41 protein-coding genes (2 of these 41 cut by a window edge) are annotated in these 57,671 nt (G+C 39.6%); 17 read left to right on the forward strand and 24 right to left on the reverse strand.

Annotated elements, in window-relative coordinates; all coding sequences use genetic code 11:
* From ABEG20_RS12885 to sucD, 10 genes are all read right to left on the reverse strand, one after another.
* Positions 1 to 735: the 5' portion of an efflux RND transporter periplasmic adaptor subunit gene (locus tag ABEG20_RS12885; RefSeq protein ID WP_406823741.1), read on the reverse strand. The gene continues 408 nt to the left of window position 1, outside the view; the window shows 735 of its 1,143 coding nt (coding positions 1-735); it begins with the start codon at positions 733 to 735; its stop codon lies beyond the left edge, outside the window.
* A 6-nt stretch (positions 736 to 741) separates the two neighbouring features.
* Positions 742 to 5,103: a CusA/CzcA family heavy metal efflux RND transporter gene (locus ABEG20_RS12890; RefSeq protein ID WP_406823742.1), complete on the reverse strand. Its 4,362-nt coding sequence runs from the start codon at positions 5,101 to 5,103 to the stop codon at positions 742 to 744.
* Positions 5,104 to 5,178: 75 nt separating this feature from the next.
* Positions 5,179 to 5,559, reverse strand: a complete 381-nt coding sequence (locus ABEG20_RS12895) for a hypothetical protein (RefSeq protein ID WP_406823743.1) — start codon at positions 5,557 to 5,559, stop codon at positions 5,179 to 5,181.
* Between the two features lie 223 nt (positions 5,560 to 5,782).
* Positions 5,783 to 7,750 carry an SPFH domain-containing protein gene (locus ABEG20_RS12900; protein WP_406823744.1) on the reverse strand — a complete coding sequence of 656 codons (1,968 nt, stop codon included), beginning with the start codon at positions 7,748 to 7,750 and terminating at the stop codon, positions 5,783 to 5,785.
* Positions 7,751 to 8,280: 530 nt separating this feature from the next.
* Positions 8,281 to 8,502, reverse strand: a complete 222-nt coding sequence (locus tag ABEG20_RS12905; protein WP_406823745.1) for a cysteine-rich CWC family protein — start codon at positions 8,500 to 8,502, stop codon at positions 8,281 to 8,283.
* A 198-nt stretch (positions 8,503 to 8,700) separates the two neighbouring features.
* Entirely contained in the window at positions 8,701 to 11,085 is a 2,385-nt protein-coding gene (locus ABEG20_RS12910) for a ribonucleoside-diphosphate reductase subunit alpha (RefSeq protein ID WP_406823746.1), read from the reverse strand.
* Between the two features lie 144 nt (positions 11,086 to 11,229).
* Complete coding sequence (locus ABEG20_RS12915; protein WP_406823747.1) at positions 11,230 to 12,201, reverse strand: ribonucleoside-diphosphate reductase small subunit; 972 nt, start codon at positions 12,199 to 12,201, stop codon at positions 11,230 to 11,232.
* A 457-nt stretch (positions 12,202 to 12,658) separates the two neighbouring features.
* Positions 12,659 to 13,039: a septal ring lytic transglycosylase RlpA family protein gene (locus ABEG20_RS12920; protein ID WP_406823748.1), complete on the reverse strand. Its 381-nt coding sequence runs from the start codon at positions 13,037 to 13,039 to the stop codon at positions 12,659 to 12,661.
* 143 nt (positions 13,040 to 13,182) lie between these two features.
* Entirely contained in the window at positions 13,183 to 13,686 is a 504-nt protein-coding gene (locus ABEG20_RS12925; protein ID WP_406823749.1) for a methionine-R-sulfoxide reductase, read from the reverse strand.
* Positions 13,687 to 14,069: 383 nt separating this feature from the next.
* A complete protein-coding gene (gene sucD, locus ABEG20_RS12930) occupies positions 14,070 to 14,942 on the reverse strand; it encodes a succinate--CoA ligase subunit alpha (RefSeq protein WP_090984694.1) in 873 nt (290 codons plus the stop codon).
* A 312-nt stretch (positions 14,943 to 15,254) separates the two neighbouring features.
* Here sucD and ABEG20_RS12935 point away from each other — a divergent pair, with 312 nt between their 5' ends.
* The 3 genes from ABEG20_RS12935 to ABEG20_RS12945 all read left to right on the forward strand — a co-directional run bounded on the left by ABEG20_RS12935 (position 15,255) and on the right by ABEG20_RS12945 (position 17,349).
* The gene (locus tag ABEG20_RS12935) at positions 15,255 to 15,524 is read left to right on the forward strand and encodes a hypothetical protein (RefSeq protein ID WP_406823750.1); all 270 of its coding nucleotides are present in this window, start codon (positions 15,255 to 15,257) and stop codon (positions 15,522 to 15,524) included.
* Positions 15,525 to 16,173: 649 nt separating this feature from the next.
* Complete coding sequence (locus ABEG20_RS12940) at positions 16,174 to 16,596, forward strand: cupin domain-containing protein (RefSeq protein ID WP_406823751.1); 423 nt, start codon at positions 16,174 to 16,176, stop codon at positions 16,594 to 16,596.
* Between the two features lie 63 nt (positions 16,597 to 16,659).
* Entirely contained in the window at positions 16,660 to 17,349 is a 690-nt protein-coding gene (locus tag ABEG20_RS12945) for a VIT family protein (RefSeq protein WP_406823752.1), read from the forward strand.
* Positions 17,350 to 17,583: 234 nt separating this feature from the next.
* Here the strand turns inward: ABEG20_RS12945 and rlmF are convergent, their stop codons facing one another.
* Together rlmF and dctA are read right to left on the reverse strand one after the other, a co-directional pair.
* Positions 17,584 to 18,552 carry a 23S rRNA (adenine(1618)-N(6))-methyltransferase RlmF gene (gene rlmF, locus ABEG20_RS12950; protein WP_406823753.1) on the reverse strand — a complete coding sequence of 323 codons (969 nt, stop codon included), beginning with the start codon at positions 18,550 to 18,552 and terminating at the stop codon, positions 17,584 to 17,586.
* A gap of 290 nt (positions 18,553 to 18,842) precedes the next feature.
* Entirely contained in the window at positions 18,843 to 20,093 is a 1,251-nt protein-coding gene (gene dctA, locus ABEG20_RS12955) for a C4-dicarboxylate transporter DctA (RefSeq protein ID WP_406823754.1), read from the reverse strand.
* Positions 20,094 to 20,309: 216 nt separating this feature from the next.
* Between dctA and ABEG20_RS12960 the strand changes: the two genes are divergently transcribed.
* A complete protein-coding gene (locus ABEG20_RS12960; protein ID WP_406823755.1) occupies positions 20,310 to 20,906 on the forward strand; it encodes an RNA polymerase sigma factor in 597 nt (198 codons plus the stop codon).
* 3 nt (positions 20,907 to 20,909) lie between these two features.
* On the opposite strand, the gene ABEG20_RS12965 is transcribed toward ABEG20_RS12960, so the two are convergent.
* Positions 20,910 to 21,911: a hypothetical protein gene (locus ABEG20_RS12965; protein ID WP_406823756.1), complete on the reverse strand. Its 1,002-nt coding sequence runs from the start codon at positions 21,909 to 21,911 to the stop codon at positions 20,910 to 20,912.
* 128 nt (positions 21,912 to 22,039) lie between these two features.
* Here ABEG20_RS12965 and ABEG20_RS12970 point away from each other — a divergent pair, with 128 nt between their 5' ends.
* The 4 genes from ABEG20_RS12970 to ABEG20_RS12985 all read left to right on the forward strand — a co-directional run bounded on the left by ABEG20_RS12970 (position 22,040) and on the right by ABEG20_RS12985 (position 29,653).
* The gene (locus ABEG20_RS12970) at positions 22,040 to 23,230 is read left to right on the forward strand and encodes a FecR family protein (protein ID WP_406823757.1); all 1,191 of its coding nucleotides are present in this window, start codon (positions 22,040 to 22,042) and stop codon (positions 23,228 to 23,230) included.
* Between the two features lie 136 nt (positions 23,231 to 23,366).
* Complete coding sequence (locus ABEG20_RS12975) at positions 23,367 to 26,810, forward strand: TonB-dependent receptor (RefSeq protein ID WP_406823758.1); 3,444 nt, start codon at positions 23,367 to 23,369, stop codon at positions 26,808 to 26,810.
* 10 nt (positions 26,811 to 26,820) lie between these two features.
* Positions 26,821 to 28,365, forward strand: coding sequence for a RagB/SusD family nutrient uptake outer membrane protein (locus ABEG20_RS12980; protein WP_406823759.1), 1,545 nt, complete (start codon positions 26,821 to 26,823; stop codon positions 28,363 to 28,365).
* A gap of 55 nt (positions 28,366 to 28,420) precedes the next feature.
* Complete coding sequence (locus ABEG20_RS12985; RefSeq protein ID WP_406823760.1) at positions 28,421 to 29,653, forward strand: M14 family metallopeptidase; 1,233 nt, start codon at positions 28,421 to 28,423, stop codon at positions 29,651 to 29,653.
* Positions 29,654 to 29,706: 53 nt separating this feature from the next.
* Here the strand turns inward: ABEG20_RS12985 and ABEG20_RS12990 are convergent, their stop codons facing one another.
* From ABEG20_RS12990 to truA, 6 genes are all read right to left on the reverse strand, one after another.
* Positions 29,707 to 30,546, reverse strand: coding sequence for a cyanophycinase (locus ABEG20_RS12990; RefSeq protein ID WP_406823761.1), 840 nt, complete (start codon positions 30,544 to 30,546; stop codon positions 29,707 to 29,709).
* The gene (locus ABEG20_RS12995; RefSeq protein ID WP_406823762.1) at positions 30,546 to 31,571 is read right to left on the reverse strand and encodes an isoaspartyl peptidase/L-asparaginase family protein; all 1,026 of its coding nucleotides are present in this window, start codon (positions 31,569 to 31,571) and stop codon (positions 30,546 to 30,548) included. Before ABEG20_RS12995 ends, ABEG20_RS12990 begins: the two co-directional genes overlap by 1 nt.
* Positions 31,572 to 31,577: 6 nt before the next feature.
* Positions 31,578 to 32,174 carry a hypothetical protein gene (locus tag ABEG20_RS13000; RefSeq protein WP_406823763.1) on the reverse strand — a complete coding sequence of 199 codons (597 nt, stop codon included), beginning with the start codon at positions 32,172 to 32,174 and terminating at the stop codon, positions 31,578 to 31,580.
* Positions 32,175 to 32,354: 180 nt separating this feature from the next.
* The gene (locus ABEG20_RS13005; protein WP_406823764.1) at positions 32,355 to 34,517 is read right to left on the reverse strand and encodes a M12 family metallo-peptidase; all 2,163 of its coding nucleotides are present in this window, start codon (positions 34,515 to 34,517) and stop codon (positions 32,355 to 32,357) included.
* A gap of 567 nt (positions 34,518 to 35,084) precedes the next feature.
* Positions 35,085 to 36,854, reverse strand: coding sequence for an ABC transporter ATP-binding protein (locus ABEG20_RS13010; protein ID WP_406823765.1), 1,770 nt, complete (start codon positions 36,852 to 36,854; stop codon positions 35,085 to 35,087).
* Positions 36,855 to 37,070: 216 nt separating this feature from the next.
* On the reverse strand, positions 37,071 to 37,823 hold the full coding sequence (truA, locus tag ABEG20_RS13015; RefSeq protein WP_406823766.1) for a tRNA pseudouridine(38-40) synthase TruA: 753 nt from the start codon (positions 37,821 to 37,823) through the stop codon (positions 37,071 to 37,073).
* 193 nt (positions 37,824 to 38,016) lie between these two features.
* Here truA and ABEG20_RS13020 point away from each other — a divergent pair, with 193 nt between their 5' ends.
* From ABEG20_RS13020 to ABEG20_RS13060, 9 genes are all read left to right on the forward strand, one after another.
* On the forward strand, positions 38,017 to 38,484 hold the full coding sequence (locus tag ABEG20_RS13020) for a DUF4293 domain-containing protein (RefSeq protein WP_406823767.1): 468 nt from the start codon (positions 38,017 to 38,019) through the stop codon (positions 38,482 to 38,484).
* Positions 38,485 to 38,500: 16 nt separating this feature from the next.
* Positions 38,501 to 39,061: a DUF4256 domain-containing protein gene (locus tag ABEG20_RS13025; protein WP_406823768.1), complete on the forward strand. Its 561-nt coding sequence runs from the start codon at positions 38,501 to 38,503 to the stop codon at positions 39,059 to 39,061.
* Between the two features lie 67 nt (positions 39,062 to 39,128).
* Positions 39,129 to 39,530, forward strand: coding sequence for a hypothetical protein (locus ABEG20_RS13030; RefSeq protein ID WP_406827398.1), 402 nt, complete (start codon positions 39,129 to 39,131; stop codon positions 39,528 to 39,530).
* A 78-nt stretch (positions 39,531 to 39,608) separates the two neighbouring features.
* On the forward strand, positions 39,609 to 39,935 hold the full coding sequence (locus ABEG20_RS13035) for a DUF2200 domain-containing protein (protein WP_406823769.1): 327 nt from the start codon (positions 39,609 to 39,611) through the stop codon (positions 39,933 to 39,935).
* Between the two features lie 262 nt (positions 39,936 to 40,197).
* Entirely contained in the window at positions 40,198 to 42,102 is a 1,905-nt protein-coding gene (locus ABEG20_RS13040) for a DEAD/DEAH box helicase (RefSeq protein ID WP_406823770.1), read from the forward strand.
* Between the two features lie 160 nt (positions 42,103 to 42,262).
* On the forward strand, positions 42,263 to 42,694 hold the full coding sequence (locus ABEG20_RS13045; protein ID WP_406823771.1) for a putative quinol monooxygenase: 432 nt from the start codon (positions 42,263 to 42,265) through the stop codon (positions 42,692 to 42,694).
* Between the two features lie 221 nt (positions 42,695 to 42,915).
* A complete protein-coding gene (gene bshC, locus ABEG20_RS13050) occupies positions 42,916 to 44,502 on the forward strand; it encodes a bacillithiol biosynthesis cysteine-adding enzyme BshC (protein WP_406823772.1) in 1,587 nt (528 codons plus the stop codon).
* A gap of 89 nt (positions 44,503 to 44,591) precedes the next feature.
* Positions 44,592 to 45,677 (forward strand): Ldh family oxidoreductase, encoded by a 1,086-nt coding sequence (locus ABEG20_RS13055; RefSeq protein ID WP_406823773.1) that lies wholly within the window; start codon positions 44,592 to 44,594, stop codon positions 45,675 to 45,677.
* Positions 45,678 to 46,413: 736 nt separating this feature from the next.
* Positions 46,414 to 47,598 (forward strand): M57 family metalloprotease, encoded by a 1,185-nt coding sequence (locus tag ABEG20_RS13060; RefSeq protein WP_406823774.1) that lies wholly within the window; start codon positions 46,414 to 46,416, stop codon positions 47,596 to 47,598.
* 81 nt (positions 47,599 to 47,679) lie between these two features.
* Here the strand turns inward: ABEG20_RS13060 and ABEG20_RS13065 are convergent, their stop codons facing one another.
* The 5 genes in view from ABEG20_RS13065 to ABEG20_RS13085 are tightly spaced (at most 56 nt apart) and all read right to left on the reverse strand, a layout consistent with a single transcriptional unit that may run on beyond the window.
* Positions 47,680 to 50,352, reverse strand: a complete 2,673-nt coding sequence (locus ABEG20_RS13065) for a glycoside hydrolase family 3 N-terminal domain-containing protein (RefSeq protein ID WP_406823775.1) — start codon at positions 50,350 to 50,352, stop codon at positions 47,680 to 47,682.
* 2 nt (positions 50,353 to 50,354) lie between these two features.
* Positions 50,355 to 51,779, reverse strand: coding sequence for an alpha-L-fucosidase (locus ABEG20_RS13070; protein WP_406823776.1), 1,425 nt, complete (start codon positions 51,777 to 51,779; stop codon positions 50,355 to 50,357).
* Between the two features lie 6 nt (positions 51,780 to 51,785).
* Positions 51,786 to 53,105 carry a vanadium-dependent haloperoxidase gene (locus tag ABEG20_RS13075; RefSeq protein ID WP_406823777.1) on the reverse strand — a complete coding sequence of 440 codons (1,320 nt, stop codon included), beginning with the start codon at positions 53,103 to 53,105 and terminating at the stop codon, positions 51,786 to 51,788.
* Between the two features lie 9 nt (positions 53,106 to 53,114).
* Entirely contained in the window at positions 53,115 to 56,462 is a 3,348-nt protein-coding gene (locus ABEG20_RS13080; RefSeq protein WP_406823778.1) for a VCBS repeat-containing protein, read from the reverse strand.
* Between the two features lie 56 nt (positions 56,463 to 56,518).
* A protein-coding gene (locus tag ABEG20_RS13085; RefSeq protein ID WP_406823779.1) for a cytochrome c crosses the window boundary here: on the reverse strand, positions 56,519 to 57,671 show its 3' portion. The gene runs 179 nt beyond the window's last position; only the last 1,153 of its 1,332 coding nucleotides appear in the window; its start codon lies beyond the right edge, outside the window — the gene reads right to left on this strand; it ends in the stop codon at positions 56,519 to 56,521.

Consider the following 57,671-nt stretch of genomic DNA (forward strand, 5'->3'; position numbering starts at 1 on the left):
CAGCTTTAAACTGGCAGCATCTCTTTCAAATACCGTAAGGTTTGCGTGCAATTCTCCGGGGCTGATCAATTCAAATAAAATATCGGTTGCATTAACAAATTTACCTGTGTTTACATTAACTTTTGTTACGTAACCACTAATTGGTGAATAAACTTTGATATTACGGGTTATCGAATTTTCATTTAAAGTTTCAGGGTTAATACCAATAAGTCTCAGTTTTTGGGCCAATGCTTTAACCAAAACTTTTTGGTTATTATAATCGCTTTCTGTTTGCTGGAAGATTTTATCGCTCGTTGCTTTTGTTTGATTTAATCCCTTTTGTCTGGTATAATCTGCAGTTAAGAACTTTAATCTGTTCACCGAAGTCAGGTAATCTTGCTGGAGCTGAATATATTGTTGATCTTCAACCAGCGCTAAAACTGCCCCCTTTTTAACGGGCATTCCAGGCATGATAATCATTTTTTTTATATAGCCACCCATAGGAACACTCACCGAATAGGTGTTTTCTGGTGGCACATCCACAACTCCATTCACATTAATGGTGCTGTGCATCGCCTTTTGCGCTATTTTACCAATTAAAATTCCAGCATTCTTTGCTTGTTCATCTGATAATTGCACCTCATCTGTACTTACAACTGCGTTTTTTTCTGCCTTTACAGCTTCTTTTTTATCTTTACTATTGCAAGCCATCAAAAGCGACAAGCAAACTAATCCTGCTAATATTTGAGTTTTCATTTTATCTTATTTATCTGTGGCCGTAATACGTTCAATTTCAAAAGCAGCTTCGTTAAATTGCTGCACTTTATCATAATATTCTACTTTAAGCTGTATAGACTGGTTAACCAGGATCACCCAATCGAGATAGGCAATTTCGCCGGCATTAAGTTTATCAGATGCTGTTTTAACGATATCAGCTGCATTTCTTAAGGCAATTTTCTCGTAAGATCCAATCAGTTTCTCAAGCCTGGTGTAACGTTCAACAGCATTTGTTAAGTTATGATCCAACGTTTTTTTAGTCAGCGACAATTCTTTTTCGCGCTGTTGTATTAAAATACTATTGGCTTTAATACGGGCATTCTGTGCACCGAAAAAAATTGGAATTCCAACACCAACACTAACCGAAGAAAACCTTTTGCTTTTATCAAAATACTGCTCAGCCCCAATACTATTGGTTTGCCAGCCAATAATACTCGAATTATTGTAACCGAAACTTAGGGTGGGCATCAGTTTACTTTTTTCGAGTGCCTTTTGTTGTCTGGCCAATACCAATTGTTCTTCTCCCAATTTTAGCAAAGGGTGAACTTGTTCCTGCCTCAATAAAACTTCAGCGGCGTAAAGTAAACGATCAGCCTTTGGCTGCAGGTTTTCATCCGTATTTAATAAAAACTTAAACCTGTTTTGCATCAATATATCATCTGTTTTCAGTAACTCGAGTTGATTGCTGATTTGCTGCTTTTGATTTTCTGCGGTACGAAGTTCCAGCAAATCAACATCACCTGATTTAAAACGTTGATTTGATTTATCCAGAAATGCACTATAAACGCTATCGGCCCAAAGTAACAATTTCTGTTTTTCATTTATCAATAACAGGTTATAGTATGCTGATTTTACTTCGGTTTTCAAATCGAGCTGGCGGGCATCAACTTCTGTCTCGCTGATGCGCAAATTTGTTTTATGGGCAGCAAATTGCCTTGCATAAACAGTCGGAAAATCAAGTGTTTGTACCACAGAGATTTTATTATCATTCTCCAGACTGTTGAATTTACCGTAATCGAAACTGATTGCTGTTTTTGGTGCATCAAAGCTACTTTTGGCGATTTGCTGGTAATATTGAACGTTGGTTTTAGCAATCTGCAGCGATATGTTGTTTTTAACTGCAGTATCTAATGCTGCTTTTAAGCTGATGGGCTTTTGAGCATTTGCATTTAAAGCTCCAAAAAGTATGATAAGCACAGTTATTGCAAGTTTATTTTTGGGCTTGAAATACGAAAAGCCTTTTTCAAATAAGATATATAACATGGGCAAAACAAATAATGTTAATAATGTGGAAATTAATAAACCACCAATAACCACTGTAGCCAGTGGCTTTTGAACTGCACCTCCTGCCCCGGTACTGATGGCCATCGGGATAAAACCTAACGATGGAACTAACGCAGTCATTAAAACAGCTCGAAGTTTCGATTTTGTGGCATGGATGACGATTCGTTTTACATCCGTCCAACCTTCTTTTTTTAACCGGTTAAATTCTGAAACCAGTAAAATCCCATTTAATACGGCTACACCAAAGAGGGCAATAAAACCTACACCTGCAGAAATACTGAAGGGCAGATCCCTGATCCACAAGGCAAATATGCCACCTGTTGCGGAAAGCGGAATGGCCGTATAAATTAAAAGCCCTTGTTTAACAGAACTGAAAGCAAAATACAGGAGCAAGAAAATGAGCAATAAGGCGATCGGTACGACAATCGCCAAACGTGATTTTGCGGCTGTCATGTTTTCGAAAGAGCCGCCATAAGAAATGGTATAACCTTTAGATAAGTTAAGTTTGGTGCCCGCTTTCTGCTGTAATTCCTCTACAATAGACTGTACATCTCTATCCTTAACATTAAATCCAACAATGATCCTGCGTTTGGTATCTTCTCTTTGAATTTGATTAACCCCTTCCACCTCTTCGATATTGGCCACCATACTTAAAGGCACCTGATTACCTGCCCTGGTTAAAACCATCAGATTTTCTACGTCCTTAACATTTTTTCTGGCTGCTTCATCCAGGCGTACCACCATATCAAAACGTTTTTCACCTTCATAAACCTGACCGGCTACCTGGCCTGCAAAAGCCGTATTAACCACGCGGTTTACGTCGCCCACATTGATGCCATATTTAGCCATTCCATCGCGGTTGTATTTAATTACCACCTGAGGCATGCCCGTAACCTGCTCCTCGTAAACATTAATTGCACCTTTAACTGTGCCAATTATAGCGCCCAAACGTTTGGCATAACCCGCCAGCGAATCGAGGTCTTCTCCAAATATTTTACAAACCACATCCTGCCTTGCACCGGTCATCAGCTCGTTAAACCGCATTTGCACCGGAAACTGAAAGCCTACCGTAATGCCAGGTATGACTTCAACGGCTTTGGTCATTTTAGCGCTCAATTCTGGAAATGAGCTGGCAGAAGTCCATTCTTTTTTGGGTTTCAAAATTACCATCATATCCCCTGCTTCAAAGGGCATTGGATCTGTTGGCACCTCGGCACTCCCTATTTTGGTGACTATTTTTTGCACTTCAGGAAACTTATCCAGTAGAATTTTCGATGCTTTTTGCGTAGTCTCGATTGTATTGTTCAGGTTACTTCCGGTGAGCAAACGGGTTTCAACGGCAAAATCTCCTTCTTCTAACTGTGGGATGAATTCGCCACCGAGCGTGCCCATGATAAAAATGGAGATGGCGAATAAGGAAAGGGTAAGCACCAGAATAGTTTTTGGAAAACGGAGTACTTTACTTAAGATTGGCTGGTACTTTCTTTCTATCCACGCCATCAGCTTATCGGTCAGGTTTTTCTTATGACTGATGGTTTTGTTCAGACATAAAGCCGACATCATGGGCACATAGGTAATGGATAAGAGAAAGGCCCCAAGAATAGCAAAAGCAATGGTCCAGGCCATGGGTTTAAACATTTTACCTTCAATACCCTCTAATGATAAAATAGGCAGATAGACAATAAGGATAATAATCTGGCTAAACACTGCCGATTTAATCATCGATCCGGTTGATTTTTCCACTTCATTATCCATCTGGTTCTGATCGATCTTCCCGATCGCCCTAAAATGTTTGCTGTGCGAGAAGCGGTGAAGAATAGCCTCTACCACGATTACAGAACCATCTACAATTAAACCAAAATCTATAGCCCCGAGCGACATCAGGTTTCCGCCTACTCCAAACTTATTCATCAGTATGATCGCAAAAAGCATGGATAACGGAATTACGGAAGATACGATCAAACCTGCACGAAGATTGCCCAAGAAAAACACCAGTACAAAAATCACGATCAGTGCACCTTCCATCAGGTTGGTCTCTACCGTACTGATGGCGTTATCAACCATTTTTGTCCTGTCTAAAAAAGGCTCGATCACCACACCATCAGGAACCATGGTTTGGATCTTTGCAATTTTATCTTTTACCCGTTTTACCACAACAGAAGAATTTTCACCCTTTAACATCATTACCACAGCCCCTGCAACCTCACCCTGGGCATTGTAGGTCATGGCGCCATAACGTATTGCCGAGCCATACTGAACTTTGGCCACCTGGCCCATTAAAACAGGCATTCCGTTATCAAGCGTTTTCACCACAATTTTTTCGATATCGGCCAAATTGGTTGTTAATCCTTCACTCCGGATGTACAAAACAGTTGGTCCTTTTTCAATGTATGCGCCGCCCGTGTTTTCATTATTTTTTTCCAGGGCATCGAATATTTCAGCAATGGTCAGTCCATATGCTTTAAGCTGATCTTGCCGCACCGCCACTTCATACTGTTTCAACCTGCCGCCAAAACTGGATACCTCGGCTACTCCGGGCGTACCCAAAAGCTGTCTTCTCACTATCCAATCTTGTATGGTGCGCAATTCCTGTTCGTTAAATTTTCCTTCATAGCCTTTTTTAGGCCGAACTACATATTGATATATTTCACCCAAACCGGTTGAAACGGGCGCCATTGCAGGAGAACCTATCCCCTGTGGAATTTCTTGCTGTACCTGCTGCAAACGCTCGGCAATTTGTTGCCTGGCCCAGTAAACATCAGTTTCCTCATTGAAAACAATGGTAACCAAAGAAAGTCCGAAGCGTGAAAAACTCCGGATTTGCTTAAGTCCTGAAATACTGCTACAGGCCTGCTCAATAGGAAATGTAATGAGGCGCTCAATATCCGGAGCACCCAAAGATGGAGAAACGGTAATCACCTGTACCTGATTGTCGGTAATATCAGGCAGTGCATCTATCGGTAATTTGGTAACCTCGTAAGTACCCCAACCAATAAGTGAGCATACGAACAAAGCAATAATTAGTTTATTCCGGATGGAAAAACCAATAATTTTATTTAACATAATAGCTTAAATTAAAATAACAGACGTATCCAGAATCCATTAAAAATGGTTCTGAAAAGATTTGAATAAGAAATTTTAAGCTATTGAAATGGGTGGGCGGAATAAGCTTCCGAAATCTGGATTATTGTAACAGTTAGTGTAATCGAAAGTCTTTTTGGTATAAATATTCAGGCATACCGCTTTTAGTAAAATAAATTTTTCCTCTGGCACACCTACTGAAATAATATGGTGTCCATCAATTTTTTTGAAGGGAAGTTTCATATCTTCTTCATCATCATTGTCATCCAAATCCTGTCCAAGGTAATGCATTTCAAGAAAATCGATAAAACTGATTTCCGCATTGAGCTGATGATGTTGTAAAAAGTGAAGAACAAGTTGGGGCGCCTTAATCACTTCACGAACGGAGGTGTTAAAAATGAGTACCGGGAAAAGTAGCAGTAGAACAACTTTATTCACGTGGCAAAGATAGTAAAGCATCAAAATAATTCAAACCTTCTGACTTATTATGTCTGTTACTTTACCTATTGCTTTTAAAAAAATACCTGTTATAGTGTAAAAAATTAAAAACTGAAAATAAGTTAGATCGATTAGCAGAATAAAAAATTGGGGGTATTAAACAAAAATCTTAAATAAAAAAGCGGATGAACATTTTGCTGTTCATCCGCTAACTTAAAACCGTTTAAGGGTTAATATTATCTTTTTTAGGTTTTGTTTTTGTTTCTACAATTTCTGCAACTGCTACCACTTCTTTACGTTGCGCAGGGTCCATCAGTTCCATTAACTTCAGGCCGAGCAGGCCATCCATCGCTGAACCGCCGTGATTGCCTCCACTGCCGCCAATCAATACATCCGGGATCAGTTTCACATTACCTTTCGATAACTCTTCAGTAATTTTGTAACGGGTAAAGTTTTCACCACCCAAAGCCTTAACAGCAAGTTCATAGGCCTCGGCGGTTGATTTACCTACCGCTAAAATTTTACCTGCTTCAGCACTACCGGTTAACGAAATCTGTTCTGCCTCTGCTGATGCTCTTAATTTAATCGCCTCTGAATCTGCTTGTGCACGTGCTTTTGTCGCTTCAGCTTCAGCATGCGCACGCATTTTGGTAGCTTCGGCCTCGGCACCTACAGCTAGTTTTACACCAGCCGCATCCCCCTCCGATTTTTTTACCGTTGCACTTGCTGTCCGTTCAGCAATCTCTACACTTTGTTGTGCCTTCACAATATCCTTCTGCATATCGGCAATCGCCGTTTCTTTCTCCATCCCCTGACGGGTTTCCTGTGCCTGTTTCTGGGTTTCATAAGTTACCTTCTGTTCCTCTGCAATTTTACGGTCGGTTAAAGTTTTCATCAACGATTCTGGCGGAACAATATCACCGATCAGCGTATCAACGGCATTCACATTATACTCATCAAGCACTTTACGGATATGCTCTTTTGCCGATTCCTGACGCTCTCTACGTGTACTCAGGAAAGCAATTACATCGCTGCCCTGCGCCGAGTTACGGAAATAGTTACCAATCGTAGGCTCTAAAACCTGCGACACCAGATTCACCATATTTCCAAAACGGGCAATTACTTTTGGCGCTTCGGTTGTTGGCACATGGATAATCTGCGCTACATCCAGGTTAAAAGGGAAACCATCTTTTGAACGTACCGTTATAGTGGATAGATTTTTATCCAGGTTATGCGCTTCACTACGCGCTGATGCCCAGTTGAGTACCAAATTGGTGGTGGGTACCAGTTCTACCTTCATAATGTATTTGTTAATAGGATACTTACCTGGACCAAGTGGTTCTAACCAAACGCCTTTCGATCCTTTTGCAACAATGTTACCATGTTTAAAATCGGCACCGGTTAAATCATCACCTTCTTTACCTATAAACGAAATCACCACGCCTACATAACCGATTGCAATTTCGGTCATGGGTATTTCTTCCAGCTGGATAGCCCAGGGATTTAAATTGTAAGAACCAGCCAGAATTACCTGTGGTTGCAAACCACGGTTACCACCATGTTTTATAAAGGCATCAAAATCCTGGAAATTATTGTGGCCTTCTACCAGTTTACCCGCGATCTGATTGGCTTCGATCGGTAAACCATCCAGCGTAGTCACAATCCCCACCATGCTTTCCTGAATCCGGATCATATCGGTAACCGAAACCTGAAACAGCATGGTGTTGATCCGGTATGAACCGGAAGTGATGTAAGCCGTTTGTCTACCTCGCTGACCGCCATTTTCGAGGAACTTTACTGCATCCTGAAAATTATCAGACTCTACTTTTTGCCCCAGGATGTTCCCTGTTGGGATTTCTGAACCGTCTTTAGCCATGATCAGCCCGATTTTTCCTTCTGGAATGATAGTAAATTGTTCCATCGTTACGCTGTACTGCCAAAACCACATCCCAAAATACAGCCCGGGCGCCAAAGTTTTACCCTGGAAACCTGCTTCGCCTTTAATGGCGATAATCCTTCCATCCGGTAATTCTCTTGCAGACCCAAAGAGCACAAATTTTTTGGTAATCAACCCGATCCTGTCTTCGGGTACAATGACCATCCCGAATAAGAAACGTAAAATATATTTGTATAAAACGATGCACAACAGTGCCACTAAAACCCACCAGTAATTAGAAATGAGCGCTTCCATAATGTTCTATATTTTTCTTTTTTTTAAAGCCTGATAAACCATTTATCAAGTACAGTATAGATATCAAATGATGTGCTTTATTACGAGTTTTAACATTTATTTTCAAACTATTTTTTATTGATTTTAGGGCCTTAAAAACAACTCAGGATCGATTGAAAACAAAATATCATCTGCAGGTGACATTTCAAAGTATAACTTAACTGAACGCTTATAAAGACCAAAAACTACCCATTTGGGTTTATGTAACCGGTACCAGAAATTTTAAATGTATAAATTACAATTAATTCGAAAAATATGTCCTTTTTCAGACCTATACACCTGTACAAATTGGGCTACACCAATGATTCATTTTAGTGAGCTTATATAAACAAAAGCTACCTGAAATAATACGTTTCCAGAAAAGACAGCAACCCAGGTTAACTAAACCTGACCAGACGAATATCAGATTTCTTCCATAGATAAAAATTGACAGGTTTTGGTCCGTGCGATGTAGACCCAGGACCTTAGCCCGCGCGACTTTGAAAAAAAGCCTACACGCCTATTTCTGCTCTATATTCCTGTTGCAGTTCAAACAAACATTTGGCACAGAGACAGCCATCATACAGTTCGGAGATGTATTGTACTTCGTTAATGCTGAGCTGTACCACGCTGCACTGGCATTTGGTATATGAATTTGCCTTGCACTCAATAGCGGTTCCACATCTTTCGCAGGGAATGATTTCGTGTTTGCTATGAGTTGAGGTATAAGGCATGAGGTGTAAGGTTTAAGGTAAAAACCTATTGTAATACAAAAATATAAACAAAAAATAAGGTTTTGAGCGTTTGCCCAAAACCTTATCTATTTTATTGCTTTATGATGAGAAGAGGTCGACTATTGCATTAAGATTGCTTCGTGCATCACAATGACGGCGCTAGCGACCTTAAAACCTTCTGCCTTCCAACCCTCTACCTTAACCTGAGCAGCTAATGCAGCCTTCTTCCATTGAACAAACTGGTCCGTCAACGATTTCTTCTGCAACCTGATCTTGTGGGATTTGAGCAGGAATAACCGCTTCAATCGCTTTACCGCCCTGGTTCTCTACAGTAAACTTAACCGCTTGAGAGGCAGCTTGTGTACGCAAGTAGTACATACCGGTTTTTAAACCTTTTTCCCATGCGTAGAAGTGCATTGAAGTTAATTTTGATGTATTTGGTGCGTTTACGAACAAGTTTAACGATTGCGATTGACAGATATAGGCACCGCGGTCGGCAGCCATGTCGATGATGTTACGCATCTTAATCTCCCAAACGGTTTTATATAATTCTTTAATGTAATCCGGAATGGAATCAATAGCCTGGATTGAACCGTTAGCCAATATGATCTGATTTTTCATATCATTATTCCATAAACCTAAAGCTACCAAATCTTTCAATAAGTGTTTATTTACGACCACAAACTCTCCACTTAATACCCGACGGGTGTAAATGTTAGAAGTATAAGGTTCGAAACACTCGTTGTTACCTAAAATCTGTGAAGTAGATGCAGTTGGCATCGGAGCAACCAATAAGGAGTTGTAGACACCATCCTTAACTACTTTTTTGCGCAATGCATCCCAATCCCAGCGGCCGCTATCTGGTGTTACATTCCACAGATCAAACTGGAATTTACCTTCTGATAATGGCGAACCTTTAAACGTTTGGTAAGGACCATGTTTCACTGCTAAATCGTGCGAAGCCGACATCGAAGCGAAATAAATCGTTTCGAAGATATCTTTGTTCAAACGTTTAGCCTCATCGCTTTCGAAAGGTAAACGCAACAGGATAAAGGCATCAGCCAAACCCTGCACACCTAAACCAACCGGACGATGGCGCATGTTAGAGTTTTCGGCTTCCTGAACAGGGTAATAGTTATGATCGATGATTTTGTTCAGGTTTAATGTAGCCTGATAAGTTACATCGTATAATTTTTGGTGATCGAAAGCACCGTTGATAACAAAACGAGGCAACGCCAATGAAGCTAAGTTACAAACCGCGACTTCATCTTTAGAGGTATACTCGATAATTTCGGTACACAGGTTAGAACTTTTAATGGTACCTAAGTTCTGCTGGTTAGATTTACTGTTCGCTGCATCTTTAAACAACATATAAGGTGTACCGGTTTCGATTTGCGAATCTAAAATAGCAAACCAAAGTTCCTGTGCTTTAATGGTTTTACGGCCACGGCCCTCGGCTTCATATTTAGTATAAAGTTCTTCGAACGCTGCACCAAAACAATCAGCTAAACCTGGTGCTTCGTGCGGACAGAATAAGGTCCAATTGCCATTATCCTTAACACGTTGCATAAATAAATCGTTAATCCAAAGGGCATAGAACAAATCGCGCGCACGCATTTCTTCTTTACCATGGTTTTTACGTAAATCTAAAAACTCGAAAACATCTGCATGCCAAGGCTCCAGATAAATGGCAAAAGCACCTTTACGTTTACCCCCACCCTGATCTACATAACGCGCAGTATCGTTAAATACGCGTAACATTGGGATAATACCATTACTTGTACCGTTGGTACCACCAATATAAGATCCTGTTGCGCGGATGTTGTGGATGCTTAAACCAATACCACCAGCACTTTGCGAAATTTTAGCAGTTTGCTTTAAGGTATCGTAAATACCTTCAATGCTATCATCCTGCATGGTTAACAAGAAACACGACGACATTTGAGGTTTTGGTGTAGCTGCATTGAACAAGGTTGGTGTAGCATGTGTAAACCAACGCTCGCTCATTAAGTTATAGGTTTTAATGGCGCTTTCGATATCTTCTTTGTGGATACCAACCGAAACACGCATAAACAAATGCTGGGGACGCTCCACAATCTGACCATTAACTTTTAACAGGTACGATTTTTCCAAGGTTTTAAAACCGAAATAATCGAAGCCGAAATCGCGGTCGTAAATGATCGAACTATCTAAAATATCCTTGTTTTTTTCTATGATCTCATAAATATCATCAGCGATAAGAGGAGCCTCTTTCTGCGCTTTCGGGTCGAAATATTCGTACAACATTTTCATCGTACCCGAGAATGATTTAGTGGTGTTTTTATGCAAATTAGAAACCGCAATACGCGAAGCCAGCAAAGCATAATCAGGGTGTTTTGTGGTTAACGAGGCAGCAGTTTCTGCAGCAAGGTTATCCAGCTCAGACGTGGTTACTCCATCGTATAAACCTTCAATTACCTTTTTGGCAACGTCAATCGGATCTACAAGATCTGCATTTAAACCATAGCAAAGTTTTTGAATACGTGCTGTGATTTTGTCAAATTGCACCGGTTCTTTCCGGCCATCTCTTTTTAGTACGAACATATTTTATGAGATTTAAGTTTTGTATTAGGCAGCGTGTATCAAGTATCAAGACTTGATGATCGCTTTATATTTTTGTAATTAATTAATTGGTATAAGGTAATGAGTATCAGGTATCGAGATTACAACAACCTTTCGCCTTCTACCTTAAAAGTCTTCATCCAGAGAAAACGCCTGTGCTTTGTTATCTGCGGCGGTTAATACACCACTTTTTTGATAATCGCCTACACGTTTTTCGAAGAAGTTGGTTTTACCCTGCAAAGAGATCATTTCCATAAAATCGAAAGGATTGGTTGCGTTGTATATTTTTTTATAACCTAATTCCTGTAACCATCTATCGGCCACAAACTCAATATACTGGCTCATTAATTTTGCATTCATGCCAATCAGGGCCACTGGCAATGCCTCGGTAATAAATTCTTTTTCAATTTCAACGGCATCGCTGATAATGCCGTGCACCTGTTCTTCGCTCAATTTATTGCTTAACATGCTGTATAACAAGCAGGCAAATTCGCAGTGAGAACCTTCATCTCTTGAAATCAGCTCATTACTGAAAGTTAAGCCCGGCATTAAACCGCGTTTTTTTAACCAGAAAATTGAACAGAAACTACCGCTGAAGAAAATACCTTCAACCGCAGCAAAAGCCACTAAACGCTCTGCAAAAGTTCCGTTATCAATCCAGCGCAAAGCCCATTCAGCCTTTCTTTTTACTGCCGGAACAGTATCAATGGCATGGAACAAACGATCTTTTTCTTCCGGATCTTTAATGTAGGTATCGATTAACAAGGCATAGGTTTCTGAATGGATATTTTCCATCATGATCTGGAAACCGTAAAAACAGCGTGCTTCCGGAATCTGAACTTCACTCATGAAGTTTACTGCAAGATTTTCGTTTACAATACCATCACTGGCCGCAAAAAAGGCTAAAATATGAGATATGAAATGTCTTTCACCGTCGTTAAGGTTTTCCCAATGCTTAAGGTCGTCAGAAAGGTCGATTTCTTCGGCAGTCCAGAAACTGGCTTCCGTTCTTTTATACATCTCCCAAACTTTCGGATATTTAATCGGCAAAAGCACAAACCTGTCTTTGTTTTCTTGTAGTAATAATTCCTGTTCCATACGCTGATGTTTTTAAAATCTTATTTTTTTTACAGAGCCGACAAAGACATGCATCCACCAATTTATATATGATGATTGTAATGTCTTGCTCAAAACGCTGCTGTGAAAGTGCTAACCCTATTGCCTGGTGAACAACTGAGTTTTTAGTTGCGAAAATTTAGAATGATAATCTGAGAGATCTACCTGTAATTAACTAAAAACTAAGCTTTTATATTTGTTTCCAAACGCAAGAAGTTAAAGAACTTTGTTATAACAAATATATACACGGTGGCCCTTTTTAGTGAACCAAAGTTGTTAACACCCAACCCAATTGCTGGGGAAAAACGATCAGCCCAATATCATTTTCAAGCGAAAAAAAAGCTAATTGTTTCTTTTCAAGGCTTTAGCAAACCAAAATGAGTGTTAATAACTTAAATTTTAGGAGTATTTTGAGGTTTAAATGAAGCTAAAATGTGTATTACTCAACGGTATAACTGAGACTTACTTTAGCTATGCCTTTACGATAGATACCAATCTGTTTTGCAGCACGTTCAGACAAATCAATAGCCAGTTTTTTAGAATATGGTCCACGATCGTTTACTTTAACCACAACCGATTTTCCATTATCAGGATTGGTTACGGTAACCATGGTGCCCATAGGTAGGGTGCGGTGGGCAGCAGTGAATTTTTTCGCCCGGTATTTAGCGCCGCTGGTTGTGCGGCGACCTTCGAATTTTCTGTGATAATAAGTAGCGAGAACTGTTTTTTTGATACTATCCGTTTCGTTTGAAGAACCGGAATCTTGTGCTTTACCTTGTAAAAACAGGAAACTAAAACTTAATAACAGCAGATATTTCATAGGCTAAATTTTCTTTATCGAGCCTGCAAATATAAGCATTTAGTTTATAATCAATAATTTGTGGAAAAACAGCCTGTTTTTGTGCATTAAAAAAGGCGTAAAGCTTATGCCTTACGCCCATACCTAACCCATCTACATCTACCTTATTTCTGATCTGGCACGAAGTTCATGGAGATTGAATTTACGCAATGACGGGTGTCTTTATTGGTAAATCCTTCACCCAAAAACACGTGGCCTAAGTGTGCACCACAATTGGCGCAAACAATTTCTGTACGCGAGCCATCGGCATCAGGAATACGCTTTACTGCACCTTTAATTTCATCATCAAAAGCAGGCCAGCCACAATGGGCATCGAACTTACTTTCTGAACGGTATAGCGGCGCATTACAACGTTTGCAAGTGTAAGTTCCTTTATCAGTAGTATGCTCATATTTACCGGTACCAGGATATTCAGTACCTTTATTTACAATTACTCTTTCTTCTTCGGGTGTTAATGGATTCCAGTTCATTTTCTTCTTTGGTATGATTTGTTCCGTTTCCTTTGCTTGTTTTGTTTCTTTCTTATCCTGTTTTTGAGCACAGGCCGAAAGTGCGGTAATTAAAACAACAGCTGAAAGCAAAAATAGTTTATTTAACATCGTTTTCATATCTCAATATACGGTATAGATGTTGTTTTGGTTTGCTGGTTTAATCTTATTGGGTTAGTGTTTACCTCATCCTGACAAAGTTTGACAAGTATTGTCTTTTGCGCTGTCCCTCTCCTGAAGGAAAAAGACACCAAGTAAAGTGGTTTTAACCCAAAGTTAAGCTTAACCGGGAGAATTAAGATTATCTTCGCTGAGCATGTTGTGGTTCCTGCCTGCGCAGGAATGATGAAACGAAAAACAAGAATAAAGTCCAACTCGTGTGCTTTGCGTCTTACGGGTTAAACCTAGTTTTGCGCCCTTTGCGGTTAAAAAAATAATGCTTAAAACAAAAAAGCGCTTCGAACCTAATCGAAACGCTTTTCCTTATGTAAATTTTAAAAATCTTACTTCGCCAATTCTTCTGCCATTGCAGCACCGATTTCAGCAGGACTTTCTACTACACGGATACCACACTCACGCATGATTTTCATTTTAGCAGCGGCAGTATCGTCAGCACCGCCAACAATAGCACCCGCGTGGCCCATCCTACGTCCCGGAGGCGCAGTTTGACCAGCGATAAAACCAACAACAGGTTTAGTACCGTTTTCTTTGATCCAACGGGCTGCTTCAGCTTCCATTCCACCGCCAATTTCACCAATCATAATGATACCGTGCGTTTCAGGATCGTTCATTAATAATTTAACTGCTTCTACAGTTGGGGTTCCGATAATCGGGTCGCCACCAATACCAATCGCAGTAGTGATACCTAAACCAGCTTTAACCACCTGGTCTACCGCTTCATAAGTTAACGTTCCTGATTTAGAAACCACGCCTACATGACCTTTTTTGAAGATAAATCCTGGCATAATACCAATTTTGGCTTCATCAGCAGTAATTACACCCGGGCAGTTAGGACCGATAAGGGTAACATCACGGTCAGCAATATATTCTTTAACCTGAATCATATCCTTTGTAGGGATACCTTCGGTAATACAAACAATAACTTTAATACCACCTTCGGCAGCTTCCATAATGGCGTCAGCAGCAAAAGCCGGTGGCACAAAAATGATAGATACATTTGCACCCGTTTGATCAACGGCATCTTTAACAGTATTAAAAACAGGCTTTTCTAAATGTAATTGCCCACCTTTGCCAGGTGTTACACCACCAACTACGTTTGTACCATAGGCCAGCATCTGCTCAGCGTGGTAAGTTCCTTCGTTTCCGGTAAAACCCTGAACGATAACCTTAGAATCTTTATTTACTAAAACGCTCATGTATCAATATTTTTTTGTGCAAAGCTAATATTATTGAACTGGAATTCAAATCTAAAACCATATTATTTAGTCCGTTTTTTCACTAAAATGTAAGGAAATGGCTTTAAGCTAAAAGGAAAGACTAAAGCTAAAAGCCCAAAGCAAAATCAGCTATTGTGTTACTGTTATAAAAAAAGATTCTACCAATAGTCACACCTGGTTATTAAAAGAGGTTAGATTCAGGCGTAAAAAACATTAGGCAACATGCCCGGAATAAGCCTCTCGGTTATAAACCTGACAGCAGTGAACATGTAGTGCAACAAAGTAAAGCGAATGGCAGGACTAAAGGCCGCCAAGAACCACAATCGATTATTTACGAACAAAAAATATGGTTTCTTTCGGTTAGGAAATGAGCAGTCCCGTTCTTTTGGTGCGCTTCAGCCCCGCTCCCGTTTCTGCTCCGATGAAACCTGTAAAACAAGCAAGCACACCAATAAAAAACAAAAAACAGTGCTTAAATCGGGAGCATCCACTAAGATCGGGTTTAGTAAAAATGGTGCGGGGCTTTTGGCAACACGCCCGGAACAAGCCTCTCGGTTATAAACCTGACAGCAACGGCAGCCTCCGATTTCTTCTATCGGAGCTATAGTGAATGGCAGGACTAAAGACCGCCAAGAACCACAATCGATCATTTACAAACAAAAAATATGGTTTCTTTCGGTTAGGAAATGAGCAGTCCCGTTCTTTTGGTGCACTTCAGCCCCGCTCCCGTTTCTGCTCCGATGAAAACTGTAAAACAAGCAAGCACACCAATAAAAAACAAAAAACAGTGCTTAAATCGGGAGCATCCGCTAAGATCGGGTTTAGTAACAATGTTGCGGGGCTTTTGGCAAGACCAAAGCGGAAAGACTAAAGTGGAAAAACTAAAGTTAAAAGCGCGGGGTAATAATGCTTGACCGTTCCTGGCTTCACATCAGGAGCAAGCCTTCGGTTATAAACCTGACAGCAACGGCAGCCTCCGATTTCTTCTATCGGAGCTACAGTGTATGGCAGGGCCAATGGCCGCCAAAAATTACAACACGTCAGTTTCCCAATTAAAAATTCTTTAGGCTTAGGAAATGAGCAGTCCCGTTCTTTTGGTAAGTGGCTTTAGCAACAAAGTTTAAATGATTTTGACAAAAATGGGGCAAAACAATTAAATTTACCTTTAAACGCTAAGCTTAAAGCCAATATTGACATAAAAACAAACCACATGAGCAAGAAAACACTAGCCGTACTATTTTTTACATTCTTTATTTCAATTATCGCGAAAGCTCAAACGGCCGATACCAGTAAATACCTTTTGCAAAATGATACAGAAGTAGCTAAAGAAGAACCTGGCACTCATAATGGCGGAGGCAAAACCATCGGTTTTAATTTCTTTGCCCAAGCTAAAAACCTGAAAACAGCCTTCAGGAAAAGGATTTTAAAACCGGGCTCATCGATCGGTTACCACCTGCAAAAAGAGGATGAAATTTATTACGTGATCAGCGGAAACGGTACCATGCAAATGAATGGGAAAACTTTTGCCGTTAAACCTGGCGATGCGATTTTAACCCGACCGGGCAGCTCGCATGGCATTGCACCAGATGCGGGCAATGACCTGAACATTTTGATTGTTTACGAAAAGAAATGATGATATCCGGACAATAAGGGTTTTCGTTTCCGCTCAGCCTGACCAAAAACACATATCACCAAAATGGAATTAGAAAAACACTACAACAATAGAACAGGCTGGTTAAGGGCAGCTGTACTGGGTGCCAACGACGGCATTATTTCTACAACAAGTTTGGTTATCGGCATAGCTGCTGCGAGCGATACGAGAAGCCCTATCCTACTGGCAGCTTTGGCAGGTTTAGTAGCTGGCTCATTATCAATGGCTGCAGGCGAATATGTTTCGGTCAGCTCTCAGGCCGACATTGAAAAAGCAGATCTGGAACGGGAGAAAACGGAACTGGATACCATGCCTGAAATGGAACTTAAAGAACTTGCCAAAATATATGTGGCCCAGGGACTGGATGAAGATTTGGCCATGCAGGTGGCGATACAATTTACTGAGAAAGATGCTTTGGCCGCGCACGCCAGAGATGAACTGGGCATTAACGAAATTACACAACCAAAACCGCTTGAGGCAGCTCTTGCATCAGGAGCATCTTTCATTTCAGGAGGTATTTTACCTTTTCTGGTTGCTTTTTTTGCCCCGATCCAATCGATGGTATTTTATCAATATGGCTTCGCCATTGTATTCCTGGCTTTATCTGGTACGATTGCGGCAAAAGCAGGAGGCTCAAATGTAATCAAAGCCGTAATTAGAATCTGCTTCTGGGGAACCGTAGCCATGGTGGTAACTGCTTCAGCAGGATATATTTTCGGGGCTAAAACGGGTTAGTTTACAATTTTCAGTTGGCAGTTCTGCGGTTACAGGATACCGCCCTTAAAAAGCCTCACAGTTTGGCCATTAATTAAGAGCTTTTTATAAGGGATTTAGTAATTAAATTACAATGTTAAAAAGGAAACAACTGTAAAAAAAAATGCCGAATGAATGATATCCACCCGGCATTATGATATGACCTGATTGGTTTATGCAACCCAAACTGAAAACTCTAAACCGGAAACGCCCAACTTAAGCTTTCCATCCTTTTACCCATTCGCCCTGCGCGCTTTCATCCTGGTAAGTCCAGGCCACAAAGCGGCTTATTTTCTGGCCCTGGCTCATAATAACAGTACGTACTTCAAAAGCATTTGCTTTAACCAAAGCGTTATAAATACTTTTTAGGTTTGCGCTTTTTGAAACGAGTGAACTGAACCATAACACCTGGTTTTTAATCTGCGCACTCTGGATAATCATCTGTTCCACAAAAGCACGCTCACCTCCAGGGCACCAAAGCTCAGCTTTGTTTCCGCCAAAGTTTAGTACGTGCTTGACTTCTTTTTCATTTCCGCCCAGGTTGCGCCATTTTTGGCGGGTACCCTGTTCGGCTTCTTTTAAGGAAGAATGGAAGGGTGGATTACAAACCACTGCATCAAAACGTTCGGTTCTACCCACAATTCCCCTAAAAATACCCATTTTAGATGATTGCTGACGGATTTCTATCGCCCCCTGCAATGGTTTGTTGGCTTCGATAATACGCTTTGCCGATTCAACCGAAAGTGGATCAATCTCCGAACCCACAAAATTCCATCCGTATTCCTGGTGACCGATAATCGGGTAAATACAGTTGGCACCTACGCCAATGTCGAGCACGCTGATTTTAGGTCCTTTTGGATTTTTACCTTTGTTGCTCGATCCCAACAGATCAGCAACATAGTGGATATAATCTGCCCGGCCCGGAATAGGCGGACAAAGAAAATCCTGAGGAATATCCCATTGCTGAATATCATAAAAATATTTTAACAAAGCCCTGTTTAGTGCTTTTACTGCATTTTGATCGCCAAAATCAATAGAATCATCGTTATGTTCGTTTTTAAAAACGAAACGTCTTAGTTCTTTTGAAGTTGCGGTAAGTTGTTTGAAATTGTAACGCGAACGGTGTTTGTTGCGTGGATGTAACTCGCTTTTTTCTTTGCGGTTATTTTGTTCTTCTTGAGCCAATGTGCTATGAATTAACTAAACAAGCTGTGTTGCCTGTTTCTGCTGCAAAGATAGTTTAAATAGTTTGGAGTTGGGAGTTTTTAGTTGGGAGTACCCCACCAGTCGTCACCCTGAATTCATTTCAGGATCTATCATGTAGGAAAGATGCTCACCATGGCGTAGCTATTAGATCTTTAAAACCAATAAAACGGCAAATAAAATAAATTCAGCATGACTTCTGCATTGGAATACTAACTGCTTTAGGTTCTGCATCCGAAACTCATCAATCCAAACTCTCAACTGCAAACTCACTATTCCTTTTCTACCTGAATGGCTTGTAAGTACTTCTCTTCATCAAACTGGTTTTCGCTTTTGGCAATCACAATAGTAGCTACTCCGTTTCCGATTACGTTGGTAATGGCTCTGGCCTCGCTCATAAAGCGGTCTACGCCAATTAAAATGGAAATGTGTTCAATCGGCATCATTTTTAAGGCGGTAAGGGTTGATACCAGTACAATAAAACCACTTCCGGTAACGCCTGCAGCTCCTTTAGAAGTTACCATCAGTACACCTAAAACGGTAATCTGCTGCCCCAGTGTCAGATCGATATGAAAAACCTGGCAGAGAAATATCACCGCCATGGCCAGATAAATGGCTGTACCATCAAGATTAAAAGAATAGCCGGTTGGAATTACCAAACCCACAACCGATTTATCGCAGCCTATGCTTTCCATTTTCTGCATCATGCTGGGCAAGGCCGATTCGGAAGAAGAGGTGCCCAACACAATCAATATCTCCTGACGGATATATTTCAGGTATTGCCAAAGGCTAAATTTATAATAGTGGCAAATGGCATTCAGCACGATAAAAATAAATAAAATACAGGTTAAATAAACCGAGCCCATAAGTTTGGCCATCCCCACTATACTCTCCAGTCCATGTGTACCAATACTGAAGGCCATTCCACCGAAAGCACCAATAGGCGCCAGCCGCATAATCAGCTTCATAATTTTAAATAATACTTTCGATATTTTATCAAAAGCATTTAAAACACTGGTTCCATCAGCTCCCAGTTTATTTAGTCCATAACCAAAAAGAATGGCAAAAAGCAGGATCTGCAGGATATTTCCTTCTGCAAAAGCGGCTATTATGTTATGCGGGATAATGTGCAGAAAAAACTCTGCCCAGTTCATTTCTTTGGCCTGCTCGGCGTAACCTGCAATTTTTGTCGCATCGCTGGTCTTGGCTACCATTCCTGCACCTGGCTTCAATATATTGGCTACCAATAAACCGATGGCAATGGCAACCGTGCTTACAATTTCGAAATACAACAGCGCTTTACCCCCAACCCTGCCTACTTTTTTCATATCGCCCATGTGTGCGATGCCCAAAACAATAGTAAAAAATATAATCGGGGCAATCAGCATGCTAATCAGGTTAATAAAACCCTGACTGATTAATTTAGCCGTTGGCGCGAAACCAGGGAAGTAGGTACCAACACTTATTCCTATAATGATGGCAATTAAAACCTGGACGGTTAAATTGGAGAAAATCTTTTTCATTTATGTTTTAAGGAAAACGAAAGATAAGGTAATTTTTCTTTCTGTTCTTATACTGGTTTAAAATCACATACATCATGCTGCCCCTCAGTGCGTTCGAAATTATGGCAGATTTTGATAACGGCCAAAACTCCTTTGTTAAATTGGCTTACAAAGGTGGATTTATTGTCCGGTAATTCATATATTTAGCGATCCAACAAACCAAACTAGCAAACATTCATGTCCGTGTATAATTTATCTGCTGAAAAGATATTGCTGCAAAAAATTGCCGAAGGCGATGCCTACGCCTTTAAGCATGTTTTTGATCTGTATAAAAACAAGGTATATAGTTTTGTGGTCAGGTTTGTGCACTCAAGGGCTGATGCTGAAGAAATTGTGCAGGATACTTTTTGTACCATTTGGCAAAAACGGGATATACTTCCCAACATTGAGCATCCACGCAATTATATCTACACCATTGTACGCAATAAAACCTATACCTACCTTAACCAGGCGGCAAAAAATCAGAAAGTCCTGGCACAGCTATGGGCAAACATGCAGTTAGAACAGAATGATATTGCCGATCTTACCGATTTACGGGACAGTGAGCTCCTGCTCAAAAAAGGTCTGGCCAACCTGTCAGAGCAAAAGCAACAGATTTTTAAACTTAGCAGGATAGATGGCATGAGCCATGAAGAAATTGCCATCCAGGTTGGACTATCCAAAAGCCGGGTAAAAAATGTGATCGTAGATGTACTGAAATACCTCCGCCATTATCTTGCCGAAAACAACATCAATGTCAGTATTTCCAGCCTATTGTTTTATTTCTTGATGTAAATGCTAGTTAAAATATTTATTTATAAACCCGATAATTGACTTCGCAATAGCTCTTGCATAATCGTTTCTGCTTTTATCGTTCATCCGTACATCCGAGTTAAATTCTAACTGAATGGCAGAGATATTTCCGGAAAACCGGGATCCATGCCTCGCCGTGTTATAACCGCCATTAAAATACCTCCCATCGGGAAAAGCATTTGCATCTATCGGATTGGGATAGGCCTTGGATGGTGTTGCCGTAAATACATTTTGATTTAAAAGCGTGCCGAGTGCAGTATCTCCCGTAGTTAGTTCTTTCATAGTGGCCCTACCCGATCTTACCAAAGCCCGTACACTCGATTTATCGGCCAGCTTTTCGAGATCGCCAGTTCCAAAGTCTTTACCACTCAATAATAATCCTACCTCTGTGCGCTGTGGCCGGTGCGCATTCCCGTGGATATCCAAAACCAATCCCGGACCATTTTTAGCAACCTGAGATTTGGCATCATCTATATATTGATGAAAAGCTTTCCAGGCTGCTATCGCATTTTTATCGCCCTGCGCCGCCAAAGACAGGGCCCTATTGGCGTCCAGTTTACTCCGGTGCAGATGGTTAAGCACAACATGCGGGCGCAATCCGGTAGCTTTTCTGATTTCTTCCGCTAAGGCTAATGTGAGTTCGAGTGTTTTCGAATCAGAAACTGCAGAAAAACTTTCAGTATCGCCGTAATCCACCTCATTTGCTGCTGACACAAAATCCTTGCTACGTGTATGCATAAATTCTGGCTTGAGGTTGCCACCATGCGGCGAGGTAAGGATCAGTTTTGAGGCGGCATCACCTGCAATATATTCGATGGCTAAAGCATACTCGCCAATAGCTGATTCAACCTTAAAGGTATAACTTTTACCAGGCTGATATATTGCGAGGCTGTCTTGCAATGAAAATGTTTTGGCAATGCCTGATCCCTGGCAAGCTAAGCTGCTCAACAATAGCGCAATAATGTAAATCCGTGTTCTTAAAGACATTTTTTGTGGTTTATTAGCTATAGACTTTTTCTACGAATAGAAGGACCGTAAAAAAAAATATTTTTTTTTCGCGGTCCTTTAGCTGCTGCAGTTAGTCTATCTGTTAAACCAAATTTACCTAAAACATCATGCCCGAAAACATTAAACAAAGAATTAACGAGTTATTGATGCAATATCTGGACAAGCGCATCTCTGAAGCTGATTTCAAAGAATTGTTCGAATACCTGGATAACGCCGAATACAAGCCCATTTTTGATGATTTTATGAAAAAATCGGAAAAAGAAACGCTACCGGATGTAACCGCTAATCATGTAGACTGGGATCACATGTATCAACAGATCGTGGAAAACGAGCAGAAAAAATCGAAGTTCGGTTTGATTATTAATTTCGGAAAGAAGCTGACTATTGCAGCATCGCTGGTGATGATGGTTTATCTTGGGTATCGACGATATCATAAGTCTGACGTTGTGCACAACGTGATAAATGTTCAGAAAAAGGACCTTGCTCCTGGAAAGAACAAAGCTATCTTAAAGCTTGCCGACGGTTCTGAAATTATACTGGACGATAGGCACAACGGGATACTGACTACACAGGGGGCGGTAGAAATCAGCAAAAGCGACCAGGGGACATTGGCATATATGGCAGAACAAAATTCTGCATCGGAGAAGATTTATATTAATACCCTAAGCACACCAAGGGGTGGCCATTTTAAACTGATGTTACCTGATAAAACAATGGTATGGCTCAATGCAGAATCGTCTATTACTTTTCCATCAACCTTTAACGGAAATGAACGTAAGGTAAAGGTAACCGGCGAAACTTACTTCGAAGTATCAAAAAACGAGCATAAACCTTTCATTGTAGAAAGTGGTGCAGCACAAGTAGAGGTTTTGGGCACGCATTTCAATGTAAATGTATATCCGAATGAAGAAAATTCGGCAGTCACGCTGTTGGAGGGATCGGTAAAACTAAGCAGGCAAAGGCATTCAAAAATACTCCTGCCCGGGCAACAGGCCGTATTTAACCCAAAAAATGAGCAAATACGCGTTAAATATGTGGATGTAGACAATGTGGTGGACTGGAAAAACGGGTTATTTATTTTCGAAGATGCCAGTATCCCTGAAGTGATGCGCCAGATTGAAAGATGGTACGATGTAGACGTAAAGTATATCGGGAAAATACCTGGTATTAAATTCAATGGAGCATTAAGCCGTAACAACAAGGTGTCGAAATTACTGAAACTTTTACAGGCGGCCGGAAATATCGAATTCAATATCCACAATAAAACAATAGAAGTAAAACAAAGCAAAACACCATGAGATAGATAAACCGGCATACCCATAGCAAAAAAATCCCGCCTGGTGGCTGCCGGACGGGATTTCACTAAAGCTGCAGGCAGCAGTTTTGGGCTATAAAATTATCAACAGCTCTACAAACCTAAAACCAAACAAACTTATGAAAGATTGTCTACAATCTGAAACGGGCACAACTATGCCCAAAACCACCAAACAACAAAAGAGAAGAAGTTATGCGTTTAAAGCTTTTTTGGTCATGAAATTTACAACAATCATCGTCTTTTGCCTATCTATTCAGCTCAGTGCCAAAACCATGGCACAAAAAGTAAGTTTATCAGTAAAAGATGCCAGCCTGAAAACGGTTTTTAAAGAAGTAAGAAAACAAACCGGCTATTATTTTATTTATAGCAACGAGGTTTTATCTCAATCCAGGCCCGTATCCGTCCAGGTTAAAAACCTGGATCTGGACAAACTCCTTGCTATCATTTTTGATCACCAGCCGCTGAATTATGCTATTGAAGAAAACACCATTATCGTCAATACCAAAACTATGGCTCCTGCCATCAGGGCAGACCGGGTCATTACCGGTATCGTTACCGGACAGGATGATAACCAGTCCTTACCCGGCGTATCGGTAAAGGTTAAAGGAAAAAACGGGGGCGTCATCACCAATATGGACGGCAAATATATCATCAACCTTCCCGAAGGGGAAAACACGCTCGTATTTTCGTATTTGGGTTACACTGCAAAAGAAGTTGTGGTGGGTTCCTCAAATACACTTAACGTTAAGCTCACGGTCGAAAACAAGCAATTGGAAGAAGTAGTTGTTCAGGCTTATGGAACCGTCCGGAAAAGTGCGCTGACCAATTCAGTTTCTACAATTAGCGCAAAAGAAATTGAATCCAGGCCCATATCAAATCTGGGTGTCGCACTGGTAGGCGCTGCTCCGGGTTTGCAAACCACTACCGGAAGCGGACAGCCAGGTGCCGGTCCGGCCGTAAGGATCAGGGGATTTGGCACCATTAACGGAGGCTCAGATCCTTTGTATGTGGTAGATGGCGCACCTTATGAAGGCGCTTTGAACAACCTCAATCCCGATGATGTGGAAAGCATCTCCGTGTTAAAAGATGCTTCGGCTTCTGCTTTGTATGGTTCGAGGGCAGCCAACGGCGTTATCCTCATCACCACTAAAAGAGGGAAAGATAGTCCGGCCACGCTAACCGTAAAAACTACCCAGGGATTAAATTCGCGTGGATTGAGCGATTACGAAAAGGTAAATGCCTTTCAATATTATCCGCTTTTATGGGAATCTATGAGAAACAGCCTGGTAACTGGCGGTGCAACATTAGATGCTGCCAACACGCAGGCCTCCAATAATATTTCGGGTGCGCTCGTTTCAAACCCATTTAATGTACCAGACAACCAGATTGTACTAACCGATGGAAGAATTAATCCTGAAGCCAGTTTGATTTATCCCGAAGATCTGGACTGGCGTGATGCGCTACGCCGCACCGGTTTGAGAAGTGAGTATAATCTAAACTACCGGGGCGGCAGAAATAAAAGTGATTTTTTTGCTTCTCTTAATTATCTCAAGGATGAAGGTTATTCGGTTTTAACTGACTTTAATCGTTACAGTGGCCGGGTAAATGTGAATTCTCAGGTTAATAAATGGATCAAAACCGGGATGAATGTTTCGGGATCTGTACAGAAAACAAAAGTAGGTAATGAAGATAGCGGAATCTGGGAAAATCCATTTTATACTGATCTGATTTTCGGACCTATCTACGCGGTACATAAACACAATCCGGATGGAAGTTACATTTTGGATGCATCTGGCAATAAAGTTTATGATGAAGGTTATACGCGCCCAATAGCACCAGGTAGAAACGTGATCGCAGAAACAGAATACAACGATAATTTCACCGAACGCAATTTTTTAAGTGGCAGAACTTATGCAGAGATTTCTTTTCTCAAAAACTTTAAATTTACCACCAATCTTAGCTTAGATTTAAACAATTACAAATTTAACGTTTTCGACAGTCCGAAGATCGGAGACGGACTTACCTCGAACGGGCGGAGCAACAGGACCAATTCTACAACCCGTACCATCAACATCAACCAATTGTTAAATTACAACAAAACCATTGGCAGACATAACATAGATGTACTTACCGGACACGAATCTTATCAGCGTCGTTACGATTATAATTTTGGCAGTGCAGCCGGACAAATTGTAAGTGGTTCAACCGAATTGAGAAATTTCGCTAACATACTTTCACTAACATCTTATCAGGATAACTACCGTATTGAATCTTATTTCGGACGGATGCAGTATGATTTTGATGGGCGCTACTTTCTATCTGCTTCTTATCGTACAGATGGTTCCTCCAAATTTGCACCTGATTACCGCTGGGGTAATTTCTGGTCGGTGGGCGCCGGCTGGCAAATCAGTAAAGAAAAGTTTTTTAAAGTGGATTGGGTAGACAACCTGAAAATCCGCGGATCATACGGCCAGGTAGGTTCTGATGATCTGGGCAGCTATTATCTTTATCAGACCTTTTATGATACTGGATTTAAGAACGGAAATGAAGCCGGAATTAAACAATCACTGGCATTGGGAAATGAGAAAATTCAATGGGAATCTAACGACAATATGGATGTTGCCCTTGAATTTGGTTTGTTAAAAAACCGGATCTCAGGAAGTGTTGAATATTTTAACCGCTATACGGATAATCTGTTGTTTAACGTTCCATTGGCCTTATCATCGGGTTTAACAACTCAAAATCAGAACTTTGGTAGTTTGTACAATCGCGGGATTGAAATCCAGCTGGACGGCATACCGGTAAAAACCAAAAATTTCACCTGGAATATTGGTATCAACTGGACGACCATCAACAATAAAATCTCTAAACTGCCATTCGATGAATATATTGATGGAACCAAAAAATACATGGTGGGCCAATCCCGTTACGATTATTGGCTAAGGGATTATTATGGTGTTGATCCGGAAACGGGATCAGAACTGTATGTTGCCGGACCTGCTGCCACCTCAACGAAAACGATGGCCGACGGAACCGTAGTAACCACCAGCGGAAGCAGTGCGCAATATCATTATGCCGGTTCTGCCATTCCTGATTTTTATGGCAGTATCAATAATACTTTTACCTATAAAAATTTCTCGCTGGATTTCAGGTTCATCTACCAGGTGGGCGGTGTTTCGTTTGACAATGATTACCAGTCGCTCATGCATAACGGAACATATGGGCGGGCCCTTCATGTTGACGCTTTGAATCGCTGGCAAAATCCCGGCGATATTACAACCGTGCCAAGGCGGGCCATCGGAGCAACCATGTACGATAGTGATAAATGGCTGGTTGATGCTTCCTACCTGTATTTACGAGCCGCTAACTTTAGCTATAACCTGCCTAAAACATTTACAAAAAAAATAGCCATCAATAATGCCAGAGTTTTTGTCACGGGAGAAAACCTTTTTATGAAATCGTACCGGAAAGGTTTTGATCCTTCTCAGGCTTTTAATGGAAATACAGGCTATACCTATGCGCCAACACGGATTATTTCTTTAGGTTTAAACGTAACGCTATAATATCATATACATGAAAATTTTCAAACTCACACCGGTATTCATGCTTATTACGGCATTGCTTACCTCCTGCAAAAAAGACTTTTTAGAAACCTTCCCTACCGATCAGGTGGCCCAAACTACCGCCTTTGAATCTTTAACGAATGCCAAACTGGCCGTTAATGGTATGTATAGACTGATGTACCTCCAAATTTCGAATCAATCGCAGGATGCTCACGGGGCCATGATGCTGAATATGGACGCCATGGGCGAAGATTTTGTATGGTCGGGTAATACTTATAGCTATTTTAAACCGGCTTTACGCTGGGTAGATCACCGCAGCGCTGCAACAAGTTTGGCGGCCTTTCCTTACATTCTGTATTATCGCATCAACAGCAATGCCAACATGATTATCGAAAACATCGATAAGATTGAAGGTCCTGTAAATGAAAAAGCAGCTGTTAAAGGCGAATGCCTTGCGGTTCGGGCCTGGTGTCATCTTAACCTGGTTCAGCTGTACGGTAAGCGCTATGAGGCCGGAAAACAGAATACCCAGGCTGGCATACCTATTATTATCAGCAACAGTGGAGTTGACCAGCCACGTTCAACCGTAGAGGATGTTTACAAACAGATTAATGCCGATTTAGATCAGGCTATTTCCTTGCTTTCAACCGCGGTAGCCAGACCGGCCAAAACCCACGTAAACCTCAATGTGGCCAAAGGTTTTAAAGCACGTGTAGCGCTTACGATGCAAGATTGGAGTACCGCAGCGAAGATGGCCAAAGAAGCCCGTACCGGACTGAGCTTAATGAGTAATGCTGACTACCTGGGTGGATTCACACAAATCGCAAATACAGAATGGATGTGGGGCGCCAATCAGCTCGCAGATCAGGTTCCTACTTATGGTTCATTTTATTCTTATGTTTCGGCCAACTTCAACTCCTCTTGGAACAGGCTGGAACCGAAAATGATCAATTCCGTTTTATACGCTAAGATTGCCAGTACAGATATCCGCAAAAAACTATGGTGGGACGGTACCACTGCTGATAAGGTGAATTTTCCAGGCGCCATTGATGCCGCAACCAATGCACCGGCATCAGGTGTGAAGGTAATTAAATATATGCACCGTAAGTTTAAGGTGCAGGATGTTAACAGCCGTGCAGGAGATATTCCTTTCATGCGCGTGGCAGAAATGTACCTGATTGAAGCAGAGGCCCTTGCCAGAAGCGGACAGGATGCTGCCGCCGCAACAGCACTTTACCCTTTGGCCGTGAGCAGAAATCCATCTTATGTTTTATCAACAAAAACCGGAAATGACCTGATTGATGAAATCATGATTCAACGAAGGATTGAACTCTGGGGTGAAGGTTTCCGCTTTTACGATCTCAAAAGAACAGACAGTGAACTTAACCGGAACGGGATGGATAATCCCCGTGTAAGCAGTACGGTAACCTATACTGATATTGCCTTTACCTTATCAAAGCCTAAGCCTTCTCGAAGTAATGTATGGGAATACAAAATCCCTCAAGACGAGATTGACGTGAATAAAGCGATAGGCCCTGAAGATCAGAACCCATAATTAACCTCCAGATAGGGGCTGCCCATTGGGTAGCCCTTTGATAAATGATTGTGTAATGAGTAAATTATCCAGAATGTTCATTATTCAGTTTTTAATGCTGAATATATTATTGTCTTGCAAATCCAGATCGATCCAGGCTACAGCAACAGCTTTACAAGAGGTAGTCCCTAAGGCTTCGATCGGGTTTCAGCAAAGAAAAGTTTTTGATTTCAACCAGGGCACTGTTGCCTTCAGTAATACTTTTGCCGGAGCAAGATTAAACCAGGTGATGCAGCTGAACGACAGTACTTTTAAACTGCTCATCGAGCCCGAAAATACACCCGTTAATCCAAGTCCCTGGTATGCCTTTAAGATATGGTCGGCTCATCAACGCCGTTATATATTGCAGTTAACCTATGTCGGCACCAAACATCGTTACGATCCGAAGCTCCAGCTAAAAAATGGCGCATGGAAAGATGTGCAACCTATCGAGGTGAGCAAAGATGGAAATCTTGCCAGCTTTGGTTTGGAGGCAGGTGCCGATTCTTTGTTGGTTTCGGCTCAGGAATTGATGAATAGTCATGATGAATACCAGTGGGAAGATAGCCTGGCTAAACTGCCATTTGTAACCCGGATGGAGATTGGCAAAAGTATACTGGGGAAAGCCATTAACGCTTTGAGCATTACTGAAAGCAACGGAAAAAAGCTTATTGTTATCCTCAGCAGACAACATCCCCCTGAGGTGACCGGTTATATGGCCATGCAGGAGTTCGTCAGAACGGTGAGTAGTTCATCTGCTCTGGCCCGCAGTTTCCGCAAAGCTTATGAAGTTGTACTCGTTCCGATGATCAATCCGGATGGCGTTGATGAAGGAAACTGGCGGCATAATATTGCCGGGGTAGACCTAAACAGAGATTGGGAAAATTTTATCCAGCCTGAAACAAAAAGTGTAAGGGATTATATTCTGAAAAAAGTTGACCGGCAGCAGGCAAAAGTATATTTCGGTATTGATTTTCATTCAACTTATCACGATGTGTTTTACACGAACGAAGATCAGCCACTGCGGCAAACTAACCGGCCTGGCTTTACCCTTAAATGGCTCAAGGCCTTTGGTGAATCGATCCCCGGCTTTAAGCCCAATATCAAACCTTCACCAAATGGTGGAAATGTATCCAAAAGCTGGATGGGAAGAGTTCTGAATGCCGAAGCATTAACTTATGAGGTAGGTGATGACACGCCAAGGCCAACACTTAAACTGAAAGGCCGGGTGGCCGCAGAAAAAATGATGGAACTGCTGCTCGCTGAATAATATTTTTTTAATTTAAAATGGCCGATGCGTAACCGGCCATTTTCATATCTGTTTTAGGGTTTAATGTTAATCACATCACCTGCGGTAAAAATACCAAAATCGGCCTGTTTAAATTTTAACAGCCCTTTATTTGTTTTTTTGATGTCTTTTGGATTTGCCAAACGAACGACCTGGCTTTCGCCTGCAACGGTTGCCTTATTGCCATGAACAATGATGGCCGTGCTTTCATCAATACCGATGCAAACCAAATTGGGATGGGCGGCTAAAGCAGAAATTAAGCGGTTATAACGGTTACGTTTTAAAAAATGCTGATCGATAATGGTATTTTGCAATAACCCCGTTCCTTCCGCAAATTCGATATTTTGATCCCATAATTTGTTAAAGGTTTCTTTGTAAACGGTATCCAAAAGCTGTTTGCCGGTAATCATGTATTTGCTCATTACCGCAGCGCCAGCGCTTGTTCCGGCAATGGTTGCCCCATTTTGATAGGCTTTATGAATAGCAGTATAAACCGGGGTATTGAGTACCGATTTCATAAAACGGTTTTGGTCGCCACCTAAAATATAAATCAGTTTTGCCCCAGTAAGGGAATCGATCCATTTTTTATCGTTTACGTCGTGTTTGCTAAAGTTAAAATTCCTGATTGTTCTGTTGTCCAGCTTTTTTAATTGGGTAGAAATTGTCCCGAAACCCACATCGGGTACTTCACTGGCCATGGGCAGCACAATAATATAATCGTTCGCTTTCAGTGAAGCCGTATTCAGCATTTCTTTCATCAAAGCATCTGATCGGTCGCCTCCGCCAATAATAAACAGCTTACCTTTGGCCTTTCCCTGCGCAGCTGCCATCAGCGAAAGGCCGGCCAGCCATGCCATCAAAAATAGCTTCTTCATTATTTATAAATGTTTACTTCAATTTTACCATCGGCAGTGATGGTGCCTCGGTACATGCCTTCGGTATTGAATGGCATAGCCACATTGCCTTTTTTATCTAAAGCGATCAAACCACCATCTCCTCCCATTTTGCCCACTTTATCCAAAACCATTTTCGACGCTTCGGTTACCGAAATGCCTTTATATTCCATTAAATCGGAAATGGTTTTGGCTACCACATTGCGGATATAAAACTCGCCCCAACCGGTACACGAAATTCCTGCAGTTTCGTTATTGCAATAAGTACCTGCACCAATAATTGGCGCATCGCCTACCCGTCCGTATTTTTTGTTGGTCATGCCACCTGTTGATGTACCCGCTGCCAGATTACCTGCTTTATCCAAAGCCACACAGCCTACGGTACCGAATTTATAATCGTGGTTTTTGATGCCAAGCAATCCTGATTTTTTACTGCCATGATCTAAAACTGCTTTGGTAGAATCTTCTTTAATGGCTTCCTGCAAACCTTCCCAACGTTCCTTTGTCCAGAAATACTTAGGATCTACGATTTCAAGTCCCGCATCTTTTGCAAACAGATCGGCACCCGAACCCACCATCATTACATGTTCCGATTTTTCCATTACCGCTCTTGCTGCCGAAATGGGATTTTTAACAGTTGTAACACCCGCAACGGCACCTGCCATCAGGGTTTTCCCGTCCATAATGGCGGCATCCAGTTCATTTCTGCCATCGTGCGTAAAAACTGCCCCTTTACCTGCATTAAAATGGGGATCGTTTTCTAAAACATGGATCGTTGCCTCAACAGCGTCGAGACTGGATTTTCCTGCTTTAATTTCTGCATAACCGGCCTGCAAAGCCTTTGTTAACGCAGCTACATAAGCAGCCTCTTTCTCTGGCGTCATGTTTTTCTTTAAAATGGTACCTGCACCACCGTGGATCACCATTACATATTTTTTCTGCTGTGCTGCAACATTCAATGCCAACACAGTACACAGTAATACCGCAAATAATTTCAATGCTTTCATTTTATTTTATTGATCTTTTTTATTTAAAACTCCGTTATCGATCCACCATGCATACCATTTTCCACCACTGGCCTCATTTGCTTTAAAGGTAGCAACATTAAAACTTCCACCACCATTAACCGAGGCCTGAATTTCGTAAACAGAAACAGCTTTTTCGTTATTGTTCCAATTTACTTTCTGGTTTGCTTCGAACTGCTCTGGTTGTTTACCGGCATCGGAAGAGATGAAGTAAGCATAACTGTAAGGTCTGGTTACGGAATCATCACCAAAAACTTTAGCCATTCCGTCTTTATCAATGCACACAGCTGTACGCTCGTCTACAGCAATACATTTAGCCTGAACTGAAAAATCTTTATTAATCCTCCCTAAAAACACCACCGATCTTCCTTCACGATCTCGGGTTAAATAATGCTGATCGGTAATTACATTTTGTAAATAAGGCACTTTCAGAAAATCGTTATTATACAGGGTAACATTGGTATGGTACGGATTTGCCAATGCCTGTGCAGAGGTTAAGCCACCGGTTTCGCCGCTGTAATAAAAACCACCCAAAATAGCGCAGCCTGCACTGGTACTGCCAAATGGAACCTTTTTTTCGTTCAACTGGGTTAATAGTGAATTTGATTGGCAAAGTCACTAATTTTAACTTCAACTAATAGACTGATTTACCGAATTGAGCTAGCCCTCTAAAGTAAAACTACCTTTAATTCATATCCAAAAAAATACCTTTCCAAAAAGGACGTCCTTCACTTGAATTAATCTTTATAAATTCAGATCGGCTCTTTAATGTTTAATAATAATTTGCTTTTTAATAACTTCTTTAGCTTCGAAAATATGCAAAAAATATATACCATCGGGGAGACTTGAAACATCTAAAATAACATTCCCCGCTACAGCAGAAGTTTTGCCTTTTTTAAGTTGATTCCCTTTATTATCTAAAAGTTTTACCTCAAAATTATTTGTTTTAGCTTTAAATCTATTTTTTGAGCTTGCTATATTGATATTTTCACTACTTATGTAGAGTTCTTGTGAGACCGGATTTGGATATATTGTATACCTATGATTGTTTGAGCAAAATGGCACATTAATATCCAAATAGAAATAATCTAGGCTCCAACCGCAATTGTTTTTAACACGAACAGGAACAGATAAAGTACCAACAAAGGCAGGGTTTATTTCAAAATCGCCAATTGGACTTCTTGACATATCAAAATACCAATTTAAATCATTAACCACCTCAAATTCATACCCACCAGTCAATTCGGAAGAATTTCCTAAATCATCCAAATATTCAAAATTCCCTCTCCCCCCATATTCACATGGGCTTAGATTGAGAGGATTACTTGGTATACCCATATTGAAATATACTCGCCCAGAATAATTAACATTTGGCACGCCAACTTGTACCCCTTTCCTTAACACGTAAGTTTGTGCATATGGCAAGTTGGAAATCGTAGCCGTTATCACGACTTCTCCATTAAATGAATTATTCCTTATAACTGTAACACTATTCCCTGTACCCGAAATGTTGACCGCACTCATATTTGAAGTTCCCCAGGTAATGTTCGCCCCAGCCGGTATATTACTAACTGAATATACTTCTGAATCGCAAAGTTCGATTTTCCCATTTATTTCTCCAGTAAAGCATTCACTTAAACATGCAGCGTAAACTACAGAATTTCTGATGACATTACCTGGTTGAGAACCAAATCCGTTACTAAAGTTTATTCCAATGTTTGGCAATAAGTGACAATAACTCATAATGGTTCCTCCGTTAGTAGGCATTGGACCATCTGAGCACCCACCCTCACTACTCGCACATCCATCAATAGCTGTATTATTCCAATTCCACACACATGCCTGAGTATGATGTGAGCCAAATAGATGACCAAATTCATGAGTTACTACCATAACGGTCCAACTATAAGCGGGAATTTGATTAAAAAAATTATAAATACCCGCTACAGAAAGCTTTTCATCAACATTTGAATTGCACAGCCCATTAAAACCCGCGGCTTTACCACCACCAACGTTTCTAAATGTAAGTAACTGACCTAAGTCCCCATTAATAGAGTTCGTGTGATTTTGAAATTGATTAAGTAAATCATCTGTAGTTGTACCAGTATAGGGATCCGGGGTGGTCCAAATATAGATTTCTGAAATACTGGTTTCGATATTTTCATTTTCATAAAGCGCTGATACTTGATTCATCATTGCACTAATATATGCTTCCACATCACCGACATTACCAAAGTCTTGAAAAATATCGTATTCTGTTTCTAAATAAAAGCGGACACATTTTCTATCTGAATTCACAGATGTTTTTGACCGTATTTGAAGAGTTTTTGCATCGTATTGCTTCGATTTGTTTTGCATCAAACAATTGAAAGAACTCTTATCCACAGAATTTGTATCTTTTATAAAAGTGTACTGCTTTGTATTACGGTTTAAAGTAAGATTAAAGTTGCCATTTTTATTTGATATCAGGCCAATAACTTCATTATCTATAAAACTAATTGTTACAATGCTATTTTTATCTCCTTGGATAATTCCTCTGTAATGCCGTATTTTTTTATTTCTTTGGTATTCACTCCTATCACTAGTAACTACTTTAAAGTTATAGAATATAGCAGGCACCTCAATTAACTCCAAATTCATGTTACCTGCTCTAAGCGGTAAAATAAGAAGCAAATTTTCACCTAATGATTCTAAATTTTTAGGCGAATAGTCAAAAAACTCAACATCATTGATGTTTTTAACTCCTTTTACATTATATCTCTTGTCTATCCCCTTGGAAAAAAGGTTAGTTAGTGGTACGAATTTTCCTTTATCAGCTTTTTTATTTTGAATTTTTTCATAAATAATGTTTTCCTGGGCATTTGCATAATCAAAAAAACAAAGAACTAATAAGCTAGAAATTAAAAATTTCACAAGGCTAGATTTCATAGGAGAGCGTTAATTTGATCAATTTAAACTTCCCTAAAATAAAAAATTATTAATAATTTTTTATTTTTTTTAAGAAATACATTGGATATTCTTTTCATTAAAAATTTTACCTCTTACGTCAATTATCTAACATTACTAACTTTGGGTGCAGGCATAATTAATTAATATTTTCTTAACTTTCCAACTAAAATGTCACGATATTAAAACCTCTGTAATTGCATCTTGATTTTTGGTAAATCTGCATCGTAGCTAAGAAATAGCCGCCTTGCAACTTAATTTCTTAAAGACAGGTACAAACGGCACTTTTTTGGTTATTTAGTATTCTTCACTTTCAAGTTCTACCCAATAAAGATTGTAAATTTTGCTAAATGCAACCTCATCTCCTTGCTTTAATAAGTCAAAAAGGGCATGATCATGCACACAATTTCTCTTGATGTTCAAATGATTAGTTGGGTTGCGAAACCAAACATAATCATTTTTGAGGAATTATGTAAATCACCTCATACAAGAATTAATGCGCAAAAATTCCTAAAAGAGTTTATCTAAGTTTCAAAACAGATATGTCTGTCAGACTTTGGCAATCCCTTTAGAAGAGAACTGCAGATCGTAAAGTTTTTTATAATAACCGTTTAATTTTAACAACTGCTGATGTGTACCTTTTTCCTTGATTTCTCCTTTATCGAGCACGATAATCTGATCGGCCTTTTGAATGGTTGACAAGCGGTGTGCGATTACAATTGATGTACGGCCCTCCATTAAATTATCAATGGCTTTTTGGATCAGCAATTCGGTTTCGGTATCTACCGATGAAGTAGCTTCATCCAAAACCAGGATAGCCGGATTGTGTACCAACGCACGGATAAAGGAAATCAGCTGCGCCTGACCTGCAGAAAGTGTAGCCCCTCTTTCCATCACGTTATACTGATAACCACCAGGCAAACGTTCAATAAAATCATGCGCACCCACTTTTTTTGAAGCATTGATCACTTCTTCGATCGTAATTTCGGGGTTGTTAAGCGTGATGTTGTTTAAAATGGTGTCTGAAAACAGGAAAACATCCTGCAGTACGGTCGCAATATGACTTCTCAGGTAATCAAGCTCAAAATCTTCAATATGGATGCCATCAACAGTAATATCTCCTTTTTTCACTTCGTAAAAACGGTTCAGGATATTAATGGTAGAAGATTTTCCGGCACCGGTTGCACCAACCAGGGCAACGGTTTCGCCAGCTTTTACTTCAAAACTGAGATCTCTTAACACATATTGATCATCGTTGTAAGCAAACCAAACTTTTTCGAACCTGATGTTACCGTCAAGTTTAGCCGGTTTTTGTATGCCATTATTTGGCGTAGTTTCGTCGGTATCTAAAACTTTAAAAACACGTTCGGCACCCACCATACCCATCTGCAGGGTATTAAATTTATCTGCCAGTTGGCGGATGGGCGTAAAAACCATGCCGAGGTACATAATAAACTGTGTAATGGTGCCGGGAGTAACATCTAAAGGTTTGGAAAGAATGCTTTTTGCACCGTACCATACCAATAAGCCTAAAGACATGGCCGAAATTAGCTCAACTACGGGGAAGAAAATAGAATAGTACCAGTTACTGCGGATATTGGCATCGCGATAACGCTTGTTAATAGCATAAAATTTTCTGTATTCCTGTTTCTCCCTGGCAAAATACTGCACAATAGAAATTCCGGTGATATGCTCCTGCAAAAAGGTATTCAGGTTAGAAACTTCGTTCCTGATTTCCTGGAACGCGACTTTAATCGCTTTTTGAAATTTCCGGGTAGCCATAATCAGCAGCGGAATGGGCAAAAGCACGACCAAACTCAACTGCCAGTCGGTATATAACATTACGCCCACAATAACCACCACCTGCAAACTGTCGCCAATCATCGAAATTAAACCTTCCGAAAAGATATCTGCAATGGTTTCCAGATCCGAAACCGTTCTGGTAATTAGCTGTCCTATTGGTGTTTTATCAAAAAACTTAAGCCTCAACTTAGTAATGTGGTTAAAAACATTGATCCGCAGATCGCGGATAACAGACTGGCCTAATGTATTGGTTAAAAGCGTGTGGTTATATTGGATTACACTCTGCAAAATGAGCATAAAAGTCATTAACATGGTCATGTTTACCAGGCCAGAATAATTTCCGCTTAAAATATAATGATCGAGTGTGTATTTGATCAAAAACGGACGAACAGGCGAAATGGCCGCCAGCAAAATGGTTAAAATAACCGACCATACAAACACGGTACGGTAAGGCTTTACGTATTTAAAAATACGTTTCAGTAATCCGGTGTTATATACGTCGCCTGTAACTGCCATTGTTAGGGTTTAGGGTTTAGGGTTTAGGGTTTAGGGTTTAGGGTTTAGGGTTTAGGGTTTAGGGTTTAGGGTTTAGGGTTTAGGGTTTAGGGTTTAGGGTTTAGGGTTTAGGGTTTAGGGTTTGAAAATGTATTTTAAAAAGGTTTAATGGTAAATTAATAATTTCATTTTTTCATGGTGTATGGTGAAGGTTAACCTCAAACGCCTAACTGCCAGCTACCCCAAATACGGATAGTCTATCTTTACTAAATACAAACCACATGCAGGTACCGATTGCCCGGCTTTACTGCGGTTTTTACTTTCTATTATTGTTTTAAAAGCAGCTAAATTTATTTCTTTTTTACCCACCGACACCAAGGTACCCATAATGGCCCTGACCATATTCCGCAAAAAACGATCGGCCTGGATGGTAAAAACCAAACCGCCTTCCTGCTGTTCAAACATGGCTTTAGTGATCTTACAATTATTGGTGAACGTTTGGGTATTCGATTTGCTGAAACAGGAGAAATCGGTATAACTTAATAAAACAGCTGCAGCCTCATTCATGGCTTCAACATCAAGCTGATCTTTTACCAACCAAGACCTGTTGATTTTAAAAGGGTCTTTTTCGAAGTGGATATAATATTTATAAGCACGTGCTGTGGCATCAAAGCGGGCATGGGCATCATCATGTACCGGTATTATCCGTTTTGCTGCAATTTGATAAGGCAACTTGGCATTGATGCCGGTAATAGCATTCAAAACCTTAGGCTCTTCTATATCTTCAACATCAAAATGGGCATAAAAATCTGTGGCATGCACCCCGGCATCCGTTCTTCCACAGCCTAATGTTTCGATAGGCTGTCTTAAAACGATAGTCATAGCCTTATCCAGCAATTCCTGAACAGTAATTGCATTAGGTTGAATTTGCCAGCCATGGTACAAGCTGCCATCATATGCCAATTGGATGAAATACCTTTTTTTATTCAAAGCGATGCAAAAGTACAGTTTAAAGGGCAAAGGGCAAAGGGCAGAGTTAAGTGTTTGAAGTTGGGTTGATTAATACAAAATCTTTAGGCAAACCATAATAATACGCTATTATTATTCTCTACACCTATCCGGTAACTTTAATCTTCTTTCTTTTATCAAAAAAGGCTAGATTTGTTCCAATATATTTACATTCATGATACAAAGAATACAATCTGTCTGGCTTTTTTTAGCAACCCTAACACTTATTTTAATGCTTTTTTTACCAGTTGCAACAAAAGTTGTCAATGGTGATGAAAATCAAATATTCACAAATGGCTTGCATTATTTTGTTAATGGAAAAACCGGAAAGGTATTAAATGTTGATGTTTTCCTGCCATTAATCATTACGCATTCGGTACTGATATTATTGTGCTTTATTAACATTTTTAGATTTAAAAAACGAACTCAACAAAAACGGATTGCAATATTTACCATTGCGGCTATTGCAGGGTTTGCTTTTTGGTGCAGTATTTACGTAAAAGAACTTCCTGGTGGCATAGAAGGTGCCAGTTTTGGTATTGGAGCTTACCTGCCAGCGGTAACTATTCTGTTTATTGTACTGGCTATTTTCGGCATCAATAAAGACGAAAGGCTGATCCGTTCGGCTGAAAGATTGAGGTAAATTAATTAATTTCAGAATGAAGAATCGGATGTTATCTGGAGATCAAACTCAGGCGTTGCTTGACATACTAAAGAGCCGTTTCGAAAAAAACATGAACCGGCATAATGGATTGGAATGGCTGAATATACTCAATAAGTTAGAAGCCAATCCGCAGAAACTCTGGGCCATAAATGAAATGGAAGAAACCGGCGGTGAACCGGATGTAGTTGATTTTGATAAAAAAACAGGTGCATATCTTTTCTTCGATTGCGCTGCTGAGAGTCCAAAAGGACGTAGAAGTTTGTGTTATGATGCCGAAGCGCTGGCCTCAAGAAAAGAATATAAACCACAAGATAGCGCCATTAATCTGGCAAATAAATGGGGAGTTGAACTTTTAACCGAAACACAATATCATTATCTGCAGCAATTTGGCAAGTTTGACACCAAAAGCTCGAGCTGGATCAAAACACCTGAAGATATCAGAAAGCTGGGGGGCGCATTGTTTTGCGACTACCGCTACGGGAAAGTTTTCACTTACCATAATGGGGCAGAATCCTATTACGCAGCGAGGGGTTTCAGAGCTTGTTTAAGTGTTTAATTTAAAAATGAACTTAAAATATTTATCCTTCAGCCTTTCAATTGTCTTCATATCCTGGATTGTTGGCATGTTGATAAATGCTTTCATTAAAAAAACTGACTTTTATAACAATCACTTAAACCACCTTAATTTTATTAAAAGTGAAAAACTAAATAAAATTATTGGAATGCATTTTTTCAAATGGATTGTAAAAAACACCTTTTTCAAATTTTTCAATCAAAAACTTAAATTGAAAAGCAAAATTGAAAAAGCTGATTTAATTAAATTACGTGCTGAAATGACAACATCCGAAATTGATCATTTAGTGGCATTTATTTTTGTAACCTGTTTTGCACTTTTTGCATTGTACAATTTAAAATTTAAATCTGCCGGCATCATGATGTCTGTAAATGTGCTCATGAACCTGTATCCGTCTTTACTGCAACAGGAGAACAAAAGGCGGATAGATAGATTTATTAATAAATTTTAGCACTTTATCTTAAAAACCACGGTATTTGGAACGGATAAGATGAATGTAACACCAGAGCAAAATGAAAAAATAGCTAAAATGACTTTTTCATCAGTTTACCCGCATTACGTCACAAAAGTCGCGAAAAAAGGAAGAACTGTTGAAGAGTTACACCAGGTGATTAGCTGGTTAACCGGTTATAATGAAGAACAACTTCAAAAATGTATCCAGGAGAAAACAACCTTTAAGGATTTTTTTGAGCATGCGACCATACATCCCAACGCGCATTTGATTACCGGTGTAATTTGTGGTTATAGAATTGAAGAAATTGAATATCCACTGACCAGGCAAGTGCGCTATTTAGATAAATTGGTTGATGAGCTGGCTAAAGGTAAAACGATAGATAAAATTTTAAGGGCTGGATAAACCAAAAATTGCGTTTGAGCAATTGGATAAGATCTCCTGATAGACTTTCAGATCCGACCATTGAAATTACATCGGTAGTTTATTAAAAGAATTACAGGCAGCAATTCGCGTCATATTAACCCCTATTTTCCAATTCCCGTTTTTTCTTCTTCCATTTCTTCCTTATTTCCAAACATTTAGCCCAAAAACTATTTACTTGATTCTCTGCGAAATACGAAATATTAATCGTACCTTTGCGGCTCAATTAAAAATAAATAGACGAATGACAAACCCATTTCAATTATTGGGGATAAGTGATGACGTCGTTAATGCCGTAAAGGACCTTGGATTCGAAAATCCAACGCCGATTCAGGAGCAAAGTATTCCTGTACTGTTAGAAGGCACTAATGATTTTGTTGGTTTGGCCCAAACAGGAACAGGAAAAACAGCCGCATTTGGTTTGCCGCTGTTAGAACTAATCGATTTTAAAGTTAATAAACCACAGGCATTGATTTTATGTCCTACCCGTGAGTTATGCTTGCAGATCGCTAACGACCTTAAAAACTTTTCTAAAAACATTGCTAATGCCCACGTTGTTGCCGTTTACGGTGGCGCGAACATTATGCAACAACTACGCGAAATACGCCAAGGCGTTCAGATCGTAGTGGCCACGCCCGGCCGTATGTTGGATATCATTGGCCGTAAAGCCATTGATTTTTCAAATGTTAAATATGTGGTGCTTGATGAAGCTGACGAGATGTTGAACATGGGTTTCCAGGACGACATCAACGACATCTTATCAACCACTCCTGATGACAAAAAAACCTGGTTATTCTCGGCTACTATGCCAGCAGAAGTTCGCCGTATAGCTAAAAACTATATGGATAACCCTATAGAGTTAACCATGGGCACAAAAAACACAGGTAACGTTAATATCGAACACGAATATTACATCGTTCGTGCCCGTGATAAATATGCTGCCTTAAAACGTATTGTAGATTTTAACCCGGATATTTTTGGTGTTGTTTTCTGCAAAACGAAATTAGATACCCAGGATGTTGCCGAGCATTTAATTAAAGATGGTTACAATGCTGATGCTTTACACGGCGATTTATCGCAACAACAACGTGATAAAGTAATGCAACGTTTCCGTGAGCGTAACATGCAGTTATTAATTGCTACTGATGTTGCTGCACGTGGTATCGACGTAAACAACGTAACACACGTAATCAACTATTCTTTACCAGATGAAATTGAAAGTTATACCCACCGTTCGGGCCGTACCGGCCGTGCAGGTAAAACCGGTATCTCCATCTGTATCATCAACTCTAAAGAAGTTGGAAAAATCCGTCAATTGGAGCGCATTATTGGTAAACAATTTACCAAAGCTGAGTTACCAACAGGATTTGATGTTTGCGAAAAACAACTATTTTCATTAGTACATAAAGTACATAATGTAGAAGTTAACGTAGAACAAATTGATCAGTACATCCCGCGTATTATGGATGAATTTAAAGATTTATCTAAAGAGGATGTAATTAAACGTTTTGCTTCGTTAGAATTTAACCGTTTCCTGGAATATTATTCCAAAGCTCCGGACTTAAATGCTGCTGCAGGTGATGACCGTGGTGAAAGAGGTGAACGTGGCGAAAGACGCGGACGTGGTAGCGAAGGTTACACCCGTTTGTTTATCAACCTAGGTTCTGTAGATGAGTTTACCCGCGGTGATATGTTATCATTTATCTGTAATAACGGAAAAATTGGTGGCAAAAGCGTTGGTAAAATTGATTTAAAAGGTGTTTTCTCTTTCTTTGAAGTGGAAGATGCCGTTGCTGACAAAGTTTTTGAAGGCTTTAAATCTGTTGAATTTAACGGCCGCCAGGTCCGTATCGAGAAAAGCGGAGATAGCGGTCGTGGCGAAGGTGCCGGCGAAAGACGCGGTGGCGGTGAAAGACGTGGCGGTGGTTTCGGTGGAGAACGCAGAAGCGGCGGTGGTTACCGTGGTGGTGGCGACAGAAGAAGTTCTGGCGGCAGCGGAAGACGTGAAGGCGGAAACAGCGGTGGCGGTTTCAGAGATTTTTCTGGTCGCAGCCGTGATGAAAAAGGTGGAAGCAGAGAAGGTGGAAGCGGACGTAGAGAGGGCGGAAACCGTGAAGGTGGAAGTGGCGAACGCCGTAAAAAATGGTAAAACACTAAACCAAATATTTTTACAAGCCGGTTTCGTTTATTCGAAACCGGCTTTTTTTTGCCATTTTTTTTTTGCATTAATCAATACATGAGCGTATATTATTAATTTTATTGTCGAAACCAGCTCTCAGGCTTTGATTATTCAAATTAATTTAATTTAAATGATGAAAACCCTACAATCAATTTATAAAATGCAAATAAGACAAATTGACTTGCTGAAATTTATAGTTATCTTATTTATGCTAACACTTTTATTTAGCAAAAATGCTATGTCGCAGAAAAAAAATCAAATGATTCGATTAGCCAAAATTAAAGTTGACCCATTGCAATTAGATAAATATAATAGTGCACTAAAAGAACAAATGACTGCTGCCATTAGGCTTGAGCCGGGTGTATTAACCTATTATGCCGTTTCCGACAAAAATAATCCATCACATGTTACCATACTTGAAATTTATGCCGATACTGCTGCATACCAAAAGCATATCACCACAGCTCATTTTAAAAAGTATAAAGAGACAGTTAAGGATATGGTTAAATCTTTAGAACTTGTTGATGTTGATTTAATTGCTGCCGCCAAAAAACCAGACTAATGCAGTCTTAATATGTAAAAATAATCCCAAATGGATACATTCATATCAACCGCCATCTGGTTAAATATCATCAGTAACTGCTTTAACATCCAGCGTATCTTTTTTTACCAAAAAAATTTAGACAGTGAAACCGGAAGCTCTTCGCAATGAAATTATTTAACAATTGTAAAATAGTGGCTCGACTTTATATTTATCCTTAAATTGCACTACTTTCGCTCATTATGCAGGCAAAATATATTTCCTATCACGAAACCGGATCATTTTCAAAACTGGTTTTAGATTATATTAACGACGAAGAGCAGCTTAAAGCTTTTTATAGTTACCGCCCAGATATGGCCGGTTTAGCCAGCGCAATGGAGCATAGAAATTTCCTTGGAAACCGGAATACTTTAGTTCAGGTTCTGCAAGATCAATATCGGCATTTACAGCCCAATAAATCGGTTAGCAAAAACATAGAACTTTTAGCCCTCGATAATACCTTCACGGTAACTACCGGCCACCAGTTAAATTTATTTACCGGTCCGCTTTATTTTATTTATAAAATTGTAACGACTATTAATTTAGCCATCGAGTTAAAAATGGCTCATCCCGAAAAAAACTTTGTACCGGTTTATTGGATGGCGACCGAGGATCATGATTTTGAAGAGATCAACCATGTAAGTGTTGATGAAAAAAATATCAGCTGGATCCAGCAAACCAATGGTGCAACCGGAAGACTAAGTACTAAAACAGTTGCCGCAGCAGTAACCGCATATCAGGGATACCTTGGTATCTCGAAGAATGGAAAACGGATAGCGAAACTGGTAGAGCAGGCCTATTTGCAACATGATAATTTAGCCGATGCCACCCGGTTTTTAGTGAATAACTTATTTGAGAAATATGGCTTGGTGATTGTAAATGCAGATGATACTCAATTAAAAAAGCAATTTGCAAATATCATTACCGAAGATATTATTCAGCATAACAGTGCAAAAAATATCGACAATAGCTCTAAAAATCTTGAAGAACTGGGTTATAAAACACAGGTTAACGGTCGCGATATTAATTTCTTTTACCTGATCGATAATCTCCGCGAACGCTTGATTTTTGAAGATGGCAAATATGTTGTTAACCATACCGAAATTAGTTTTACAGAAGCAGAATTAAAAGCCGAAATCGAATCTCACCCTGAACGGTTTAGCCCTAATGTAGTAATGCGCCCCATGTACCAGGAAGTAATTTTGCCAAACATTGCCTACATTGGAGGAGGTGCTGAAGTGGCTTACTGGATGCAGCTAAAAGCCAATTTCGATTATTACAAAGTAGATTTCCCGGTGTTGCTGCTTCGCAATTCGGCTTTACTGATAGACAAACGAAGTGCTGAAAATCTGTACAGACTGGGCTTTTCTCTGGAAGATATTTTCCTTCCGGTGGAAGAACTGAAAAACATCTGGGTAAAACGGAATACAACTGCCCAGCTTAGCTTAGCCGATGAAACCCGGGCCATTAACAGCATTTTCGACCAGATTAAGTTAAATGCCTATAAAATAGATAAAACACTCTCTGTGTCTGCCGATACGGCAAAGCAAAGAGCAAACCGTTTGTTGGCCAACCTCGAAAAGAAACTATTCAGGGCAGAGAAAAGGAAACATGAAATGGCCTTGCTACAGATTGATAACGTAAAGAAAAGACTTTTCCCAAATGGCACCTTGCAGGAAAGGATCTTAAATATTGCACCCATGTATGTAAATTACGGAGAAGATTTCCTTTCGTCATGCATAGAAAATTTTGAACCATTGGGCGGCGATTTTACGGTTTTATTGCCGTAATTTATTTTTAGATTCGTCCTGCTGAACTCGTTTCAGCATCTATTGAAAAGACCCTGAAATAAATTCAGGGTGACGACAAATATTATAAAATGAACTTCATCACCTTTACCGAAACCAGGCTCAGGGCTTTTACATTTAGTGTTTTTAAAAAAATGGGCTGTTCTGATGAGCATGCTAATTTAGCGACCGATGTTTTGATCCGCTCAGATTTACGAGGAATCGACTCGCATGGCGTTGCACGTTTAAGTGGTTACGTACGTCTTTGGGAAAAGAAAAGAATCAACGCCAACCCGAACATTAAAATTGTACATGAAACGCCTACTACAGCAACGGTAGATGGCGATGCAGGGCTGGGTTTGGTTGTGGCGCCATTTGCGATGCAGGTTGCTATCCAAAAAGCAGAAAAATATGGCAGCGGCTGGGTATCCGTTAAAAATTCCAATCACTTCGGCATCGCAGGTTACCATGCTTTAATGGCGGTAGAAAAAGATATGATCGGCATCAGTATGACCAATGCAAGCCCTTTGGTTGCACCTACTTATGCCAACGAACGGTTATTGGGGACCAACCCCATGTGTTATGCTTTCCCTGCGGGCAAATATCCACCGGTAATTGTAGATATGGCTACTGCAGCCGCAGCTAACGGAAAACTGGAAATTGCGCAGCGTGCCAATAAAAGCATTCCCGATGGTTGGGTTCAGGATAAAGATGGCAAAAATTCTACTGACGCTAACGAATTAAAAAACGGAGGGTCGCTTCTTCCTTTAGGAAGCGATGCAGCCCATGGTAGCCACAAAGGTTATGGATTGAGTGCAACAGTTGATATTTTATCAGCGGTATTGTCTGGCGCAAATTATGGCCCGTGGGTACCCCCTTTTGTAGCATTTTTAGAGCCCTCTGCCAATCCTGTTGGCGAAGGACTTGGCCACTTTTTAGGCGCTATGCGTGTAGATGGCTTCAGACCTGCTACAGAATTTAAGGATCATTTAGATCATTGGATAGAACGCTTTAAAAGTGCAAAAACAATAGACGCTGACAAAAAAGTAATCATCCCCGGAGAACCTGAACATGAATTTGAACAGGAAAGAAAAATCAGCGGCATTCCGATTATTGATGTAGTAGTAAAAGACCTGAATGAGTTGGCGATAAAATTGGGTTTAGAAGAATTGAAATAATTGATTTTGGTTTAACCACAAAGCGTGCAAAGATAAGGCGCTAAGCGCACAAAGTTGGGTGTCGTAATTATATTTTTTACTTAAAAATCTTTCGACTACGCTACCATTCAAAGACTGCCTAAACAAGTGGTCATTGCGAAGAGGAACGGTGAAGCAATCTTTCATGCTAATGATCCTCGCTATAAAGATCGCTTCATCGGCTGGAAAAGCCTTCTCAGCAATAACGATCCTTGGAGAAGTTTATTTCAATTAGATGTGTCAATCATATTGATTTTATACCACAAATTATTCCTCAGGACGACAAACGCCAATCGATTGATCGCCATTCTAACGCCTGCGGGCAACACGAAGTGATCAGCGAAGCTAATCTTAAACACTTGCATTAAGATTATTCATCAGGCTTTGCTTTTATCTAATTGCATTCACGGGCCGATCTGTCCGAAGCGTTCCGAAGGGCACTACGGATTGAATCATAAAGTTGGATAATAAACAGGAGTGTTACCTAGGTTATTACTCATTTGACTCAAAAATTATTATCTATCCGTAAGATTAAACTTTATTTCAAATGTGAGATGGAAAGTTTAAAATGAGGTGTTTAATTCTAAAAAAAAATCATGCCGTCTTATCAATAACACTTATGTCTACTTTCATTTAATTTAAATAGGAATAGACAGTATTTATACGTATATTGAATCTATAATAATGTAACCATAAACCTACAAAACAAATTTAAGCCATGATCAAACAAAAAATTTATTCGCTCTTTGCCATGTTATTCCTTTTCATGGTCTGTTCCTGTTCTAAAAACAAAAAATTAGAAATAGAACAACATAATGAAATATCTGAATCTGTACTAGCTAGCATTAAACAAATGGGATTTAATACCAATAACGTAACAGTTATGAAAGATGGATACATTGTGGAGGGAGATATTTTTCTACCAAAATCTTCGCTAGGTAAGGCTAAAAACTCATCAAACTTAATCATCGCTAAATCAGAACAGTATCAAACCTATAATCTGGTTCAAAACTTACCCCGTACAATAACAATTTCTGTTTCAAATTTACCTGCTATTTATTCGACAGCAGCAAGTAACGCCATTGCAAGATATAACTCATTAAACTTGAAAATCAACTTCCAACTAGTTAGTAGCAATGGAAATATTGATATCATTGGTTTCAACGACGCTCCTACTCCTACAGGCATTACGTTAGGCTTTGGCGGTTTCCCTTTTTCTGGAAATCCATTTAATCAAATTGGATTAAATACAAATCCTGCTGCGTTTGGCACAAACCCAGATGTTGGCTATATTACCTCGGTAATACAACATGAAATAGGGCACTGCATAGGTTTAAGACATACTGACTATTACGACCGGGGTTATAGTTGTCCGCAGCAGAGTGGAAATGAAGGTAATAGCTATAATAGTGCTGACCCCCAGAGATTTTCAGGTGCAATTCAAATACCTGGAACTCCAGCTTCTGCCGAGCCGAATTCATTTATGCTGGCCTGCAATAATGGTGTAGATCGTTCATTTAATACAAATGACATTGTTGCCTTAAACTATTTATATGGCTATCCTACATACACGTATTCTTTCAGGGTTACAACAATGAGTAATACACCAACTTATTATGGATTAATACTTAATGGGACTCATATTGCAGCAACAATTTCTACCCCACCAGTAAATACTACCTCAACCTATGTTTATAACATTAATAGCTATAACCCAAGTTCGACCTTAGTTGTTAAGATAAGTTCAGGATATATTCCAGTATCTGCCACAGCAAATGCAAACGGCTCTACGGTTAATGGAGTTATAAATGCTACCGATAAAACAATTACTTTTTCTAATCTTAACATGTCTGTACAAAATGGCTATGTTTCCATTGCACTAAAGAATTATGGACTAGATTAATCTTAAAAAAAGCCGCAGATTTGACCAGAATCTGCGGCTTTTTTTTTTGATATGGTTTATAGCCAACCACCAGGGGCGTGGTTACGGCTTCACAATTAAGTTATCTTTCAAATAAAGTGCTTTACTGGATGATCCGATCATGATTCTATATTCTCCAGGGGCTGCTTCCCAAACATTATTAATATCAAGTGTTTGAAGTACTTCTTTATCCAGTTTAAATGAAATGAGTTTGGTTTCACCTACTTTTAAATGTACCCTCTGGAAACCCCTCAATGCAAGAACAGGCTGTGCCAATTTGCTGATCAATGGCCTCATATACAGTTGTACCACTTCTTCACCATCGTAATGACCTGTATTCTTCAGCTCGAAACTTACAGTGGCAGTTTCATTTTTAGCCATACTTTTGCGGTCAAACTTTAAATTTTGGTAAGAAAAGCTGGTATAACTTAATCCATATCCGAATGGAAAAAGCGACTCGCCACTTAAGTTGTTGTAATCATCGCCTCTTCCGGTTGGCTTGTGATTGTAAACCAGGGGCAATTGCGATTCATCAACCGGGTAAGTAATGGGAAGTTTACCTGACGGACTTACTTTGCCAAGCAATACATCTGCAATGGCACTACCTCCGGCTTCGCCAGGGTACCATACATTTAAAACTGCGCTTACTTGATTTAACCAGGGTTGCATATTGATGGCGCTTCCACCAGTTAGTACGACGACAATAGGTTTTCCTGTTTTTGCGAGTTCATTCAACAACAATTCTTGATTTCCGGGCAGATTTAACATCGCCCGATCTAAAAACTCTCCTTCTTTTATTCCGGCAACAAATACGATTACATCATTATTTTTTGAGGCAGCTACAGCATCAGCTATTTCGTTTGATTTTTTGATATCATGATCCCAAATCAGTTTGATCTTACCATTACCCTTAGGTTCAAAAAATTCGACCCTAATGGCATATTCCTTATTTTTTTCGAAATGAAAAGGAACGGTCCTGGTATTGAAAGATTTTTTATCCCAGTTGTCGATCAATAATTGACTATCCATGTATAATCGGTATCCATCGTTGCCTTCCAATCCGATATTAACATCAGCGTTTTGTGGCACTTTAATTTTACCATCCCATCTTACCGAATAATCGTCCAGCAGGAGCTGTTCATCTGGCGGGTATAATGTCCAACTGAAATTAATTACCTTATCATTAATTTCTTTAACTGGTTTTCCAGAGAGCAGCAGCCCTTTGTAATAAGTTCCTGTTAATCCTGTTCTCCCATTATTGGAAAGAAACTGGCTATCAATTGGAAGATAAGCATGCAGTTCTCTGCTACTGCCTTTTAAATAATTGACCTGAACATCATTAGATACTGCGCTTTTCAGGCCATCTAATATATTAATCTTATTGTTTCCAGTGCCGCTGTAGCCACCTAACCTGGCTTCAATAGCATCCTCTCCTAAGATCAGGATACGCTTTGTACTTTTTAACGGAAGTGTATTGTTATCATTTTTTAGCAATACAAAAGATTTTAAAGCTGCTTCTTTGGCCAAATTGCGATTACTTTGATCGCTTAACATCTTTTCGGCAATACTTTCATCTACGTAAGGATGCTCAAACAGCCCCAGTTCAAATTTAGCTTTCAGCACCCTTGTTAAAGCATCATCTATTCTTGATTTTGGAATACTGCCATCTAAAAATGCTGGGAGAAAAAGTTTATAATGGTTATAATCAACCTGAAAGATTACATCGAGTCCGGCATTAATAGATTGTGCTGTGGCGTCTTTATAATCTTTAGCCGTAAAATGTAAAACATTAGCGCCTCCAACTGCACCTGCATCGGAAATGACGAAACCCTTAAAGCCCCACTCCGATTTCAGCTTAGTTGTAAGCAGCCATTTACTGGAGGTTGCAGGTGTACCAAAAACGCTGTTGTAGGACGTCATTAATGAACGGATGCCTACCTTTTTAACGCCATCTTTAAAGGCAGGAAAATGGATTTCTTCCAGAAAATGTTTGTCCATTTCGATGGGGTAACTGTCGCGGCCACCATCGCCAACATTGGCAATAAAATGTTTTGGTGTGACAATAATATTCTGTTTTTCTATGGCGCTCATAAAAGCATGGCCAAGCACAGTGGTTAGATAGGGATCTTCTCCATAGGTTTCTTCTACCCTGCCCCATCTTACATCGGTAGCCATATTAATTACCGGTGCCAAAAGATCTCTTAAACCACGTGCCCTGGCTTCTGTGGCGATAGCTGTACCAATTTTTCCTACTAAAGTACTATCAAAACTAGCTGCTAAACCAATTGATTGGGGAAAAGCCGTAGCTCCTTGCCTAACCAAACCATGTAAAGCCTCGTCAAATGGAATAATTGGAATGCCCAAACGGGTTTCTTCAATAAAGTATTTTTGAATTTTGTTAACCTTTTTAGCCAGCGAAAGTCCATCCTCAGCGGTATTGTAGGTTAACATCTGTTGTGCATTGCCGCTGCCTTGCGCAGCTGCACTTACCTGCAAGCCAAAAATACCGTGCTTGAACTGGTTTTTATTTTGTTCGGTTACGTCACCCGGAATCATGAATAACTGCCAGAATTTTTCTTCCGGAGTCATTCTCGAGATCAGGTCTTTTACCCTTAAATCTATACTTAACTTTGGGTTTTTATAGGGTAAAGATTGGCTTTTTTTAACCTGGGCAAAAAGGCTGCTGCTTAAAAACAATGCAGACAATAAAAACAGGTATCTTTTCTGTTTCGGCATCACTAATTGGTTTCGGGCGTAAAAGAGAAAGTCAACGCAATTTTCTCATCGGTTTTTGGATAATCAAAATGTACTTTGCCGTCTGTCAATTTCCATTTCACTTTTTGCTTATTGCTTAATAGCGTAATAGAAGTTCCTTTTTTAGGAATGCTCCCCTTCCAGGAAATTTCTTTCGGCGCATGACCATCCAATAGCGCAATCCCATAAACGGTTTTGCCATCTTTACTTTGGGTAAACCAGTTTTGCCCGTCATGGTAGTTTTTGGTAATTCTTGTGTCGTATATGGCTGCGCCATTTTTGCTCGTCCATTGACCAATCTCTTCCAGCTTTGTAACCACATCATCGGGCAGGGTTCCATCTGCTTTAGGTCCAACACCCAAAAGTAAACTTCCGCCTTTAGCCACTATTTCTACCAGTTTATGAACTACTTCTTTTGCCGGTTTATATTGATCGTTAGGTACAAAACCCCAGGCGCCGCCTAAGGTCATACAGCTTTCCCAAGGGTAATCCAATTGTTTTTCAGGGATTTTCTGCTCAGGGGTTTGATAGTTTTCGTATTGCCCGTGTACGGTTCGATCTACCATAATTAAACCAGGCTGCGCTTTTCTGGCCATGGCGGCAATTTTAGGCATATCAATATCCTGGCTCCACTCCGGAATAGGCGCACCCCATGAAAGTACCTCTTCATTTACTGAAGCCAAAGGTCTTACCCAACCACCATCTAACCATAAAATATCAATACTGCCATAATTATTCATCAACTCGCCAATCTGGTTTTGGGTATAGCTTTTAAACTTGTTCCAACGCCATGGATTCTTCCTGATGTCGTAATTATTATTTCTATTTGGGGTAGCATATTTATCCCACCAATAATATTGCGAATGCCAGTCGGGCTTTGAAAAATAAGCACCAATCATGAAATCCTGCTTACGGAAAGCATCGAACACATATTTGGCAACATCTTTTTTAGGGTTATTCGCAAACGGACCTTTTGCAATGCTGTAATCGCTTTCTTTGGTATCGAACATGGCGAAGCCATCGTGATGTTTGGTGGTAAACACCAGGTATTTCATCCCGGCATCTTTACCTGCCTTTGCCCACTGCTCCGGGTTAAATGCTGTTGGATTAAACTTCTCACTTAATCCCCAATACCATTTTTTATAATCATCGTATTTCATGGTACTATCTCTTTCAATCCAGTCTTCCGAACAGATTGACCAGGATTCAATAATCCCAGGAACAGCATATACGCCCCAGTGAATGATCATGCCAAATTTTTGGTCTTGCCAGTGTTCCAGTTTCTTTTTTACCGCTTCTTCTTTTGGCCATTCGTATTTCGTTGATTCTTTGAGGATATCGTTTCGTTGGGCATTTGAAAACTTACCCAGCGCAATCAAAGCAATCATTATGGTATATCTTTTTCTCATGTGATGTTATTTAAACTTAATATTTTCCATTTTAAGCTTTTCGACGTGATATGCGCCAATATTCCTTCCTTCAACCTGACCATTTTCTATAGCTGGACGGTAATGAATACCCCCATAAAGCCGACTAATGGCAGCTTCATTAGCAGCCTGGTTAAAAGAGGTGAAACTTCGCACAGGCAATCCGAAATCAGTCTCTGTATTATCCTGATATTTAAAATTATCTCCAAATATTTTAGTGAGTACAAATGCTGCGGCTGTTGAAGCTACGCTATGTCCACTCGGATATTCAGGAAAAGGAGGTGTCTGCAAAGTTGGCCGCCAGTTTTCATCTATATTAGCATTGATGAATGTTTCAGGCCGGATATAGTTACTTCTGTATTTTTCATCCCAACAGCTTATAAAAGCATCAAATAAAGCCATACAGGTATAAGTATAAGCAAAACAACTTTGCATATAATTAAATTTTTTTGAACGACTAGCGATACCAGCTATTGAAATCCAGTGTGCTCCAGGAGAAATCTTTTTCGTTGCATAATTCATATGTCCATTCAGATTTAAAAAGAAAGGATTGCAATCCCAAAATTTAGCAATATCCAGCTGTTTTTCATCCAGGTTTTTACCAACCGTGTAAACTTCATTTGCATTAATATAGAAAGCGCTGTTTTTATCTTTACTATATGGAGGAGGGACTGCGGGTTTAAATTGATCGGCTGACTTCATTACAAGTGGCCTTATTCTATTCCAATAAGGTTCAACAGCTGCCATATAGCCAGGAGGCGTTGGTGACCAGTTACCTTCTTGCTTTACCAAACTGTATCTTCTTAATTTACGTGTTTCTTTATATTGGTCCTGATCAACCCATTTTAACACCGTATCTAATACCGTTTTACCATATAAAATTGAATTTTGCACTATCGAATCAGGATAGCCCTTAGCCTTATACCATGAAAGTATGCTATCTAAACTATCTAGGGCTGCTTGTTCAGAAAAAACAAGCCGTTTTCCGATTTGCCAATAGGCGTATGTCGCAGCCAGCGAATAGCTGATTTGTTTTTGGTTGGGATTGGGGATGCCCCTGAAGCCATTCAATTGACCACTTAATGATAAAAACTGTTTACTATTTTTAACCTGAATTTCGTATGCGGCGATGTTTGCATAAACAAATATTCTACTGGCAACCGGAGGAGAAAATATGTCACTTACGATAATATCTGAAAGTGCTTTTTGCGACCTATGTAAAGGCAAAGGGTCATTTTCATGTTTATGCCACTGGCCATTAGCATTTATTGCAATGCTGAAAATAAACAAAAACAAATATCTCTTCATTACTTTGGTTTAATTATTAGCCTTTAGCAGTTCAACCTGATCATTATTTTTAACGACAATGATTTTGTTTGTCTTCCCTTTAATCTCAATCATATTTCTAACATCTCCATCAATATAAAATCCTGAATCATATGGAGCTAAAGGTTTAAAATCACCGTTGCCGTTTCCAATTAAAAGTAAACCTAAACTGGCATCAGCCTGACCGAGCTGCACTCTGTAGGGATAAAAATTGCCAGCCAAAAGAATATCATCTTTGCCATCTTTATTAAAATCATCTACAATAATGCCCCAAGTCCGCGAAAACTGTGCTTCAATTGGCAGCTTTTTAATTGTAAATTTTCCAGTTCCATCGTTTAATAAAATAGATGTTTCGAGTTGTTTACAAAAAAATTTCTGACTTTTATCCAGTTGTTCCGGCTTAAATAGCTGATCTATTGTTATATCTGAATAAGTACTATAATTTAAAAACCTCTTTTTTAACTGCACCATCTGATCAAGTAACTCATCTCTGGATGCCATTGGATAGTTTTTACCTTGAATGTAATAACAAATGATCGGATCCATCACACCGTCTCCATTAAAATCTGAAGCATAGATAGTTAGTGGCTGCTGGCTACTAGCTTTAAATTGATTATTCAAGCCACAATTTCCAGTAATAAAATCCATTGCACCATCATTATTTACATCAATAGGTACAATTTTACTCCACATACCATCCGAATTTTCCAAGCCTGAATCTTTCTCATAAAGTAGTTGCCCCCTATTATTTTTAAATTTCATTATTGGCATCCAATCTCCACCAACTAATAGTTCCGGATACCCGTCGGCATTTAAATCCTGCCATACTGCAGTTATAATCATACCTGGATATTCTAATTCAGGTGCAAATTCTTTTGTAACATCGGTAAACTTAACAATTCCACCTTTTGATTCGTTACGTAATAAATAACTTTTACTACATAAAGGAAAAGATCCCGGCTTGCTCATACCGCCGACAAAAACATCTAAATCGCCATCTTTATCAAAATCGGCAACAGCAATAGCTTGCTTACTGCTAAACATTCCCGGCAATGCATCATTTATCTTGGTAAATATTCCCTTACCATTATTTAAATACAGTCGGTCCTGATATTCAGGCGAATTTTCGTCGTACTCGTTTCCACCACTCACTATCCATAAATCCGGGCTTCCATCACCATTTGCATCAAAGAAAATAGCATTAACATCTTCACTTGCTTTATCTCCTTCCCAAGGTTGATTGGCGGGCTGACTATAGTTACCATCCTTATTTCCTAGAAACAACCTACCTGACTGACCAATTGCACCACCGATAAAAATATCCTCTATACCATCCTGATTAACATCTGCTTTACACAAAGCGGGACCATATTTGGAAAGCTGATATGGTAACAGTGTTTCACCTTTAAAATCGACAAAATCATTTTCGATATGTTTAAATTTCAAGCCAGATGTCAGTGTACCATCAATAAATAGTGGTTTTGTGTTAATAAGATTTGGTTTTTTATAAAGAGCTTCTTCCTGGCTAATAGCTAATGTCTGATTTGCTTTTACATGTTCCAACAAACTTTCCTTACCATCTGGCCAAATAATTTTAACATAACTGATATCAGTATTTTTCCCTAAACCGAAACAGATACTTTGATCTACACTGGATTGATAACCACGAACCACATATTTTTCCTGATACTGCTGATTTTCGGCCGTTTTAACATAAATTTTAGCACCTATTGCTGCTGTATTTAAGCCTGCTCCCTTAAGTTTAATTTTTAAATAATTTGATTTTTGTATCTCTAAATTGTTTTTATACACCATTACTGGTGAGTTGATGTTGCAAACGATCAAATCCAGATCACCATCATTATCTAAATCGGCATAAGCTGCACCATTTGAAACTGAAGGTGCAGATACACCCCACTCTACTGTTTTATTTGTAAAGGTCAGATCATGATTATTAGCAAAAATGTAGTTTGATATTTTATTTGATGGCATTTTTTTTACCAAATCAAACGTCTGGAATTTTAAGCTGCCTTGCTTTAACGATTCTTTTTGAGCATTGGCAACTGTATATTTAAGAAAATCCATGTCGGTAAAATCTCTCAAATACCCATTAGAAACAAATAAATCCTTCCAGCCATCGTTATCAAAATCAGCAAATAAAGGCGCCCAGCTCCAATCGGTATTAGAAACACCTGCCAACTGCCCAATTTCACTGAAACGTAAGCTACCATCTTCGGCTAACCCTTCGTTTAAGTGAAGCATATTTCTCATTTGTTGTTGGTAATATCCACTATCAATTAGCAAATGGTATTGATCATATTCATCTGGCCCCTTAAGCAGTTTTTGCCGATGGTTATCCTCGGGTAGCATATCCAGCGTAATGATATCAGGACGTCCATCATTGTTATAATCGGCAATATCTGAACCCATAGAATACTTCGAAATATGCCTGATGGATTTTCGGATACTTTCTGAAAAAGTTCCATTTTTGTTATTAATATAAAGACAATCTTGCTCAGTATAATCACTTGAAGTATAAATATCAGGCCAACCATCGTTATTTAAATCACTTACCGAAATACTTAAACCAAAATTCAAAGCATTATTAATGATTCCAGAGGTTAATGTTACATCTGTAAAATGAAATTGGTTGTTTTTAGAATCATTTCTGAATAAACGATTTCCAAATTTCATGTTGGGTGTAGCACGTATCTTTTTGGTATTTAAGAAAGGTTTGTAAGTTTGATTAGAATGATTTAACAAAAACATATCTAAATCACCATCATTATCATAATCAAAAAATGCTGCTTGGGTAGACTGGGTTCCGGGAGCATCCAGCCCATATGCTTCTGCCATTTCTATAAAAACCGGCACTCCAGCTTTCAACCCCTGGTTAATAAATAATTCATTTTTAAGTTTGTTATCCGGAAATTTACCAGAATGACAAACATAAATATCAGGTAACCCGTCTGCATTTACATCAGCAATGCAGACTCCAGTTGCCCAAGTACCATTGCCACCTACATTGGCTTTATTGGTAATATCTTCAAACCTTAAATTACCCTTATTTAGGTACAATTTATTATCTATTTCATTGGCTGAAAAAAATATATCAGGTAAGCCATCGCCATTAAAATCTGCCACTCCAACACCTGATCCATTATACAGATATTCATAATTCATAATATGCAACGAATCGGTTTCAATTACTTTGTTTACAAAATTAATGTTCGTTTCTTTTGCCGATAATAAAGTAAACAAAGGCGTTTGACCGTTCGCATTTTCAATAACAAGCCCCAGCATGCATAGAAGTGCGGATAACCACATTGTTATTTTCATGAAATTAATATTAAATCAAGCCAAAAATTAAAAAACACTATTCTCAGGTAGCCTCTTTATTTTAAAATAATTTGTTCATCATTCTCTTTGTAAGGCAAAAACACAAGTAACATAGTCAGCATTTCATCTGTAGATTTCATATCATTTGCTGAGTAAACGTTTCGTGGCGGACTACTGGGATTATGAGGATTTTCCTTCGTATTGTCGTAAGTACCTTCGATAGTTAATATGGAACCTTTCGGAATTTTCACCAATTTATCGAACTGGTAGATTTCCTGCCACCTAAAATCCCAGGATGGAATAGAAACAAGCTGTATCGTATCTTTTTGAGGAGTAACAGCATATGACCTGAACACTTTGCCTAAATAATGCATGTGTGGCCAAATGTATAACAAGGATTGGTCTTGCGGTGTGGTAATTTTAAGTTCAAATTTCCTTACCGAATCCGCTGGAATAAAAAAATAAGGCTCTATGGATTTTTCACCAACGCCGGCCGATCCTAAGCTAATCACTTCAACCTTTCTTTCGATTGGTTCTTTTTTAAAAAAGAAATTTACACCTGAAATATTTTCTTCTTCTTTTGAAACCGGAGCATAATGTATGGTTAACAATATGACACCACGCTTTGGCATAACCCAGCCAAAATTATTAGGATAAGATTCGTATGATGTTCCTGGGATCCAGCCTCCATAATAGGTCATTGTCTTTTTAAAGGGAAAATACTGCGAATATTTTGTTCTGTCGTCTTCAGTTAAATTCAAAAATTCAGCTCCTTGATTAATATCTATCTCATTAGCTACAGGGTGAATTGCAAAGTTGGCATGGTGCACAACTTTTTTATTGGAAGAAAAAAACTCTATTGCTTCTACATTTTTTTCTGTACCGATATCAAATGGAATTTTAAAAACGATGAAACGCTCTCTGTTATCGCCTAAAACTTTAAATGCTGAAGTTGTTTTTAAAACAAGATCCGGTTTTCTTGAATACTGTGTACCTTCTATATATGTTTTAACAGCCACTTTTGGTTTTTCACCAGCATCCCCCATCGGCATTTTAGCGTCAACCCACTTTAATATGGTTTGCTTTTCTTCATTTGTCAATGATCTATCGTTTTTAAATAACCGATAGTGATTGTCTGGTTTCCATGGAGGCATGTAACCAGATTGAGTTACTTTTTTAATGAAGGAAGCTCTTTTTGCAACATCCTCA

Origin of the sequence: Pedobacter sp. KACC 23697 (genome assembly GCF_045348445.1) — a bacterium.
Taxonomy (GTDB): domain Bacteria; phylum Bacteroidota; class Bacteroidia; order Sphingobacteriales; family Sphingobacteriaceae; genus Pedobacter.

Excerpts from the sequence above, each read along its gene's own strand:
- ABEG20_RS12890 (WP_406823742.1), bottom strand. The coding sequence starts at position 5,103 with ATGTTAAATAAAATTATTGGTTTTTCCATCCGGAATAAACTAATTATT.
- ABEG20_RS12900 (WP_406823744.1), bottom strand. The coding sequence starts at position 7,750 with ATGGAAGCGCTCATTTCTAATTACTGGTGGGTTTTAGTGGCACTGTTG.
- ABEG20_RS12905 (WP_406823745.1), bottom strand. The coding sequence starts at position 8,502 with ATGCCTTATACCTCAACTCATAGCAAACACGAAATCATTCCCTGCGAA.
- ABEG20_RS12910 (WP_406823746.1), bottom strand. The coding sequence starts at position 11,085 with ATGTTCGTACTAAAAAGAGATGGCCGGAAAGAACCGGTGCAATTTGAC.
- ABEG20_RS12915 (WP_406823747.1), bottom strand. The coding sequence starts at position 12,201 with ATGGAACAGGAATTATTACTACAAGAAAACAAAGACAGGTTTGTGCTT.
- ABEG20_RS12920 (WP_406823748.1), bottom strand. The coding sequence starts at position 13,039 with ATGAAATATCTGCTGTTATTAAGTTTTAGTTTCCTGTTTTTACAAGGT.
- ABEG20_RS12925 (WP_406823749.1), bottom strand. The coding sequence starts at position 13,686 with ATGAAAACGATGTTAAATAAACTATTTTTGCTTTCAGCTGTTGTTTTA.
- sucD (WP_090984694.1), bottom strand. The coding sequence starts at position 14,942 with ATGAGCGTTTTAGTAAATAAAGATTCTAAGGTTATCGTTCAGGGTTTT.
- ABEG20_RS12935 (WP_406823750.1), top strand. The coding sequence starts at position 15,255 with ATGGCAGGACTAAAGGCCGCCAAGAACCACAATCGATTATTTACGAAC.
- ABEG20_RS12940 (WP_406823751.1), top strand. The coding sequence starts at position 16,174 with ATGAGCAAGAAAACACTAGCCGTACTATTTTTTACATTCTTTATTTCA.
- ABEG20_RS12945 (WP_406823752.1), top strand. The coding sequence starts at position 16,660 with ATGGAATTAGAAAAACACTACAACAATAGAACAGGCTGGTTAAGGGCA.
- dctA (WP_406823754.1), bottom strand. The coding sequence starts at position 20,093 with ATGAAAAAGATTTTCTCCAATTTAACCGTCCAGGTTTTAATTGCCATC.
- ABEG20_RS12960 (WP_406823755.1), top strand. The coding sequence starts at position 20,310 with ATGTCCGTGTATAATTTATCTGCTGAAAAGATATTGCTGCAAAAAATT.
- ABEG20_RS12965 (WP_406823756.1), bottom strand. The coding sequence starts at position 21,911 with ATGTCTTTAAGAACACGGATTTACATTATTGCGCTATTGTTGAGCAGC.
- ABEG20_RS12970 (WP_406823757.1), top strand. The coding sequence starts at position 22,040 with ATGCCCGAAAACATTAAACAAAGAATTAACGAGTTATTGATGCAATAT.
- ABEG20_RS12975 (WP_406823758.1), top strand. The coding sequence starts at position 23,367 with ATGAAAGATTGTCTACAATCTGAAACGGGCACAACTATGCCCAAAACC.
- ABEG20_RS12980 (WP_406823759.1), top strand. The coding sequence starts at position 26,821 with ATGAAAATTTTCAAACTCACACCGGTATTCATGCTTATTACGGCATTG.
- ABEG20_RS12985 (WP_406823760.1), top strand. The coding sequence starts at position 28,421 with ATGAGTAAATTATCCAGAATGTTCATTATTCAGTTTTTAATGCTGAAT.
- ABEG20_RS12990 (WP_406823761.1), bottom strand. The coding sequence starts at position 30,546 with ATGAAGAAGCTATTTTTGATGGCATGGCTGGCCGGCCTTTCGCTGATG.
- ABEG20_RS12995 (WP_406823762.1), bottom strand. The coding sequence starts at position 31,571 with ATGAAAGCATTGAAATTATTTGCGGTATTACTGTGTACTGTGTTGGCA.
- ABEG20_RS13005 (WP_406823764.1), bottom strand. The coding sequence starts at position 34,517 with ATGAAATCTAGCCTTGTGAAATTTTTAATTTCTAGCTTATTAGTTCTT.
- ABEG20_RS13010 (WP_406823765.1), bottom strand. The coding sequence starts at position 36,854 with ATGGCAGTTACAGGCGACGTATATAACACCGGATTACTGAAACGTATT.
- ABEG20_RS13020 (WP_406823767.1), top strand. The coding sequence starts at position 38,017 with ATGATACAAAGAATACAATCTGTCTGGCTTTTTTTAGCAACCCTAACA.
- ABEG20_RS13025 (WP_406823768.1), top strand. The coding sequence starts at position 38,501 with ATGAAGAATCGGATGTTATCTGGAGATCAAACTCAGGCGTTGCTTGAC.
- ABEG20_RS13030 (WP_406827398.1), top strand. The coding sequence starts at position 39,129 with ATGTTGATAAATGCTTTCATTAAAAAAACTGACTTTTATAACAATCAC.
- ABEG20_RS13035 (WP_406823769.1), top strand. The coding sequence starts at position 39,609 with ATGACTTTTTCATCAGTTTACCCGCATTACGTCACAAAAGTCGCGAAA.
- ABEG20_RS13040 (WP_406823770.1), top strand. The coding sequence starts at position 40,198 with ATGACAAACCCATTTCAATTATTGGGGATAAGTGATGACGTCGTTAAT.
- ABEG20_RS13045 (WP_406823771.1), top strand. The coding sequence starts at position 42,263 with ATGATGAAAACCCTACAATCAATTTATAAAATGCAAATAAGACAAATT.
- bshC (WP_406823772.1), top strand. The coding sequence starts at position 42,916 with ATGCAGGCAAAATATATTTCCTATCACGAAACCGGATCATTTTCAAAA.
- ABEG20_RS13055 (WP_406823773.1), top strand. The coding sequence starts at position 44,592 with ATGAACTTCATCACCTTTACCGAAACCAGGCTCAGGGCTTTTACATTT.
- ABEG20_RS13060 (WP_406823774.1), top strand. The coding sequence starts at position 46,414 with ATGATCAAACAAAAAATTTATTCGCTCTTTGCCATGTTATTCCTTTTC.
- ABEG20_RS13065 (WP_406823775.1), bottom strand. The coding sequence starts at position 50,352 with ATGCCGAAACAGAAAAGATACCTGTTTTTATTGTCTGCATTGTTTTTA.
- ABEG20_RS13070 (WP_406823776.1), bottom strand. The coding sequence starts at position 51,779 with ATGAGAAAAAGATATACCATAATGATTGCTTTGATTGCGCTGGGTAAG.
- ABEG20_RS13075 (WP_406823777.1), bottom strand. The coding sequence starts at position 53,105 with ATGAAGAGATATTTGTTTTTGTTTATTTTCAGCATTGCAATAAATGCT.
- ABEG20_RS13080 (WP_406823778.1), bottom strand. The coding sequence starts at position 56,462 with ATGAAAATAACAATGTGGTTATCCGCACTTCTATGCATGCTGGGGCTT.